The 57,671-nt window shown below is 64.8% G+C and carries 47 protein-coding genes, 1 other RNA gene and 6 pseudogenes (1 of these 54 running past the window's edge); 34 read left to right on the top strand and 20 right to left on the bottom strand.

Features of this window, described 5'->3' with window-relative positions; genetic code table 11:
- The 3 genes from BL8807_RS00255 to BL8807_RS00245 all read left to right on the top strand — a co-directional run.
- A protein-coding gene (locus BL8807_RS00255; protein ID WP_072725158.1) for a UDP-N-acetylglucosamine--N-acetylmuramyl-(pentapeptide) pyrophosphoryl-undecaprenol N-acetylglucosamine transferase crosses the window boundary here: on the top strand, window positions 1–7 show its 3' portion. 1,181 nt of this gene lie to the left of the window's left edge; only the last 7 of its 1,188 coding nucleotides appear in the window; the start codon falls outside the window, past its left edge; its stop codon occupies window positions 5–7.
- Window positions 8–96: 89 nt separating this feature from the next.
- Window positions 97–1,647 (top strand): UDP-N-acetylmuramate--L-alanine ligase, encoded by a 1,551-nt coding sequence (murC, locus tag BL8807_RS00250; RefSeq protein ID WP_072725160.1) that lies wholly within the window; start codon window positions 97–99, stop codon window positions 1,645–1,647.
- 116 nt (window positions 1,648–1,763) lie between these two features.
- Window positions 1,764–2,831: a cell division protein FtsQ/DivIB gene (locus BL8807_RS00245; RefSeq protein WP_072725162.1), complete on the top strand. Its 1,068-nt coding sequence runs from the start codon at window positions 1,764–1,766 to the stop codon at window positions 2,829–2,831.
- An 84-nt stretch (window positions 2,832–2,915) separates the two neighbouring features.
- Here BL8807_RS00245 and BL8807_RS00240 read toward each other — a convergent pair whose 3' ends face one another.
- Complete coding sequence (locus BL8807_RS00240) at window positions 2,916–3,506, bottom strand: TetR/AcrR family transcriptional regulator (protein WP_143147975.1); 591 nt, start codon at window positions 3,504–3,506, stop codon at window positions 2,916–2,918.
- 83 nt (window positions 3,507–3,589) lie between these two features.
- Here BL8807_RS00240 and BL8807_RS00235 point away from each other — a divergent pair, with 83 nt between their 5' ends.
- Window positions 3,590–4,267: an HXXEE domain-containing protein gene (locus tag BL8807_RS00235; protein WP_072725167.1), complete on the top strand. Its 678-nt coding sequence runs from the start codon at window positions 3,590–3,592 to the stop codon at window positions 4,265–4,267.
- A gap of 89 nt (window positions 4,268–4,356) precedes the next feature.
- Here the strand turns inward: BL8807_RS00235 and ssrA are convergent.
- From ssrA to BL8807_RS00215, 4 genes are all read right to left on the bottom strand, one after another.
- Window positions 4,357–4,753, bottom strand: a transfer-messenger RNA (tmRNA) gene (gene ssrA, locus BL8807_RS00230).
- Between the two features lie 211 nt (window positions 4,754–4,964).
- Entirely contained in the window at window positions 4,965–5,861 is an 897-nt protein-coding gene (locus BL8807_RS00225) for a carbohydrate kinase family protein (RefSeq protein ID WP_072725169.1), read from the bottom strand.
- Between the two features lie 66 nt (window positions 5,862–5,927).
- Window positions 5,928–7,145 carry an ROK family transcriptional regulator gene (locus BL8807_RS00220; protein WP_072725182.1) on the bottom strand — a complete coding sequence of 406 codons (1,218 nt, stop codon included), beginning with the start codon at window positions 7,143–7,145 and terminating at the stop codon, window positions 5,928–5,930.
- 171 nt (window positions 7,146–7,316) lie between these two features.
- Entirely contained in the window at window positions 7,317–8,450 is a 1,134-nt protein-coding gene (locus tag BL8807_RS00215; protein ID WP_072725184.1) for an ROK family transcriptional regulator, read from the bottom strand.
- Window positions 8,451–8,644: 194 nt separating this feature from the next.
- Here BL8807_RS00215 and BL8807_RS00210 point away from each other — a divergent pair, with 194 nt between their 5' ends.
- From BL8807_RS00210 to BL8807_RS00170, 9 genes are all read left to right on the top strand, one after another.
- A complete protein-coding gene (locus tag BL8807_RS00210; RefSeq protein WP_143147976.1) occupies window positions 8,645–9,400 on the top strand; it encodes a hypothetical protein in 756 nt (251 codons plus the stop codon).
- Window positions 9,401–9,408: 8 nt separating this feature from the next.
- Window positions 9,409–11,079 carry a right-handed parallel beta-helix repeat-containing protein gene (locus tag BL8807_RS00205; protein ID WP_072725188.1) on the top strand — a complete coding sequence of 557 codons (1,671 nt, stop codon included), beginning with the start codon at window positions 9,409–9,411 and terminating at the stop codon, window positions 11,077–11,079.
- Between the two features lie 128 nt (window positions 11,080–11,207).
- A complete protein-coding gene (gene nagB, locus BL8807_RS00200) occupies window positions 11,208–12,020 on the top strand; it encodes a glucosamine-6-phosphate deaminase (protein ID WP_072725189.1) in 813 nt (270 codons plus the stop codon).
- A gap of 31 nt (window positions 12,021–12,051) precedes the next feature.
- Complete coding sequence (locus tag BL8807_RS00195; protein ID WP_072725191.1) at window positions 12,052–13,311, top strand: N-acetylglucosamine-6-phosphate deacetylase; 1,260 nt, start codon at window positions 12,052–12,054, stop codon at window positions 13,309–13,311.
- A gap of 356 nt (window positions 13,312–13,667) precedes the next feature.
- Window positions 13,668–14,981, top strand: coding sequence for an extracellular solute-binding protein (locus BL8807_RS00190; RefSeq protein WP_072725283.1), 1,314 nt, complete (start codon window positions 13,668–13,670; stop codon window positions 14,979–14,981).
- A gap of 88 nt (window positions 14,982–15,069) precedes the next feature.
- On the top strand, window positions 15,070–16,050 hold the full coding sequence (locus BL8807_RS00185) for a carbohydrate ABC transporter permease (protein WP_226847389.1): 981 nt from the start codon (window positions 15,070–15,072) through the stop codon (window positions 16,048–16,050).
- A complete protein-coding gene (locus tag BL8807_RS00180; RefSeq protein ID WP_083570174.1) occupies window positions 16,050–16,925 on the top strand; it encodes a carbohydrate ABC transporter permease in 876 nt (291 codons plus the stop codon). Before BL8807_RS00185 ends, BL8807_RS00180 begins: the two co-directional genes overlap by 1 nt.
- 79 nt (window positions 16,926–17,004) lie before the next feature.
- Complete coding sequence (locus BL8807_RS00175; protein ID WP_072725193.1) at window positions 17,005–18,132, top strand: ROK family transcriptional regulator; 1,128 nt, start codon at window positions 17,005–17,007, stop codon at window positions 18,130–18,132.
- Between the two features lie 45 nt (window positions 18,133–18,177).
- Window positions 18,178–20,235: a glycoside hydrolase family 20 zincin-like fold domain-containing protein gene (locus BL8807_RS00170; RefSeq protein ID WP_072725195.1), complete on the top strand. Its 2,058-nt coding sequence runs from the start codon at window positions 18,178–18,180 to the stop codon at window positions 20,233–20,235.
- Window positions 20,236–20,514: 279 nt separating this feature from the next.
- On the opposite strand, the gene BL8807_RS00165 is transcribed toward BL8807_RS00170, so the two are convergent.
- The 3 genes from BL8807_RS00165 to BL8807_RS00160 all read right to left on the bottom strand — a co-directional run bounded on the left by BL8807_RS00165 (window position 20,515) and on the right by BL8807_RS00160 (window position 22,930).
- Window positions 20,515–21,036, bottom strand: coding sequence for an NUDIX hydrolase (locus tag BL8807_RS00165; protein WP_072725197.1), 522 nt, complete (start codon window positions 21,034–21,036; stop codon window positions 20,515–20,517).
- 10 nt (window positions 21,037–21,046) lie between these two features.
- Window positions 21,047–21,175: a hypothetical protein gene (locus tag BL8807_RS12065; RefSeq protein ID WP_264298321.1), complete on the bottom strand. Its 129-nt coding sequence runs from the start codon at window positions 21,173–21,175 to the stop codon at window positions 21,047–21,049.
- 162 nt (window positions 21,176–21,337) lie between these two features.
- Window positions 21,338–22,930, bottom strand: coding sequence for an aminopeptidase P family protein (locus tag BL8807_RS00160; protein ID WP_072725199.1), 1,593 nt, complete (start codon window positions 22,928–22,930; stop codon window positions 21,338–21,340).
- 255 nt (window positions 22,931–23,185) lie between these two features.
- Between BL8807_RS00160 and BL8807_RS00155 the strand changes: the two are divergent.
- Window positions 23,186–24,679: pseudogene (locus BL8807_RS00155) on the top strand (bifunctional folylpolyglutamate synthase/dihydrofolate synthase); the annotation flags it as partial.
- A gap of 32 nt (window positions 24,680–24,711) precedes the next feature.
- On the top strand, window positions 24,712–28,449 hold the full coding sequence (locus BL8807_RS00150; RefSeq protein WP_072725201.1) for an AAA family ATPase: 3,738 nt from the start codon (window positions 24,712–24,714) through the stop codon (window positions 28,447–28,449).
- Window positions 28,450–28,521: 72 nt separating this feature from the next.
- On the opposite strand, the gene BL8807_RS00145 is transcribed toward BL8807_RS00150, so the two are convergent.
- Window positions 28,522–29,517: a lipid II:glycine glycyltransferase FemX gene (locus BL8807_RS00145; RefSeq protein WP_072725203.1), complete on the bottom strand. Its 996-nt coding sequence runs from the start codon at window positions 29,515–29,517 to the stop codon at window positions 28,522–28,524.
- A 43-nt stretch (window positions 29,518–29,560) separates the two neighbouring features.
- Window positions 29,561–31,162, bottom strand: a complete 1,602-nt coding sequence (locus tag BL8807_RS00140; RefSeq protein WP_072725206.1) for a UDP-N-acetylmuramoyl-L-alanyl-D-glutamate--2,6-diaminopimelate ligase — start codon at window positions 31,160–31,162, stop codon at window positions 29,561–29,563.
- 159 nt (window positions 31,163–31,321) lie between these two features.
- On the opposite strand from BL8807_RS00140, the gene BL8807_RS00135 reads away from it, so the two are divergent.
- The gene (locus tag BL8807_RS00135) at window positions 31,322–31,975 is read left to right on the top strand and encodes a sigma-70 family RNA polymerase sigma factor (RefSeq protein ID WP_072725289.1); all 654 of its coding nucleotides are present in this window, start codon (window positions 31,322–31,324) and stop codon (window positions 31,973–31,975) included.
- A complete protein-coding gene (locus BL8807_RS00130; protein WP_072725208.1) occupies window positions 31,972–32,313 on the top strand; it encodes a hypothetical protein in 342 nt (113 codons plus the stop codon). Before BL8807_RS00135 ends, BL8807_RS00130 begins: the two co-directional genes overlap by 4 nt.
- 145 nt (window positions 32,314–32,458) lie before the next feature.
- Here the strand turns inward: BL8807_RS00130 and BL8807_RS12175 are convergent, their stop codons facing one another.
- Both BL8807_RS12175 and BL8807_RS00125 read right to left on the bottom strand, forming a co-directional pair.
- Window positions 32,459–32,533 carry a 50S ribosomal protein bL37 gene (locus BL8807_RS12175; protein ID WP_003817083.1) on the bottom strand — a complete coding sequence of 25 codons (75 nt, stop codon included), beginning with the start codon at window positions 32,531–32,533 and terminating at the stop codon, window positions 32,459–32,461.
- 115 nt (window positions 32,534–32,648) lie between these two features.
- The gene (locus BL8807_RS00125) at window positions 32,649–33,602 is read right to left on the bottom strand and encodes an aldose 1-epimerase family protein (protein ID WP_072725210.1); all 954 of its coding nucleotides are present in this window, start codon (window positions 33,600–33,602) and stop codon (window positions 32,649–32,651) included.
- Between the two features lie 311 nt (window positions 33,603–33,913).
- Between BL8807_RS00125 and BL8807_RS00120 the strand changes: the two genes are divergently transcribed.
- Entirely contained in the window at window positions 33,914–34,897 is a 984-nt protein-coding gene (locus BL8807_RS00120) for a 4-hydroxy-3-methylbut-2-enyl diphosphate reductase (RefSeq protein ID WP_072725212.1), read from the top strand.
- A 225-nt stretch (window positions 34,898–35,122) separates the two neighbouring features.
- Here BL8807_RS00120 and gap read toward each other — a convergent pair whose 3' ends face one another.
- Entirely contained in the window at window positions 35,123–36,181 is a 1,059-nt protein-coding gene (gene gap, locus BL8807_RS00115) for a type I glyceraldehyde-3-phosphate dehydrogenase (RefSeq protein ID WP_072725214.1), read from the bottom strand.
- A gap of 241 nt (window positions 36,182–36,422) precedes the next feature.
- Window positions 36,423–37,184, bottom strand: coding sequence for a thiamine diphosphokinase (locus tag BL8807_RS00110; protein ID WP_072725216.1), 762 nt, complete (start codon window positions 37,182–37,184; stop codon window positions 36,423–36,425).
- A 194-nt stretch (window positions 37,185–37,378) separates the two neighbouring features.
- Between BL8807_RS00110 and BL8807_RS00105 the strand changes: the two genes are divergently transcribed.
- The 14 genes and pseudogenes from BL8807_RS00105 to BL8807_RS00040 all read left to right on the top strand — a co-directional run bounded on the left by BL8807_RS00105 (window position 37,379) and on the right by BL8807_RS00040 (window position 51,872).
- Window positions 37,379–39,049 (top strand): spermidine synthase, encoded by a 1,671-nt coding sequence (locus tag BL8807_RS00105; protein WP_072725219.1) that lies wholly within the window; start codon window positions 37,379–37,381, stop codon window positions 39,047–39,049.
- 279 nt (window positions 39,050–39,328) lie between these two features.
- The gene (gene infC, locus BL8807_RS00100) at window positions 39,329–40,057 is read left to right on the top strand and encodes a translation initiation factor IF-3 (RefSeq protein WP_072725221.1); all 729 of its coding nucleotides are present in this window, start codon (window positions 39,329–39,331) and stop codon (window positions 40,055–40,057) included.
- On the top strand, window positions 40,038–40,232 hold the full coding sequence (rpmI, locus tag BL8807_RS00095; protein ID WP_072725224.1) for a 50S ribosomal protein L35: 195 nt from the start codon (window positions 40,038–40,040) through the stop codon (window positions 40,230–40,232). Before infC ends, rpmI begins: the two co-directional genes overlap by 20 nt.
- 45 nt (window positions 40,233–40,277) lie before the next feature.
- Window positions 40,278–40,661, top strand: coding sequence for a 50S ribosomal protein L20 (gene rplT, locus BL8807_RS00090; protein ID WP_072725226.1), 384 nt, complete (start codon window positions 40,278–40,280; stop codon window positions 40,659–40,661).
- Between the two features lie 118 nt (window positions 40,662–40,779).
- Window positions 40,780–41,724, top strand: coding sequence for a site-specific tyrosine recombinase XerD (gene xerD, locus BL8807_RS00085; RefSeq protein WP_072725228.1), 945 nt, complete (start codon window positions 40,780–40,782; stop codon window positions 41,722–41,724).
- Window positions 41,725–41,937: 213 nt separating this feature from the next.
- On the top strand, window positions 41,938–42,777 hold the full coding sequence (locus tag BL8807_RS00080; protein WP_072725230.1) for a ParA family protein: 840 nt from the start codon (window positions 41,938–41,940) through the stop codon (window positions 42,775–42,777).
- Between the two features lie 99 nt (window positions 42,778–42,876).
- Window positions 42,877–43,734 (top strand): segregation and condensation protein A, encoded by an 858-nt coding sequence (locus BL8807_RS00075; RefSeq protein ID WP_072725232.1) that lies wholly within the window; start codon window positions 42,877–42,879, stop codon window positions 43,732–43,734.
- 1 nt (window position 43,735) lies between these two features.
- A complete protein-coding gene (gene scpB, locus BL8807_RS00070) occupies window positions 43,736–44,347 on the top strand; it encodes an SMC-Scp complex subunit ScpB (RefSeq protein ID WP_072725234.1) in 612 nt (203 codons plus the stop codon).
- A gap of 97 nt (window positions 44,348–44,444) precedes the next feature.
- A complete protein-coding gene (locus tag BL8807_RS00065) occupies window positions 44,445–45,335 on the top strand; it encodes an NUDIX hydrolase (RefSeq protein WP_072725236.1) in 891 nt (296 codons plus the stop codon).
- A gap of 70 nt (window positions 45,336–45,405) precedes the next feature.
- Window positions 45,406–46,782 (top strand): MFS transporter, encoded by a 1,377-nt coding sequence (locus BL8807_RS00060; RefSeq protein WP_072725238.1) that lies wholly within the window; start codon window positions 45,406–45,408, stop codon window positions 46,780–46,782.
- A 199-nt stretch (window positions 46,783–46,981) separates the two neighbouring features.
- Window positions 46,982–48,907, top strand: a complete 1,926-nt coding sequence (typA, locus tag BL8807_RS00055) for a translational GTPase TypA (RefSeq protein ID WP_072725241.1) — start codon at window positions 46,982–46,984, stop codon at window positions 48,905–48,907.
- A 233-nt stretch (window positions 48,908–49,140) separates the two neighbouring features.
- Window positions 49,141–49,641: an alcohol dehydrogenase gene (locus BL8807_RS00050; RefSeq protein WP_072725243.1), complete on the top strand. Its 501-nt coding sequence runs from the start codon at window positions 49,141–49,143 to the stop codon at window positions 49,639–49,641.
- An 85-nt stretch (window positions 49,642–49,726) separates the two neighbouring features.
- Window positions 49,727–50,796, top strand: a pseudogene (locus tag BL8807_RS00045) (prephenate dehydratase).
- Complete coding sequence (locus BL8807_RS00040) at window positions 50,790–51,872, top strand: prephenate dehydrogenase (RefSeq protein ID WP_226847384.1); 1,083 nt, start codon at window positions 50,790–50,792, stop codon at window positions 51,870–51,872. The pseudogene BL8807_RS00045 and the gene BL8807_RS00040 overlap by 7 nt, the downstream one beginning before the upstream one ends.
- A gap of 23 nt (window positions 51,873–51,895) precedes the next feature.
- Here BL8807_RS00040 and BL8807_RS00035 read toward each other — a convergent pair.
- Window positions 51,896–52,146: pseudogene (locus BL8807_RS00035) on the bottom strand (DUF6725 family protein).
- Between the two features lie 99 nt (window positions 52,147–52,245).
- On the opposite strand from BL8807_RS00035, the pseudogene BL8807_RS00030 reads away from it, so the two are divergent.
- Window positions 52,246–53,216, top strand: a pseudogene (locus tag BL8807_RS00030) (tyrosine recombinase XerC).
- Between the two features lie 63 nt (window positions 53,217–53,279).
- Here BL8807_RS00030 and BL8807_RS00025 read toward each other — a convergent pair.
- The 5 genes and pseudogenes from BL8807_RS00025 to BL8807_RS00010 all read right to left on the bottom strand — a co-directional run bounded on the left by BL8807_RS00025 (window position 53,280) and on the right by BL8807_RS00010 (window position 55,877).
- A complete protein-coding gene (locus BL8807_RS00025; RefSeq protein ID WP_193057472.1) occupies window positions 53,280–54,095 on the bottom strand; it encodes a hypothetical protein in 816 nt (271 codons plus the stop codon).
- A gap of 352 nt (window positions 54,096–54,447) precedes the next feature.
- Window positions 54,448–54,807, bottom strand: coding sequence for a hypothetical protein (locus BL8807_RS00020; protein ID WP_193057471.1), 360 nt, complete (start codon window positions 54,805–54,807; stop codon window positions 54,448–54,450).
- A gap of 69 nt (window positions 54,808–54,876) precedes the next feature.
- Window positions 54,877–55,230: a hypothetical protein gene (locus BL8807_RS11890; protein WP_226847388.1), complete on the bottom strand. Its 354-nt coding sequence runs from the start codon at window positions 55,228–55,230 to the stop codon at window positions 54,877–54,879.
- Between the two features lie 111 nt (window positions 55,231–55,341).
- Window positions 55,342–55,485, bottom strand: a pseudogene (locus tag BL8807_RS12170) (transglutaminase-like domain-containing protein); the annotation flags it as partial.
- Between the two features lie 110 nt (window positions 55,486–55,595).
- Window positions 55,596–55,877, bottom strand: coding sequence for a hypothetical protein (locus BL8807_RS00010; RefSeq protein WP_193057470.1), 282 nt, complete (start codon window positions 55,875–55,877; stop codon window positions 55,596–55,598).
- 370 nt (window positions 55,878–56,247) lie between these two features.
- Here BL8807_RS00010 and BL8807_RS00005 point away from each other — a divergent pair.
- Window positions 56,248–57,671 (top strand): annotated as a pseudogene (locus tag BL8807_RS00005) (peptide ABC transporter substrate-binding protein); the annotation flags it as partial.

The raw sequence follows: 57,671 nt of genomic DNA, 5'->3' as shown, positions 1-57,671 counted from the left end.
CGAATAACCGTCGCGGGAATCCCAAGGAGACGCCGCCCGGTTTGGGGGCGGCATCGGCCATAATGAACAATGCCCAGACATCTGAAGGAGCCATTCGTGTCGCAGACGCAACCCATCATCCTCGACCCCACACAAGCCGCGTTCACCGCCGATCAGAGGATCGCCGATTTGGGGCGGACCCATTTCATCGGCATCGGCGGCGCGGGCATGAGCGTGCTCGCCGAAATGCTGCATGAGCAGGGCGTCGCGGTGTCCGGCTCCGACCGCGAGGCCAACGCCAAAACCGAACGTCTGGAGGCGTTGGGCATCACCGTGCGCATCGGCCAGCGCGCCGAGAACGTCGAAGGGGCGAGCACGGTGGTGTATTCCAGCGCGATCAAACCCGACAATCCGGAGATCGTCGCCGCCTTCGAGGCCGGCGCGCGCGTGGTGCACCGCAGCGACATCCTTGCTCTGCTGATGAACGGGCGCAAGGCGGTGACCGTCGCCGGCGCGCACGGCAAAACCACCACCAGCTCGATGCTCGCCCATATCCTGCTGCACGCTGGCGTCGGCGCGTTGTCCGATCCCAGCTATGCGATCGGCGGCTCCATCCAAAGCGCGGACGGGCGTCCGCTCGACGGCGGACATGCGGGAACGGGGGAGGCCTTGGTGGCCGAAGCCGACGAATCCGACGGCAGCTTCGCCAAATACCGCCCCTATATCGCCGTCATCACGAACGCCGAACCGGACCATCTCGACCATTACGGCGACGCCGAACGCTACCACGCCGCCTTCGCTCACCACGCCTCGGCGGCGAGGGGGCATGTGGTGCTATGCGCCGACGATGCGGACGCCTTGTCCCTGCTCGCCGACCTCAGTCCGCAGGCCGCCGCCCAGGCCGTGGTCTATGCGACCGCCGACGCCGGAGATCTGCCCGACCTGCACGGCGCGCGTTATGTGGGCATCACGGCGGAGCGGGAGGACTCCGACAGCGGCATGGAACGGTTCACCATAACCTTGCCGGCCGGCATGGCGGGGGATGCGCCCGTCGAGCTGCCGGTGTCGCTGCTCGTGCCGGGCGTGCACAACGCGCGCAACGCCACCGCCGCCATCATCGCCGCGGTGCTGTTGGGCATGGAGCCGCAGGCCGCCGCCGAGGCCGTGGGCTCGTTCCTCGGCGCCGCGCGCCGCTTCCAGATTCGCGGCACCGTCAAACAGGTCACCGTCGTCGACGACTACGCGCACCATCCCACCGAAATCGAGGCGTTGCTGGACGCCGCGCGCCGGCGTTATCCGAACTCCGCGATTCGTGTGATCTTCCAGCCGCATCTGTTCTCCCGCACGAAGTTCTTCGCCACGCAGTTCGCCGAGGCGTTGGCGAAGGCCGACGATGTGATCGTCTCCGGCGTGTTCCCCGCCCGCGAACGGCAGGAGGATTTCCCCGACGTGGGTGCCAGGACCATCGTCGACGCGGCCGCGGGGCTCGCGCACGATCCTCAGGAGCATTGGATCCAGGCGGTCGAGGATATGCATACCGCGGCGACGATGATGGTGATGCGCGCGCATCACGGCGATGTGATCTTCACCGTGGGCGCCGGCGACATCACCGATATGGGGCCGGTGCTGATGCACGCGCTTGAGGCGCACCGCGAAAGCTGCGTGTGATGGCGGGACGGAGGATCAGCTCGTCGGATGCGTCCGCGTCCGGGGCGTCCCGCGGCGACTCGCGATCCCAGAATGGCGCGGAGAAGGACGCGCGGGAGGAGCGCGCATCGCGGCGCATGGTCGGTTCCGCTGGTTCCGGCGGAACCACCGGAACCAGCGGAACCGACGGCCCTCGTCGCTCGCGTTCCACCCGATCCCAATCCGACGGCAAGCGTTCGCATATCGTCGGGAAGCGTGCCGCGCCGTCCCGTCTCCGCTCGGCCCGTTCCGCGTCGTCCGAGCCGAGACGGAACGACTCCGCGGACGAGGGGAAGCCGAGTCGCAGCGCGTCGGGCGCGTTCGTCGACGCGCGCGCGTTGTCCAGCAAGGATTATGTCGCCTCGACGCTTGGGGAGAGCGCCGGACCGCTTGGCGTGTCCTCACGTCCCAAAGTCGTGGATTTCGTCCAGCGTTCCAAGGAGCGCCGCAAGGCGTCCCGCCGTGTGGTCGTGGTGCGGGCGCTGATCGCGGTGGCGGTGGCGTGCGCGGCGGCCGGATTGATCTGGCTGCTGTTCTTCTCGTCGCTGCTGCAGTTGCGGACCTCCGACATCACGGTCGAAGGCGCCAACGAATGGGTCAGCGAATCCCAGGTGCTGGACATCGCCGGTGGGCAATCCGGCAAATCGCTGCTGTTGGTGTCGTCCGATGAGGTCGTCTCCCAAATCAAGGAGATTCCCGGCGTCACATCCGCCACGGCGACGAAACGCTTCCCCCATGGGCTGCTCGTCGAAATCGAGGCTCAGAAACCCGCCGCCATGCTCAAGACGTCGGACGAGTCGATGACCGCGGTGGACAGCCAGGGGCGTGTGCTCAATTCGGTCGAGGACGTGAGCGTCGACGGCATTCCCGTGATCGAAGTGGATGATGTGGAGTCGAGTCTGGACACGCAGGCGATCAAGGAGGCGTTGAAGATCCTGGCCTCCATGTCCGAATCGATGCGCCAGTCGGTCACGTCGGTGACCGCCGAGACCCGGGACTCCATCACCACGACGTTGAACGACGGCGAGCGGATCATCGTATGGGGCGACTCCTCGGATCTCGAACTCAAAAAAGCGGTGGTCGACAAAATCATCAACGATCCCAACGTGATCGGCGACAAGCAGCAGGTCGACGTCTCCGCCCCCCTCAAACCCATCATCAAATAACGTCCCCCGCCATCAGTCGCATGTCGGATGGCGGGAGACGTCCTGCATCTGACATGCGCCGCGACGGGCCGCGCGGTCCTTCGACTATCGATTGAGCGTGTCCGCGATGGTCGTGATGCTTGCCTTGGCGTGTGCGTATATCTCCTCGGGGCTTTCCGTTTGCCCGTGCCGATACCAGGTGTTCACCACGGCCGGAAGGATATTCGTCAGGATGGAGACCAGATAATCGGATTCGGCGTCGGTCATCGCCGACACGTCGGTGAAAACCCTTTTCATAAGGTCGCTGTTCTTCATATGCGTGTCGTAGATGATGCCCGTCAGATTATTCTCGACAAGGGCTTTCACCAGCGTCTCCTGACTGAGCCACTCCTCGACGAAGACAAGAAACAGATCGTGGTTCGTCGCAAACTGCCGCTGGACCAGTTTCTCCTCAAGTTCCCTGAAGATGAGGTCGCATCGGTAGGACAGCACGTCGTCGATCGAATCGAAAAGCCTATAGAAGGTTGCGCGGCTGACATAGGATTTCTCGTTGATGTCGTTGACGTGGATTTTCCGATACTCCTTTTCCCTCAGACATCGTTCGAGGCCTTTCCATATCAGATCCGCGGATTGTCTGGCTCGTTTGTCGTTCGACACGTGGTACATGGCCGTCATCTCCTGTTCTGAGACATCCATACGAGTTTTGTACAACATCTCTGAGACAGGTGTGTCACAACGCAAAGTTTTGATACGTTTGTCTCGAAAAAGGAGGTACTGTAATGAATAAAACCGGATTGAGCTGGTGGAGCGACCGCGCATGGTTGTGGTTCGGCTGGTGCGTCACCGCCGTCATCACCGTGCTGATTCTGCTGAATTGGCGCACGTGGTCGACCGAGCTGAAACTCGTCGCGGCGATCGCGGCGTTGATCCCCGTCCACGCCACGGAGGAGTGGGTGTTCCCGGGAGGGTTCAACTTCCAATACAACACCTTCCTGTATCGGTCCGCGAGACCGGACCGATATCCCATGTGCCGGGCGTCCGACATGATCACGGTGCTGGGCGTCACGATCATGTACGCGGTCGTGGCCGCCGCATATGCGGTCGGCGGCGGAGCGGTGCATGCCGGCGTGCTGATGAGCGCGATGGCGTTCTCCGCGCTTGAGGTGGTGTTCCACACGTATTGCGGTGTGCGGGCGTATTTCATGTTCCGGGGCAAAGGGAAGACGACCATATACGGGCCCGGATCCATCACCGCCTATCTCGGATTCGGCGTGTTGGGCGTCCTGATGTTCTACAGTTTGCGGGACATGTCGATCGGAGCGTCGGATTGGGGCGTCTGCGCGTTGATTCTGGCGGCCATCGTCTGCTTCTGCTTCATTCCGGAGCAGGCGTTCAAGAGCAAGGTCGATTCGTACTATTTCGAAACCAACGGCTACTACGACCGCTTTCTTAAATAGCCTTAAATAGCGCGGTCGGGTCGCGGATGGTTCCCTTCCGTGAACGTAACGAAGAACGCCACTGCCTTGCGGCAGTGGCGTTCTCATATTGGTGGAGCTGCGGGGAATTGAACCCCGGTCCGATGACCGTACCCTCAGTCTTCTACGTGCGTAGTCTGCTGGCCGTGCGGCGGTTTTTCTGCCCCCGTCTATGTCGCAGACGACGGACGGCGGGCATATCTGCAGTGAAAGTCCCTTGATGGCCCTGAAGCTCAGCCATCAAAGCAAGTCTTCTTAACGACGCTCAGCTTCTCCCCGAAGACGAAGGAGAGTGAACGGAGCGGCTGCTCACTGGTTAGTCCTGGCGCGAAGCTCAGGCAGCGAGAGCGAACTCAGTGCGGTTAGATTTAGCACTTATTCTTTTGCAGGGGACATCCACGAGCGGACCCTGCGTTCTCGGCACGCTTCCCTGCGACGAACAGGTCACCGTCGAAACCGATCAGCCCCAATCTTGAGTTATCAAGCCTCCGACGCGAATGGCCGGACATTTCAATATACACCGATGGTCGGTTTCCCCCAATCCAGACGGGCGTGTTCCTCCGAAGGCGTAAGCCCGCGCCTACGGCAAAAGCGAATGCCGGCGCGCGAACCGCCGTATGGGTGGCGGTCACGGCCGGCATTCGCCTGACGATGGACGGTGGGGAGGGACGGGCCCGGCTTACTTGCCGATCTCGGCGAGGTAGTCGGGCATGGTGTCGGGATATTCCGGCCAGGCGCCGGCCTGGGTGCACACGTAGGCGGCGGTGTTGACCGCGCGGCGGTGGGCCTCGGCGAGGGTTTCGCCCGCGAGGATGTGCGCGGTGAAGGTTCCGGAGAAGGAATCGCCGGCGCCGACCGTGTCGGTGACCGTGACGTGCGGGGTGTCCACGGTGGAGGACTCGCCCTTCTTGGACAGGATGGTGCTGTAGGCGCTGCCTGCGGTCAGGATCACGTAGTCGAGGTCGAACTCCTCGATGAACCAGCGCGCGGCGTCCTCGCCGGAGGTGCCGCGGATGTCGAACATGTCGCGCAGCAGCAGCAGCTCCTCGTCGTTGATCTTGAGCACGGTGGCGGCGTTGAGCAGTTCCTCGATGAGCTCCTTGGAATAGTGGTCGCCGCGCAGGTTGATGTCGAAGAACTTCATGGCGCCCGGCTTGGTGTGCTTGAGCAGCTCGGTGATGGTGTCGTGCGATTCGGGGGAGCGCAGGGCCAGGGTGCCGAAGCACACGGCGTCGGCCTTGGCGACCACGTCGATGAGCTCGCGGGTGTAGAGGATGTGGTCCCAGGCGACTCCCTTGATGATGGTGTACTCCGGGATGCCGTTCTTGAGCGACACCTCGACGGTGGAGGTCGGCCAGGCGTTGCGCTGGATGATGGTGTGGATGCCGGCCTTCTTGGCCTCCTCGAGCAGCTCGTCGCCGAGCTCATCCTCGCCGACCGCGCTGATGGAGTAGCCGTCCGCGCCGTTCTTCATGGCATGGTAGGCGAAGTTGACCGGCGCACCGCCCGCGCGCTTGCCGGTGGGGAGCATGTCCCACAGGAGTTCGCCGAGGCTCAGGACGATGGGGGTGGACATGGTGGTTTCCTTTCTGTGGAGGGGAGGATGTTGGGTTGTGAGGTTGCTGCCGACGGGCACCCGGGATTAGGTGACGTCGAAGAACACCGAGGGGTGTTCCAAAAACTGGGTGATGGCCACCGCCGCGGCGCCCGCCACGGCGGCGTCGGTGGACAGTCCGGACAGGGTGATGGTGGTGGAGTCGTTGAGTTCGGAGATCACGCGTTCGTCCACCACACGGCGCACCTCGTTCAGCAGGGGCGCGCCCGCCTCGGATACGATGTCGCCGAGGACGATGTGGCTGGGGTTGAACGCGTTGAAGATGGTCACGCAGCCGTATCCGACGAAGCGCGCGACCTGCCTGAGCAGATGGTTGGCCTCCTCGTCGCCTTCCTCGCATAGGGCGAACAGCGCGCGACAGGCCTCGGCGTGCGACATGCCGGCCGAGCCGGGGACCAGACCGTCAGTGGCGTTGACGAGCTCGTGGATGGCGCCGGCGGAGCAGTAGCGCTCCAGACATCCGACGTTGCCGCAGTCGCAGGGCCTGCCGTTGACGTCGATGCTGACATGGCCGATTTCCGTGGCGGCGCCGAGCGCGCCGTTGATGAGATGTCCGTTGTCGATCGCGCCGAGGCCGACGCCTTCGCCCACCAGATAGTAGGCGAGGTTGTCCGCGGTGATGTCGGGGTCGAACAGGTATTCGGCGAGCGCGCCGGCGCGTGCGTCCTGTTCGAGGAACACGGGGACGCGGAAGGCGTCGGCGAATTCGCGCAGGAAGTTGACTTTGCGCCATTCCTGCATGGAGGAGACGACGGCGATGCGTCCGATTCCGCGCAGGTAGGGGCCGGGCACGGCCATGCCGACGGCCATGATGCGCTTGTCGTTGGCGAGCAGGTCGTTGACTTTGGTGTGGATGGTGGCGATGGTGTCCCAGACGGTGTCGTTGGACACGGTGGGCAGGTTGTCGAGGGAGAGCCGGTTGCCGGCGAGGTCGAACACGCCGATCTGCACCAGGCTGCGTGCGAATTTGACGCCGATGACGCGGAAGTGCGAGGTGTCGAGTTTGAGCCCGATGGATCGGCGGTTTTTGCTGCCTTCGATGTCGCCGGTCTCTTTGATCACGCCGGCTTCGATCAGGCGCGCGGTGATTTTCGTGATGGCCGCGGGGGTGAGCTCCAGCGCTTTGGCGATCTGCGCACGGGAGCTGACGCCGTGATGGTAGAGGTGCTGCAGGATGCGGGAGCGGTTGGACTCGGAGATGGTGGCTTGCGAGGCTGTGGTGTTGGCGGGTGTTGTGGCGTTCACCGTGAACCTCCTTGCTCCATCGCGGGTGCGTTCGTGTTGTCCGTTCGTCTTTGACTCCGAACTTGATTTGAATATTAACGCAGTTAATCAATAAACGCAATTAAGATTTAAAATCGGCGTGTCGCCAAGGATGCGTGGCACCGCCAAGGCCATGGTCTGCGCCGTTTGGGTTCACAGGCGTTTGATATGCCGGTAGATCACGGCGACCGCCTCGCCTTGTATGGTGATGTCGTCGCCGCATTGTCCGCGCCGCACCAGGGTTCGCTCCCGCCATGCCGAATCGGTGGTTTGGTCGAGGTGGCTTTGGAGCGCGTCGATGAATTCATCGTTGATGATGTCGGCGGGGCCGTACACGCATACGTCGCCCAGATCGAACATGCCGATCGGCATCGCCAGCGCCTGCCCCAGCCGGCGCGCCGCCCCCGTCAGGATGTCGGCGTGCTCGTCCGGCGCGCTGTCGTGCAGCTGCGAGTAGATGACCGGCGCCGAGGTGAGCCGTTCCAGACAGCCTCGTTTGCCGCATGGGCAGGGCGGTCCCTGCGGTTCGAGCGAGATGTGGGCGATCTCGCCGGCCGCGTGGTTCTCGCCGATCACGACGGTGTCGTCGACCAGGATGGCGGATCCGATGCCCCTGCGCACGCGCACGAACAGAAGGTTGGGGCCGCCCTGGCCGAAGAACCGCTCCGCCATCATGGCGGCGATGGCGTCGTTGTCGACCGTCACCGGCAGGTCGAAACGACGTTCTATCGGGGTTTTCAGGTCGAGGTCGCGCCATCCGAGATTGGTCGAGGCGCGCACCACGCCGTCGTCGTCCACGATGCCCGGGGTCGCGATGCCGATGCCGATGATGCGTCCGTCGGGCTTCGGCAACGCCTCGATGACTCCGCAGATGGTGTCGACGGTGATCTGCTGTCCGTCCAGCACGGCGGCCTCCGCGTGGGTCAATGGCCGGCCCAGCAGATCGGTGACGGCGGCGCGGATGAGATGCGCCTGGGAGAGGTCGACGCTGATCGCGCGCAGCCGGTCGGCGTCGATGCTGAGCAGCGTGCCGCGTTTGCCTTTGGAGCGGCTCGGTGCCTGGCCGCTCTCGCGAATCAGTCCTTCGTCGAGCATCTCGCTGACCACGTCGGAAACGGCCACGCGGCTCAGCCCGGTGCGTCGTCCGAGCTCGGCGCGGGAGAGCCTGTTGTTCGGGAAGAGCAGGGAGAAGATCAGCGTGCGGTTGTTGCGCCGCGCGTCGGCGGGTCCGGCTTTGGACGGCTTGCCGAAAGCGTAGCCGCTGGCCTCCGTGGTCGGTCGCTGCATGGAATCGTCGCTCCCTCCGCTGTGTTGGACGCCGCGATGCGCCCCGAGCGTTCCTCGTGTCGGTGACGGTGGCTCAAGTCTACCGGCAAAACCGTCGCGGCATACCGACGGCGGCGTGACGTGCGGGATATCGGCCCGGTTAGGATGGTGATGTTCGTCGAAGATGGGGGCGCGCGATGGTCAAGGAGGATGCGGTGGCTGATGAGGATGCGGTGGCTGATGAGGATGCGATGGCCGAATCGGCCGGGTGGCCGGGTTCGTGCGACGGCCGTGCGGCGCTGTTCGCTTTGGGGGCGGGCCTGGTGGGGGAGAGGGAGTTCCTTTTCGCGGTGGATCTCGAGCGGCATGCGACGCAGGCGTATTTCCGGCGTCGGTATGACGCCGATCTGGGATATGGGTTCTGGCGGGCGTCCTTCGGCGGGGAGTCGGTCGCGCTGCATGCGGCCCGTCGCGCCGTGGACCGTTTGCGCCGTCTGCACGCGTTCTATGAGGTGGCCGCCGGCTCGGGTTTGGTGGACGGGGCCGATTTCGAATCCGTCGAGCGGCGCTGGAGGGAGTGCAACGCGCGGCTGGAACGCGCGGTGCGGGAGGGGGAGCCGGTGTACGGATTGTCCCGATATGATTTCGGCACATACCTGATGCATGAGATGGCGGCTCTTGAGGAGCGCTATTGCTCCGACCCTTCGCTGCCGGGCATGGCGGTCGGCGATGACGAGGCCGAGCGCTTCTTCCGGAGCGGCTCGTGGACGGTCGACGGGCGTGGGGCGGAATTCGTCGAAGTGCGCGCGCATGTCATGGCGGAATTGAGAAAACATAAATTTGTGAATATAGTTAACAATTATGCGGACGCCATCGTCGTCGAAGGCGTCCCGTGGCGCGCGCTGCGAGCGCTCGTCGAACAGACCGCCATGGCCTCCGCGAGGGGAGGCCGATCCCAACCAGCCAAGTAGGAGAGCACATGTTGTATTACGTCTCGTCCGATGTCGCCCCCGACACGACCAACGACGGTCTGAGCGAAGACGCCCCGTTCGGCAGCCTCGAACGCATCGGCGACATCGAGCTCGGTCCCGGAGACCAGGTGTTGCTCAAACGCGGATCGATATTCAACGACCAGGCGCTGCACATCAAAGAGGGCAGTTCGGGCAGCGAGGACGCCCCGATCCGCATCGCCGCCTACGGCGAGGGCGCGGCTCCCGTCATCAACGCCAACGGGCAGGGGCAATGGCTTGAGGACTACAACACCACCGAAATCGGCGGACACCGCTACCGTGCCGTCGTCTCCACGGCGTTGCTGCTCAAAGACGTGCGATACGTCGAAGTGGAGGGGCTGGAGATCACCAACAGCCGCGAGCTGGGCAATCCGGACGGTCTGGCCTACAACGACCGCGACGCCATGAACCGCACCGGCGTGGCCGTGATCGCCGAAAACGCGGGAACATCGCGGCATATCGTGCTCACCGGGCTGAACATCCACGACGTGACCGGCAACGTCTACGACAAACACCTGGCCAACGGCGGCGTGTACTTCATCGCGCACTATCCCAAGGATCCCTCGCGAAGGGAGGAGTCCATCGCCCGCTTCGACGACGTGCGCATCGTCGGCAACCGGCTGGACACCGTGGGCCGCTGGGGCATCGCCGTGGGATACACCGCCTACCTCAACGAGCTGGACGCCGGCGACTACGGCGACGGCACCATCGACGACGCGGCGATCGCGCGGTACGGCCATACCAACGTGCTCGTCGAGAACAACTACGTCAAGGACGCCGGCGGCGACGCCATCACCGTGATGTACTGCGACCGTCCGCTGGTGCAGCGCAACGTGGCCCAAGGGGCGGCGAGGCAGGTGAACGACGTCGACTACGCCGCCACCGACTTCGGCAAGGTGGCCGCCGGCATCTGGCCGTGGCGCTGCAAGAACGCCCTGTTCCAATACAACGAGGTGTTCCGCATGCGCAACGGCGCGCACGGCAATGACGACGGCCAGGCGTGGGACGCCGACTACGGCGACGGCACGCTGTACCAGTACAACTATTCGCACGGCAACACCGGCGGCACGGTGATGTTCTGCCTGGGCAAATCCGTGAACAACACCTTCCGGTACAACATCGCGCAGGGCGACCTCAAAGGCGCCATCGACATACCGGGCAACCCCGACGCGCATGTGTACCAGAACACCTTCGTCATCCCCGAAGGCGGCACGGTCATCCGCGACAACCACGTCGGCGGGCACGCCGTCGTGGAGAACAACATCTTCTACAACGCGCAGGACCATGCCGTCGAGGGCAATTGGACGCAGGGCGGTTCGCTGGTGACCTATTCCAACAACCTCTACTACCATTTCGCCGACATGCCGGACGATCCGGACGGCATCGCCGTGCCGCAGGGCGTGGCGGTGCTGCGCGACCCGGGCAGCGCGCCGACGTCCCCCGATCCGAGCGGCTTGGTCCGCCCGCACGACGATTCCGAGGCCCCCACCGTGTTCGAGGGCTACCGACCGGTCGCGCAAGGGCCCGCCATGGGCGTGGCGAAGCGGGTCGTCGACCGCAACGGTTTCGCGTCGGACAAGGATTTCCTCGGCAACGAGGCGGCCGGGGGCGACGCCGTCGGCGCCGTCGTCGTGCCGTAGCGCCACGGCGTCGCGCGGACCGTCGCGCGGGCGGCGCGCGGTGGTCCATGGTGGGCGTATACTCGAATATGACAAGGAAGTTAACGAAAAAGAGACTCCTGTTCGGGTGCCTCTTGAAAGGGTAGAACATGCCAGAAGTCATCATTGTCAAGAACGAGGCCGAAGCCGGCGAGATCTACGCCCGGGCCGTGGCCGACCTCATCAAATCCAAGCCGGACGCCGTGCTGGGCCTGGCCACCGGATCGAGCCCCCTGGCCGCCTATCAGGCGCTGGCCAAGACGGTGAAGGACGAGGACATCGATATGAGCCGCGTGCGCGGTTTCGCGCTCGACGAGTATATCGGTCTGCCGCTGAGCCACCCGGAGTCCTACCACAGCACCATCCACCGCACGGTGGTCGAACCGTTGGGAATGAACCCCGATCTGGTGCATGTGCCGGGCGACGTGCTGGACGGCGCGCCGCTTGAGGACGGCGACAAGCTCGCCCACGCCGGCGCCGACTACGACGCGGCGATCGAAGCCGCCGGCGGCATCGACGTGCAGATCCTGGGCATCGGCACCGACGGCCATGTGGGATTCAACGAACCCGGCTCGTCGCTGGCCTCCGGCACGCGCATCAAGACGTTGGTCGAGCAGACCCGCGTCGACAACGCCCGCTTCTTCGACGACGATATCGACCAAGTGCCCACGCACTGCATCACCCAAGGCATCGGCACGATCATGCGCGCCCGCCATCTGGTGCTGCTCGCCTTCGGCGCGGGCAAGGCCGAGGCCGTCGCGCAGACCTGCGAGGGCGGCGTGAGCGCCTTCTGCCCGGCCTCCGCCCTGCAGATGCATCCGCACGCGACGATCATCGTGGACGAGGCCGCCGCCTCGAGCCTGCGCCACAAGGAGTACTACCAGTACGCCTACACGCACAAGCCCGCCTGGCAGGGCATCTGATCCGCCGCGCGGGATAAGGAGGGCAGAGGACATGGCTCAATCACGCGAACAGATCGTCGCCCGCGTCACCGACGCGCTCACCGGCGATCCGTCGCCGGTCGCCGTCCGCGGCGCGCGCAAGGTGGACGCGCGCGGCGAACGGTCTCATTTCTGGGTCGTTTCGGACGCCTCCGGCGTCATCGAGGCGGTCGGCACCGATGACGGGGAGTTCGAGTCGGCGTGCCGGTTCGTCGGCATCGATCCCGACGACGGGAACGCCGTCATCGACGCGGCCGGACGAGTGCTCACCCCGGGCTATGTGGACATCCACGCCCACGGCTCGTGGGAGCACAGCTTCGACGACGGCCCCGAAGGAATCGACATCGCCCGCGCCGGGCACGCCGTGCACGGCACCACCCGCCAGGTGCTGTCGCTGATCACCAACCCGGTGGAGGTGATCTGCGAGAACATCCGCAACGTGCGCGCCAAAATGGACGAACGCCCCGATATCCTGGGCTGCCATCTCGAAGGCCCGTTCCTGGCGATGGCCCGCAAGGGCGCGCATGACCCGCAATGTCTGATCGATCCGGTGCCCCAGGTCGTCGACACGATGCTTGAGGCAGCCGATGGCTGCATCCGCCAGATCACCATCGCGCCCGAACTGCCGCATGGCATCTCGGCGATCCGCCAGTTCGCCGCGGCCGGCACCGTGCCCGCGGTGGGCCATTGCGACGCCGACTATGAGATGGCCCGACGCGGCTTCGACGCCGGTGCCGGCATCATGACCCATATGTTCAACGCGATGAACGGCCTGCACCACCGCGAACCCGGTCCGATTCCTGCCGCCGTGGAGGATCCGCGCGTCACCGTGGAGCTCATCAACGACGGATTCCATGTGGACGATCCGATGGTGTCGCTGAGCTTCAGGTTCGCGCCCCACCGCACCGCGTTCGTCACCGACGCGATGGCCGCCACCGACTGCCCCGACGGGCCGTACAAACTCGGCGCCTTGGATGTGAACGTGGTCGACGGCCACGCGCGTCTGGTGTCCAACGGCGCGATCGCCGGCTCCACGCTGCTGCTCGAGGTGGCGGTGCGGCGTGCGGTGAACGAGCTGGGCATCTCGCCGGTCGAGGCCGTCGAGGCGGCGACGCTCACCGGCGCCAAGGCCTTCGGCTACGACAAGCCGAATCCGGTCACCGGAGCTCCGCTGGGCCTTGTCGCGCCCGGATTCGCCGCCGACCTGCTGTTGACCGATCCGGACACCTGGACGGTCGAACAGGTCTGGTGCGCCGGACGTCGGCTGAAGTAGGACAGACCCACGTTCTTCCCCTGACACGCCCCTTATCGCCATACGTGCGATAAGGGGCGTGTCGCGATTTGCGCCATCGTTGAGGAGGGGTTATTGTTGACTTCGACAAAGATGTTTTGATGCTCTAAGTAAGTAAGGAAACTAAACTAAAATATTGGGATGGGGAATTTCACATCAAAGGAATAACCACTCCAAAAGAATACGAACTTGCTTGAGGCCTCACGCATATGGTGCCTGCGAACGTCGCAGACACCTGACACGTCGGCGTGGTTGCAGTGACGCGACACCGACACCAACCCTCACTGCAAGGCGGGAAGACGCCGCCGATCAAGAAACGGTCACAAGGAGAAATGGACATGCAAAAGAAGCGTATTGTCGCCTCCACGGCGATGGCGTTGGTAGCCGCGATGGCCCTGAGCGGCTGCTCGATGGGCAGCCCCTCGTCCGGTGGGGACTCGTCGTCCGACGACGCGTCCGGCAAGACGATCACCGTCTGGGCCATGAAGGACGACTTCACCGACGAGACCCTCGACGCCATCAACAAGGCGTTCGAGGAGAAGACCGGCGCCACGGCCAACGTCGAGATCCAGGAATGGGACGGCATCACCACCAAGCTCACCACCGCGCTGTCCACCTCCACTCCGCCCGACATCGTCGATCTGGACAACACGCAGGTGTCGGGCTTCGCCGACAGCGGCGCCCTGATGGACCTGACCGACTACAAGGACGAGCTGAGCGAAGGCAACGAATGGGTCGGCGGCCTCGAGGAGCCCGCCACCATCGACGGCAAGCTGTACGCCGTGCCGGCGTTCGCCGCCGCCCGCGCCGTCGTCTACAACAAGACGATGTGGGCCGAGGCCGGCATCACCGAAGCGCCGACCACCTGGGACGAGTTCATCGCCGACCTGGACACGGTCGCCGCCGCCAACGCCGACAACCCCGACTTCATCCCGTTCTACCTGCCCGGCCAGAACTGGTACTCCGCCCTGCAGTTCATCTGGGACGCCGGCGGCGACGTGGCCTCCGACGAGGACGGCACCTGGAAGGGCACCGCCTCCAGCGCCGAAGCCATCGAAGGCATGAACAACTGGAAGGACTTCCAGAACAAGTACTCCAGCGAGGCCTCCCGCACCGTCGACACGGCGAACCCGAACCAGAACCAGTTCCTCGCCGACGGCAACACCGCCGCCATCCTGGGCAACAGCAACGCGATCTCCGGCATCAAGGAGCTCAACGCCGACATGACCGACGACGATCTGGGCACCTTCGCGATGCCGGGCCAGAGCGGCGAGAACCAGCCGTCCATGGTCGCCGGCTCCGACTGGGCCATCGCCGCGAAGAGCCAGAACCAGGAACTGGCCATCGAATGGGTCAAGATCGCCGCCAGCGCCGAAATCCAGCAGGAGTGGATCTTCGCCCATGACGGATGGATGCCGAACTCCGTGGAGGGCCTGGAGGAGGCCATGAACTCCAGCGACTTCCCCGAAGTGCAGCGCGGCTTCTTCGAGGCGGCCAAGAATTCGAAGGCCACCCCGGCCTCCCCGAACTGGGCCACCATCGAAGGCGACAAGTCCATCAACGAGTTCACCCAGTCCGTCGCCACCGGCACCTCCGTCGAGGAGGCCGCGAAGACCTTCGACGATCATCTGAACGAAGTGCTCGGCGAGTAGCCGACGCATCCCATAGGCCCGGGATCCGCGCCGCCCGACGCGGCGCCCGGGCCCCTTCCACCATCAGCCGTCACCAGGGAATTCGCAAATGACAACCTCAACTCTGACACCGACCGCGCGGCGCAACGGCAAGACTCCACGGTCAGCGCACACCACCCCCCGCACCCGCAAGACGATGAAATCGACGACCGGATTCACCGCGCTGCTGCTGACTCCCACCGGAATCATCCTCGCCGCGCTGGTCATCGTTCCGATCATCTTCCTGGTGTTCACCTCATTCACCGACTTCAACCAACGTTCGCTGTTCACCGGCGAATTCGAATTCGTCGGCCTGGCGCAGTACGCCGCCGCGCTGTCCGACGCCGCCTTCTGGCAGTCCCTGTTGCGCACCTTCCTGTTCACCGCCGCGCTGGTGGTCGGCAGCATGCTCATCGGCATGGCCGTCGCGCAGATGATGACCAAACTCGGCACGGTGATGCGCTACGTCGTCACCTTCGCGCTGATCTTCGCATGGGCCATGCCGAACGTCGCCTCCTCCGTGGTGTGGAAGTGGCTGTTCCAACCCGGATATGGCGTGATCAACTATCTGCTCACCAAACTGCGCATCTTCGGCGACGTGAGCAACCTCGCCTGGTCGAACGACACCACGCTGGCGTTCGTGTGCATCTGGCTGCTGGTGGTCTGGCAGGCCGTGCCGTACATCGCCATCACCCTGTACGCGGCGACCACGCAGATCGACCACTCCTGCATCGAGGCGGCGCAGCTCGACGGCGCCGGCCCGATCCGCACCTACTGGCAGGTCGTCGTGCCGCTGATCAAGCCCAGCATCATGGTGATCGCCATGCTGTCGGTGATCTGGGACTTCAACGTGTTCAACCAGATCTGGCTGGTCTCCCAGGGCGGTCCCTCCGGATCCACCTCCACCATCGGCGTGTTCACCTACAAGCAGGCGTTCGTCAACTTCGACATCGCGCAGGGCGCCGCCATCTCGGTGATCACCGTGATCATCCTGCTCGCGCTCACCGGCGTGTACGTGCGCAATCTGCTCAAGACGGGGGAGGACCTGTGATGACGACCGCGACCAAGCAAGCCGGCGCCCGCGCCGGAGTGAAAACCAACCGCAGGCTCAATTGGCGCAGAATCGGCACCAACGTGCTGGCGATCCTGTTCAGCGTCGTGTGGCTGTTCCCGGTCTACTGGATGACCATCACCGCGTTCAAGCCGCGCAGCGAGGTGATGACCACCCAGCCGGTGTTCATCCCCACCCACTGGTCGCTGGAGAACTTCCGGACCGCGATGTTCGAGACCAACTTCTTCGTCAATCTGAAGAACTCGGTCATCGTCACCTTCGTGGCCATCATCGTCTCGGTGTTCTTCGCCTTCCTCGCCTGCGCCTCGCTGACCCTGTACCGCTTCCGCGGACGCCGCACGATCATGGTCATGATCCTGGCCATGCAGATGATCCCCGGCACGGCCATGCTGATCCCGCAGTTCATCGTGTTCAACCAGTTCGGACTGCTCAACAAGTACATCGGCCTGATCCTGGCGTACATCGCCACCGTGCTGCCGTTCTCGATCTGGAACATGCGCGGCTTCTTCCTGTCGATCCCGAAGGACATCTTCGAATCGGCCCGCGTGGAGGGCGCCAGCGAATGGCAGATCCTGCGCCGCATCACCTTCCCGCTGGTGGCGCCCGGCGTGGTCTCGACTTCGGTGTTCGCCTTCATCACCGCGTGGAACGACTACCTGATGGCCTACACCTTCATGAAGGACCAGACCAAGTACACGCTGCCCGTGTGGCTGTCCAGCTTCTCCACCCCCGCCGGAACCGATTTCGGCGGACAGATGGCCGCATCCGTGCTGTTCTCCCTGCCGGTCGTGGTGTTCTTCATGATCGTGCAGCGCAACATCGCCAAGGGAATCACCACCGGCGCGGTGAAATAGGCAAGGGCCACATCCGATCGGCGCCGCCGCGAGGCATTGCCATGGCGGCGCCGGTCAGCATACCAAGGAGGTTGGCGTAATGGCCCTCACCCGCACGTCCCATACGCGTGACGACTACTCCGCCGCCGCGCCGTCGGACATCAGGCAGCGCAACCGCACCGCGGTGCTGCGCGCCATCTACCCGAACGTATGGTGCTCACGGGCCGAACTCTCCCGAATCACCGGCATGTCCAAGGTCTCCACATCCGACGTGGTGGCCGAACTGATTCAGGACGGCCTCGTCACCGAAGGCGGATACCAGAACTCCCCGAAGCCGGGCAAACCCGCGCTGCTGGTCGGATTCAACGCCCGGTCCATGAACGTGGCGTCGGTCGACATCTCGGAGGCCGACGGCATGCGGGGCATCGTCACGGATCTGGCGGGCGACGTGCTCGAACGGGACCAGGAGCCCATCGTCGAGCATATGCCGCTGCGCACCACGCAGGTGGTGGAATTCTGCGAACGTCTGGTCGCGCGCGCCCACGCTCCGGTGCTCGGAGTCGCGGTCGCCACGCCGGGTACCGTGGACGAGCGGGAAGGCGTCGTGCTGGCCGCGCCCAACCTCGGATGGACCGACGTGGAGCTGGCGGCGCTTCTGCGCGACAGGCTCGGCCTGGAGGCCACGGTGGCGAACGACGCCGATTGCGCGCTGTTCGCGGAGCGCTGCTTCGCCCAAGGCTCGGAGAACATGATGCTCGTGCAGGTGGCCAAAGGCCTCGGCGCCGCCATGCTGATCGGCGGCAACGTGGTGCAGGGCGCCGACCACGCCGCGGGCGAGATCGGCCATGTCGTCGTGGACGACGACGGACCGCAATGCGTCTGCGGCAAACGAGGATGTCTGGAGACCCTGGTCTCCACGCCGGTGCTGGAACGCCGCATAGCCCAGGAACCCGGCCATCGCGACGATGTCGTGGCCGATGCCGGCGCCATTCTGGGGCGCGCGTTGGCGATGCCCGTGGCGATGTCCAATATCAGCGAGGTGATCGTGGCCGGTCCCGAGGATGTGGTGGACGACGGAATGGCCCGCGTGGTCCGGGACACCATCAACGATATGGTCCGCTCCCGGTTCATCGGCGCGGTGAACGTGCGCCGGTCCCAACTCGGCGCCGACGCCGCCGCACTCGGGGCGGTCGCCTTCGTGATGCGCGACCAGCTGCGCATTCTGTGACGGCTCGAACGAACGCCGCCGACCCGATTCGTGGAAAGGAACATCATGACCGCAACATCAGCCATGCCGCAGCGAGGTCTGGCTCTGGTGCCGACGCCCCGACTGGTGCGGGACTCCGGCCGTCGTCTCACGATGCCCTATATCGGACGCATCGTCGAAACCACGGAGGCGGGCCGGCTCGACCCGACCTGCGTGCTGGCCGCGCAATTGGCCGACGACATCGAACAGGCCACCGGCATGCGGTGGGATACGGCGAAGGGCGATCCTTGGCAAGGATTCATCCGGCTGGATGTCGTCCGCGAATCCACTGGCGGCGGCGATGACGCGCAAGTTATGGGCGAACGCGCCTACCGGCTGGACATCGCCGAAGACGGCGTCACCGTACTAGGCGGCGGATTGCCCGGCCTGCGCGACGGCGTGCAGACGCTGCGCCAGATCATCCGCCAATCCGCGCCCGCCCTACCGGCGGTCCATATCGAGGACGAGCCGGCCTTCGCGGTGCGCGGATACTATCTCGACGCCACGCGCGGCAGGGTCCCCACGCTCGACTGGCTCAAACAGTGGGCCGACCTGCTGTGCCTGGCCAAATACAACCAGCTGCAGCTCTACGTCGAACACAGCTTCGCCTTCGACCATATGAGCGAGACCTGGCGCGGCGTCTGCCCGCTGGCCCCGGCCCAGATCATCGAATTCGACGCCTACTGCGCCGAGCGCGGCATCGAACTGGTGCCCTCCGTCTCGACCTTCGGACACCACTACATGGCCCTGCGCACACGGGAGCTGCGCGACTTGGGGGAGTTCCCCGAACAGGCCGACCGCGCCTACAGTTTCATCGAACGCATGGAACACCACACGCTCAACATCACCGACGAGCGCGCCTTCGACTTCTCCTGCTCGCTGGTGGACTCCTATGTGGAACTGTTCCGCTCGAGGAAATTCAACATCTGCGCCGACGAGACCTTCGACCTCGGCAAAGGACGCGGACGCGGCGAGGCCGAACGCCGCGGGGTCGCCGCGATGTACGCCGACTATGTGACCCGCCTGTGCCGCCACTTGAGCGAGCGGGGGTACGAGCCGCAGTTCTGGGGAGACATCGCCGTGGAGATGCCGCAGATCCTCGACTCCCTGCCCGACGACGTCACGCTGCTCAACTGGATCTACGAGCCGGAAGCCGAAGACGAGAAGGTGCGGCTGGTCGCGCGATCCGGCGCCCGGCAGATCGTCTGCCCCGCCGTGTGGGGATGGAATTCGCTGCTGGCCCGCCCTCACGACGCATGGCGCAACATCTCCCGCATGGCACGGTATGGCTGGCGTCACGGCGCCGACGGCATGCTGGTCACCGACTGGGGTGATTTCGGGCATATCAACGATCCGCGCATGTCGATCCCGTCCATGATGGTCGGCGCTCAATACGCGTGGGATCCCGAGACGCTCGGCGACGCGGACGACTCCGAGGTCGCCTCCCGTATGGAGGCCGAGCTCAACCGGCGCATCGCGCTCGCGGTCTACGGCGACGCCGGCGGCCGGCTGGTCGAAGCGTGGAGCGACGCCGCCCGGCAGGTCGCCTTCGGCTGGCATGAGCTGGTCGGCATCGTGGAATTGGACGATGGACGCGGCGGACTCAACGAGGATGTGCAGGCCGTCATGGCCTCCCGATGCGAAGGCGAGTATCGCGAGCGCGTCGCCGCCGCCTCCACAGTGCGCCAAGCGTGTGAGGCGTCGATGGCGGCGCTGGAGGACCGTCTCGACGCGGCCGAAGCGATGAACGCCGCGCTGGTCGAAGACCGCCAGACCATCGCCGAAGCGATCGCGGCCTCCTCCGGCGATCGCGCCGCGCTGGCCCAGCCGCTGCTGCTCGCCTGCGAGGGCCAGCTGTTGCTCAACGACATCGGCGCGCATCTCGCCCGCGTCTGGCGCGATGGCGAGGCGGATGATGCCGAATCGGTTCGGTGCGGGAATCTCCTTGCCGCGCGCTGGGAGACATGGTTCGAAGCCTATTGCCGTGTGTGGCGTTCGATCAGCGAGGAGTCGGAGCTGCACCGCGTCGCGGACGTCGTCTGGCGAACCGCCGACCTGCTGCGTGGCGCGTCCGTCACGGATTGACCTGGCGGAGAACGTCGTGGATTTCGCACTTCAACGAACCATGTGCGAAAACGACGACGTTTGGACGAATGAAAACGTCGTGCTTTTCGCACACCCTTCGTTGAAGTGCGAAATCCACGACGTCGGTATAGACGCTGAACGACGCGCGGTGTCCGCGACCGCGGCCTCGACATAATCGCATGTGTCGAAGCCTCGGTCGCGGACACGGGGAGGACAGCGCTGCACGCCGCCGTACTGGAACTCTTTCCGTTGGGTGCGCCTAGGTCTCGATGCCGGACGTCAGTGTTGCGTGCCGTCGTAACGGAACAGGGCGTGGGCGTCGCCTCGCTCCTTGTTCTCGATGAACGTGCGGAACAGGGCCAGACGTTCCACGGTACTCGCGGCCAACGGCTCGGGCAAGTCGTCCATGGCGAACCAGCCGACGGAAAGACTCTCGTCGTCGCCCACGAACGATTCGGCGTTGCCGCCCGGCGCCACCTCGCACAGGAACGAATGATCCATATACTGCACAATGTCGCCGTTCGCATAGGTCATGGGATTCGGATCGGAAGTGACGGACACCAAGTCGGTCACAACCGCGTCCACACCCGTCTCCTCTTTGATCTCGCGCACCACCGTGTCGGCGGGCTGCTCGCCCGGCTCGTTGATGCCGTAGACCAGAGCCCATTCGCCGGTGTCGGAGCGGCGGCCGAGCAGGATGCGGCCCTGCCCGTCGCGCACCAGACCGGTCACGCCCATCATCCACAAGAGATCATGACCAATTTTCTTACGTAGATCGAGTACGAATTGCGGCGTTGCCATAGTGGTCTCCTTACCGGTCATGATCCTTCGCGGCATGGCCGCTCACTTCGCCTACGTAAAGCCCACTGGGCTTTCCGTTTGACGGCTCAGCATGACCAATTTTCTTACGTAGATCGAGTACGAATTGCGGCGTTGCCATAGTGGTCTCCTTGCTGATACTCCATTGTCGATGTCAATGCTGTCATCCTGAGCGGAGGCGAAGCCGGAGTCGAAGGATTTCATCACGGTAATCGGGAGATTCTTCGACTCCACTGCGTTCCGCTCAGAATGACAGGGCGTTTGTCGGGAGTGGTGAATGTCGTCAGGCCTTGGCGGCCTGGTCGCGCATCCAGGCTTCGACCTCGTCGATCTCCTTCGGGATGCCGGCGGAGATCCATTCGGGGCCGTCGGCCGTCATCAGCACGTCGTCCTCGATGCGGATGCCGATGCCGCGGTATTCCGGCGGAATCAGCAGATCGTCCTCGCGGAAGTACAGGCCCGGCTCGATGGTGAAGATCATGCCCTCACGCAGCGGTGCTCCCTGATACGCCTCGAAGCGGGCCTGCGCGCAATCGTGCACGTCGAGACCGAGATGGTGCGCCACGCCGCAGGCGAGCCAACGGCGGTGATGCTGGCCTTCGGGGGAGAGCGACTCCTCCACGCTCACCGGCAGCAGACCCCACTCGTGCAGACGCTCCGCGATCACGCGCATGCAGGCATGGTGGATGTCGGAATACGTGGCACCGATCTTGGCCGCTTCGAAGCCGGCCTGCTGGGAGTCCAACACCGCCTGATACAAGGTCTTCTGGAAGTCGGTGAACTTGCCGTTGGTGGGGAAGGTGCGGGTGATGTCGGCCGTGTACAGCGAATCGACCTCCACGCCGGCGTCCACAAGCAGCAGGTCGCCGTTCCTCACCACGCCGGTGTTGCGCATCCAATGCAGGATCGGCGCGTGCGGGCCGGAGGCGATGATCGAATCGTAGCCCACGGCGTTGCCCAACTCGCGGGAAACGGAATTGAACGCGCCTTCGAGCACGCGCTCGGAACGCGGCTGGTCGAGCGCGGCGGGCAGGGCGGTGAGCAGACGGTCGAAGCCCGCCTTGGTGGCGTCCACGGCCTTGCGCATCTCGCCCACCTCATAGGCGTCCTTGGACATGCGCGCCTCGGCGGCGAACTCATGCAGCTTGTCGTCGTCGGCTGTGTTCCGATCGGGGTCGTCGAAACCGTTGGCCTTGCGGATATCCTCCACCATGGCGGTGATCTCGGGGTCCGTCTCGCGCACCACGCGCACGCGCACCGCGCCGGCCTCGGCACCCACATCCTTGCCCAAGGCGTCGGCCAGCTGCGCGATGTCATGGGTTTCGATGCCCGTCATCGCGGCCATCTCCTTCAGTCCCGCGCGCGGGCCAACCCAATACTCGCCGTAGTGGGCGTTGCGGAAGAAGTCGGTGGTGCTGTTATCGGCGCGCGGGGCGACGAACAATTCCGGCGTATGGGTCGCGCCGGCCCGCGCCTGAGGCGAGTCGGGGTCGAGCGGATTGAGCACCAGCACCGCGCCGGCCTCATAGTCCACCCCAAGACCTGTGTAATAGGCGAACGAGGTGTCGGGGCGGAACATGTAGTCGCAGTCGTTGCTGCGCACCTTGGGCTGCCCCGCGGGAATCACGATGCGCTCGCCCGGGAACGCCTTGCCCAGCGCCTCAAGACGGGCCGGCGTGTACTTCGCGGCCTCGAGCGGCGCGATATCGGGGTCGCCATCGGCCCAACCGGAACGCATGAACTCCTCGAAGGCGCTCGACTGCGGGCGCAGCGAACGGTTGTTCACACGGTCGGCGACCGCCTGCTCGCCCTCGGCCGCGGCGGCCTGTTCTGCGGCCTCGTATTCCTTGTCTTTGTCGGTGATGACCTCACCCATGCTCAACACTCCTTTGCGTGTTCGCTCGCGATATGAATACCGCACCCATCGTAGTCCGAACCCTGATAACGAGTTGGCACTTCGAGCGTCGAGTTGGCAGCCGTGCCGCGAACCCGTCGGAGGCGATCCGCGGTATCTCGCCGATGCGCGAACGAGGCTCCGGCAACCGGGTGCCAACTGGAGGCATGAAGTGCCAACTCGAGGTTGAAGGCAGCGACTAGAATGGGGGAAGTTTGCACACTATGAGAGGAACCCATGTCATTCGAGCATCCGAACCGGAACAACGAGACCATCCGCGACGTCGAACTGGACATCATGAGCCGTCCGACGGAACACAACACCACGAATCTCGACCTCGACCGCATGAGCCTGATCCTCGACATCATGGGCAACCCCCAGGAGTCGTTCCGCGTGATCCATGTGACCGGCACCAACGGCAAAGGCTCCACCGCCCGCATGGCCGAGGCGATTTGCCGCGCCTACGGCATGCGCACCGGCCTGTACACCTCGCCGCATCTGGAGAAGGTCAACGAGCGCATCGCCGTCGACGGACAGTCCCTCTCCGACGACGACTTCATCGACGTGTGGGATCAGACCAAGGATCTGGTGGCGCTGGTCGATGCCAAAATGGAGGAGCTGGGCAAGCCGCGCATGAGCTTCTTCGAGGTGCTCACCGCCATGGCCGTCTGGAAGTTCGCCGACGCACCGGTGGATGTGGCCGTCGTCGAGGTCGGCATGGGCGGGCGCTGGGACGCCACCAATGTGCTCGACGCCGACGCGGCGATCATCGGACCGATCGATATGGACCATATGCAGTGGCTGGGCGGCACGGTCGAGCGGATCGCCGGCGAGAAGGTCGGCATCATCAAACCCGGCTGCACCGCCGTGATCGGCCCGCAGCCGCATGAGGACATCGTGATGCCGATCATCGAACAGGCCGCGCAGGCCAACCAAGCCACGCTGGTGCGCGACGGCTACGAGATGGAGGTGCTCGAACGCATGCCCGCGGTCGGCGGACAGGTCGCCACCCTGCGCACTCCGAACGGCACCTACGAGGGCGTGCCGATCGCCAAATTCGGCGAACATCAGGCGCATAACGCGCTGGCGGCCCTGGCCGCCGCCGAGGTCGTGATTCCTGTCGCCGGACCTTTGGACGGCGATGTGGTGGCCGAGGCGCTCAGCCAGGTCAAGGTGCCCGGACGCATCGAACAGATCCGCAATTCGCCGACGATCATCCTCGACGGCGGCCACAACGTGAACGCCGCCGAAGCCCTGCGTGGGGCGTTGGAGGAGAACTACGACTTCAAGCAGTTGGTCGGCGTGGTCGCCATGATGCGCGACAAGCAGGTCGAGGAGTATCTCGGCGTGCTCGAACCGCTGCTGTCCGCCGTGGTGGTCACGGAGAACTCCTGGCGCGAGCGCGTCATGCCCGCCGACGAGCTCGAACAGGTCGCCGTGGAGGTGTTCGGCCGCGACCGCGTGTTCAAACAGGCCGACCTGCCCGACGCCATCCAGGAGGCGGTGAACATGGTCGACGCCGAAGACGAGGTGGGTGTGGGCTACGGTTACGGCGTGCTGATCTGCGGCAGCTTCGTCACCGCCGGCGACGCGCGCGCGATGCTCAAGGAACACGCCAGTCCGGTGCTGCAAAAAGCGATGAGCATCCACCAGCCGGCCGTCGACCCCTATGACGAGAACACGCAATCGGATGAACCCGACTCCGACGATTGGGATATGACCCCGGACACCGACGCCGCCTAGAGACTGACGCAGAACAGACCATGTACCTTAAGGAACTCACTCTTCGGGGATTCAAATCCTTCGCCTCGGCGACCACGCTGCGCTTTGAGCCCGGCATCACCGCCGTCGTGGGACCCAACGGCTCCGGCAAATCGAATATCGTCGACGCGTTGACCTGGGTGATGGGCGAGCAGGGGGCGAAGAACCTGCGCGGCACCTCCATGGAGGACGTGATCTTCGCCGGCACCTCGTCACGCCCGCCTCTGGGCCGCGCGCAGGTGAGCCTGACCATCGACAACTCCGACCACACGCTCGACATCGACTACACCGAAGTCACCATCTCGCGCACCATCTTCCGCAACGGCGGCTCGGAATACGCGATCAACGGCTCGCAATGCCGTCTGCTCGACATCCAGGAACTGCTCAGCGACACCGGTTTGGGCCAGCAGATGCATGTGATCGTCGGACAGGGCCGCCTGGATGCGATTCTGCGCGCCGACCCAAGCGGCCACCGCGCGTTCATCGAAGAGGCCGCCGGCATCCTCAAACACCGTAAACGCAAGGAACGCGCGCTGCGCAAACTGGCGAACACCGAAGCCAACCTGTCCCGTCTGGACGACCTACTGGGCGAAATCCACCGCCAGCTGGGTCCTCTTGGACGGCAGGCGCGCATCTCCCGTCGGGCCGAATCGATCCAGGTGAGTCTGCGCGACGCGCAAGCACGTCTGTACGCCGAGGACGCGCAACGCTCGCTGGCCCGACGTGAGTCGGTGCGCGGCGAACTGGCCGAGGTGCGAGGAAAACTCGCCGAGGCGCAGCGTGAGCTGGCCGAAGTCAAAGTGCGCATCGAACAGGTGGAGGCGCTGAGCTCCCAGTCCAATCCCGCCATCGACGAGGTGAACCGGCAGTGGCGCGAGCTGTCGCGGCTTGAGGAACGGTTCACGTCGCTCTGTGACGTGGCCAGGGAACGCGTGCGCTCCCTGCAAGGGCAGATGGTGACCAATCTGGGCGAGGATCCCGAACTGTTGGAGCATCGCGCCAAGGAACTTGAGGAGCAGGCCGCGGCGCACGCCGCCATGGTCGACGACGCGCGGCTCGCCTTGGACAAAACCACCGAGGAACGCGCCGACGGCGAGAAGAAGCTCGCCTCCGTGCGGCAGACCCTGACCGAACTGCGCAAAACCGCGCAGGAACGCGACACCCAGATCGCCCGTCTGCGCGAGATGATCGCCCGAGAGGAGTCGGCGGTGCAGCTGGCCGAAACGCGGGCGAAGGACTTCTCCACGCAGCGCGATTCGCTGAGCAAACAGCGCGACGAGGCCGCGGCGCAGCGGCAGACCTTGGAACGCGAATCCGAAGCCTCCGTGGCCGACGACGGCAAGGCTTTGGACGAGGCGCGCGCCGCGCTCGCCCAATGCCGCGACGCCCTGAACGAACTGTTGGACCGACAGCGTGATGTGAACGCCAAAGCGATCTCGTCGCAGGCCAAAGCCGATGCGTTGCATGACACGTTGGAAAGCCGCAACGCCTCCGGTGCCTTGGAGAAGGACGAGAAGGTCGGCGCGTTGGGCCGATTGACGGACGCCATCGTCGTGACCGAAGGCTGGGAGGAGGCCGTCGCCCACGCGTTGGACCAGTTCGCCAGCGCCATCATCGTGCCGGGGGAGGAGCATATGCTGCACGCGCTGCGGCGCGCGCATGAGGACCGCCTCGGCAAGGCTGTACTGTTGCATCCCCTCGATGATGACGCCGTGGGAGCCGATGCCTCGTCGAGCGTGCTGTGCGCGGCCCGGCTGGTATCCGAGAACACGCATGGCACCGCCGATGGGAGGAACGCGGCCATTGTGGCCGCCGTGCGCCGGCTGCTGGCTGATATCGCCGCGGTGGAGACGCTCGACGACGCCGTCACGCTGGTGCGCGACAGTGCGGTGAACGGCGGCCCCTGGCGTCAGGCTGTGACCAAGGATGGCGAATTGGTGAACGCCGTCGGCGCGATCGGCGGTTCGTCGTTGTCGCAAAGCGATCTGTCGTTGGCCGCTCGTCGAGACAAGGCTTTGCGCCAGGTCGAAGAGTTGACACGGCAGGGGGAATCGCTTGCCGAGCAGGTGGCCGAGGCCACGGCCCGACGTGATGAGGCCGGCCGTGTGGTCGACGCGGAGACGGCCAAGCGCACCGAGATGAGGCTGAAGGCCGAACAGGCCGCCAAGTCGTTGAAGGCCGCCGATGACCGTGTGGCCAACGTCGAACGGCAACTCGCCGCGCTGGACGTCAAAATCGCCGACAACACCGAAAGCCGCGAGGCGCATCAGCTCAAGCTCGACGATCTGAACAGGGCCTTGCACGCGGCCCAGAGCTCGGCGGACGAGCATACCGATTCGGATGAACTGTCCGAGCGTGAGCGGCAACTCGAATCGGCGTTGAACACGGCCCGGGAGCATGAGGTCGCCGCCAAAATCGCATGGGCCGAAGCCAGCCGAAAAGCCGAATCGTTGGCGAGACAGGCGGGTCTGCTGCGCGACAACGCCAAAGAGGCGGTCGAGCGGCGGGCGCGTATCGAGGCGTTGAACGAACGCCGCGCGGCGCAGTCCGAACGCATGGAGACCATCGCCGACCAGGCCGCCGAGGCGGCGCGGCTGGTGTCCGGAGCCGTCGCAGGAGTCGTCGCCAGGCGCGAGGAGCTGCAGGCGGCCGCCTCCAGCCATGACGAGGAGCTGAAGGCGTTGCGCGCGCGTCGCAACGAGATCGAACCGAAGGTCACTGACCTGACCGGTCGCGAGCATGTGCTTGATGTCAATCGTGAACGTCTGGCCGCCGAACATGGACAGCTCACCCAGAAAGTCTCCGATGAGCTGGGCATGACCCTGGAGGAGCTGATCGCCGGATACGGCCCCGACCAGCCTGTGCCGGTCTTGGACGACAACGGCAATCCAGTCCCGCTCGACGACGGGGATTCCTCGACTCCGCTTCGCTCCGCTCGGAATGACGGTGGAGTGACGGATTCCGTCGTGGTGAGCGGGGCGGAGGCGGGTTCCTCCGTCATGGGTGAGACAGGTTCCCCCGTCATCCTGAGCGGAGGCGAAGCCGAAGTCGAAGGATCTCCCGCGTATCGGACCGTGCCCTACAACCGCGCCGAGCAACAGAAACGGCTTGAGAAGGCCAAACGAGACCTGGCCGCATTGGGCAAGATCAATCCGCTGGCCACGGAGGAATACGACGCGCTGCAGGAGCGCAACAAGTACCTCAACGACCAGCGCGCCGACGTGGCGAACAGCCGCGACGACCTGATGCGTCTGATCAAAGACCTCGACGCCACGATGGTCGACGTGTTCGCCAGCGCCTTCGAGGACACGGCCAAGGCCTTCGAGCAGATGTTCTCCACGCTGTTTCCGGGAGGCCAGGGCAGACTGCGTTTGGAGAATCCCGACGACATGCTCACCACCGGCGTGCTGGTCGAGGCCAGTCCGGCGGGCAAGCGCGTCAAGCAGCTGAGCCTGCTGTCGGGCGGCGAACGTTCGCTGACCGCGCTGGCGCTGCTGTTCGCGATCTTCACCGCGCGACCCAGCCCGTTCTATGTGATGGACGAGGTGGAGGCCGCGTTGGACGACGTGAATCTCACCCGACTGATCAACGCGTTCAACGAGTTGCGCGAGCATGCCCAGCTCATCATCATCACGCACCAGCAGCGTACGATGAGCATCGCCGACGCCCTGTACGGCGTGACCATGCGCGCGGACGGCGTCACCGCCGTGGTCAGCCAGAAACTCGACCGCGACGCATGACGGAACGAGAGACCCTCCGCGCCGACGGCAGCGGAGGGTCTCTTGGGGATCGGCGGCTTGTGTTTCGTCGGACTAATGGCGGCCGGAAGCGCTTTTGCCGGCACGTAACGCGCGCAGAGCGCGACGTAGCGCGATCAGGGCGTTCATCGCGGCGTATTTGACGTTGAGCGGATAATCGAACGAACCGATCCACACAGTGGGGCCGTTGACGAACATCAGTTTGAAATCGCTGATGCCGTCGTTGAGCAGACCGTTGAGATCGTAGATCCGGGCTCCCCGCTGTTTGGCGGCTTGGATGGCGGTCCATTTGAGCAGATAGTTCGCGCGCAGCCGCTTGCCTTCGTCGTTCACGCCGCCCCAGAGCTCGAACGCGGTTCCGCTGGTGGTGGCGTTCCACAGGAACGAGAGCATGGCGCCGTCATGTTCCGCGACGAACACCTGGTTGATTCCATCGAGCGCATCGAACGCGGCATGATAGAACTCGTCCGCATGCAGGGGGAACCCGTCCTTGGCGGCGGTCTCATGGTAGATCTTCAGCAGCGGTTCGAGGTCCTCCCGTGTCGCGGGACGGCAGACCACTCCGTCACGGCCCGCCTTGCGGATGTACTGGCGGGCTTTTTTCGAATGCAGATTCTTGAAGATGGTCTCCTCGTCATCGGTGAGGTCGATGATCGCGGTTTTGTCGAGCAGCACGTGCTCGCTGGGCTTCCAGCCATCGCCAAGATCGATTCCCTCCACCGCGGGATCGATCTTCAGACTCGCCGCCTTGACGTTGGTTTTGCACCATTGGGCGCATGCGTTCGCGATTTCGACGAGACGGGCATCGTCGCATACCGGTCCGCGCGGCGCATAGCAGATGGCGTTGAACGGCCACGGCATGTCACGGATCAACACCTGCATGCCGCCCACGGGTGTGCCGTCCTCCGACACGACGATGCGGCGGGCCGTCCACGGGCCGGTCTGCGCTTTCAGCTCGCCCCACTGCCAGCTTTGGAGCGGATGCCCATGCCATCGTTCGACAAGGTCATTCCATTGGCGGATCTCATGGATTTCTTCAACAGCGAGCATGGATGCGTTTCACTCCTCGGTTGTTCGGTGATGGATAGCTATTCTACAGTTCCGCAGCGCGTGAATCGGCATCGCCGTCCGCGAGGCCGAACAGACGTTGGATGACGCGGTCGTCGCCTTCGAAGGGCACATGCTTGTGGTGGTCTTTGATCCAGCGCTCGTCGCCCTTGCCGATCAGCAGCAGCACATTGAACCTGTCGGCGTGCGCGCGTGCGTCGTACACCGCGTTGGCGATGGCCGAGGGGCGGTCGTCGATCACCGTGGAACGCACCTCGGGGTCGGTCACATAGCCTTTCATCTCCATGCAGATGTCGATGAACGGTTCGGTGTCGGTGTCTTCGGCGGTGAACACGAAATTGCTGATGCGATGCTGGGCTGCTTCGACGATCTCCTGGCGGCGATCGTAGGCTTTGTTGCCTGCCGAGCCCGTCACCAGCGTGATGCGCGGATCACGGTCGGCGAAGCGGTCCTCGACGAAATCCAGCAGCGCGGTCACCGATGCGTGGTTGTGCGCGTAGTCCACGATGGCCAGCGTATTCGACTGGGTGTCGTGGAACTGCTCCATGCGTCCGGCGACGCGCACCGGTTCCATGGCGTGCAGGGCGGCGGCATCGTCCGCGCCGACTCCCGCGGCGAGGGAGATCGCCACGGCGGCGGCCGCATTGCGGTAGTTGAAGTCGCCGTCCAGAGCCAGATGGTATTCGCCCAGATCAGTGACGGCACCTTCCGTGTCGCGTGACGCCATGCGGTAGGTGCCGTGGCTTTCGTCGACCGGCAAGGCGATGACCGCGGCATGGTCGGCATCGGTCGCATCACCCAAGACGAACCGGCTGACGGGCACGCCGGCCGTGGCCGCGTCCTCAACCACGATGTCGGCATGATCGATCTCCTCGCCCAACACCACCGCGCGCGAGTTGGCGACGATTTGCCGCTTGCAATAGAAGTAGTCCTCGAATGTGGGATGCTCGATCTCGCTGATATGGTCGGGGGAGAAGTTGAGAAACGCGCCGACGTCGAAAGTGAGTCCATAGACGCGGTCGACCTTGTACGCCTGCGAAGAGACCTCCATTACCAGATAGCGCATGCCGTTGTCGACGGCCGTGCGCATCATGCGGAACGCGTCCATCGACTCGGGGGTGGTCAGATCGGATTCCTCATAGGTGCGTCCGTCCAAACAGTTGTCGACCGACGAGAACAGGGCCGCCTTGCCATGCGATGCGGCGTTCAGCACGGCCTGGGTGAAGTACGTGGTGGTGGTTTTGCCTTTGGTTCCGGTGATGCCGACCACCGTCAGCTCGTCCTGCGGGCGGCCGTAGAACTCCGAGGACAGCAGACTCATGGCTTTGCGCACGTCGTTGACGACCAGACCGGGGACTGCGGTGACGGCGGAATAGTCGGTTTGCGCCACATAGGCGGCCAAACCCCTATCATCGATGCCTTCGAGATATTCGGCTTTGAACCGTCCCTTGCAGAACAGCAACGAGCCGGGCGCGACCTGCCGGGTGTCGTAGGTGACGGAGTCGAAAGACCGATCGGAGTGAGGTATCCGGCTGGCGTCCATCGTCCAGATATCGCCCTGAACGATCTCACGGAGCAGGTGGTGACGCTTGAGCAGTTCGGTGGCCGTAGCCAGTGTCAAAGCCATGGTGTTCTTTTTCTCCCTTACCGGTTATATCGAAGAGCCATTCTACCCGCCGGCATGTGCGTTTTTGGTGGTAGTGGGGATTCGGAGTCGACGAAGGGGCAGAAGCCTCCGCTCGACGGGTTACAATGGTGCATTGTGACCGAAGAACGGACGGAGACCATGGCCGAACGCCGCGCGCGTTTCGAGGAGCTTGCCATGCCCGCCGTCGACGTGCTTTACCGGCAGGCGATGCGGCTGACCAACAACCCCGAGGACGCGCAGGATTTGGTGCAGGACACCTTCGAGAGGGGGTTCAAGGCCTTCGACTCCTTCGAGCCGGGCACGAACTTCGAGGCGTGGATGACCACCATCGAACGCAACGCGTATTTCAACCAATACGCCAAGGCGAAGCGGCGTCCGCAGCGAGCCAACGATTCCAGCGGCGAATACGACGACTGGGACATCTACGCCGCATCCGAGCACTCCTCGGAGGGATTGAAATCAGCCGAGCAGGAGTATCTCGACGCCTTCGCCCCCGAGGAGATCATGGCCGCGCTCTCCAAACTCAGTCCGGAACGCCGTCAGGTGTTCATCGACGCGGCGATCGACGGCAAGTCCTATCAGCAGGTGGCCGACGAGCAGGGCGTCAAGATCGGCACGGTGATGAGCCGCCTCAACCGCGCCCGCACGCAGCTCAAACGCGAGCTCGCCGCCTACGCCAAAGAGCGCGGATACGACACGCGGACCCCACGCGGTTCACTATCCGCGCAATCGGAACGCAGCCGCGATAATGAAAGCAGCAATGCGGCCATCGGCGGAAGGGAGCGGGCATGAACGATCCCATCGAACGTCATCGTCATATCTCCATCACCCATACCGACGCGGACGGCACGGTGACCCATACGGACGTGCGCATCACCGCCGTGACCACGATTCACGACGACCAGACGGACGACTCCGCCCGTATGGATGGTGCGGGCGTCGCGTCGCGGACCGTGATCAAAGCCACCCGCGTGGATGGGGCAGGCGACTGTTTCGACCCGACCACATGCTGCGACGAGCGCGAACAGGCCCTGATCGCGGCGCTGCGGTCCTATCTGCGCCCCGAACAGGCACCCGAGTGCCTGATGGCGCGTCTGCGCGACGCGCTCGACCACTGCTGCAAGGAATAGCCTGGCCATGTGCAAAATAGCCTGGCCGTGTGTCGAAGAGGCGGCGCGAAGGCTCGTTGGTTCCGCTGTTCCGGGAGACATGAAATACGAAAAACCCGCCCGGCTTTCGCTCAGGCGGGTTTCCACGTTTCTTGACGCGTGAAGATCAGGCGTTTGGGCGCTTGCCGTGGTTGGCGGCCTTCTTACGACGATCCTTGCGCTTGCGTCCGCGCATGCCCATGATGGACTCCTTTACTTATGATGAATAAGCCTACGGGATTATCGCACACAGACGCGACTTCAGGCAAACCGGACGTCCGTTCGGCGGTTTGCCCGAAGCCCTGTGCGACGCTTCGTCAGGCCTGCTGCGCGCTGAGGAACAGCGTGGTGGCGCTGGTGGCGCCCGGCTCGATGACGATCAGGTCCTCGCCGGTGTTGAAGGCGTTGGCGTAGGCGGTCTGCGGCTCGACCGCGGTGCCGGCCGGATGCTGGAAGGCGGGGAATCCGGTGCCGGTGCACACTTGGAACGAGGTGATGGTCTCGTCGCCGCCCACCTTGATGGTCAGGCCGTCGGGGCGGGTGAACGTGGCGGTCACGGTGCCGTCGGCGTTGTGATGCAGGTCGGTCCACGCGTCGTCGAAGGGCTGTTCGGTGAGGAGGGTGGCCGTCCGCAGATCGTACTTGGTGCCATCCACCGGCTCGGTGCCCGTGGGGATGAGGTTCTCGTCGACGGTGACGTGCGTGTCGGCCGGCACGGTCAGGGAGCATTGGGCGTTGTGTCCGTCGATCTCGTCGCCATAGCCGTTGAAGCCGTTGTCGAGCCACGGGTGGATCGCCAGGGCCCACGGGGCGTTCGCGTCGCCGTGGTTGGTGGCGGCGACGGTGATGGACAGGCCCTTGTCGCTCAGCTCATAGGTGGCGGTGACGACGATGTCGAAGGGGTAGCCGTTCATATGGGGCGAACGCCACGACAGCGTGACCTTGGCCTCCTCGAGGCTCACCAGAGTCCAGTAGGAGCGGTATCCGTAGCCGTGGATGGCGGTGTTGCGGTCGTGCTCGTCGATGGGCAGCGTGTAGGTCGTGCCCTCGAAGGTGTAGGTGCCGGCTTCGATGCGGTTGGGGAAGGGGATGAGGATCTGGCCGTGGCAGCAGGTCACCGGATCGTCGGCGCCGAGCGGCACGATCACGTTCTTGCCCTGGTAGGTGAGCTTGCGCAGCGTGGCGCCGAGCTGGGTGACGACGGCCTGGTAGTCGCCGTAGGAAATCGCGTACTGCTGTCCGGTGCGCGGAGGCAGGTTCGTGCATGCCATTATGATCACTCCCATAGTGCTGGTGTCGTTGTCCGATAACGATTGTTATCGCTAACGCAACAGTCTAGTACCTTATGCGTGGTTTCGTCGCTCGTGCATATGGCGGTGTCGCGACACGCCACGAGTGGAGGACGGAAGGACCGGCTGGGCGTTCCGTCCCCGATCGCCATGGAGGATGCGGCGCGAGCGTGCCGGCATTCGCTCGTGCGGATACCGGTGGCGCGCGGAACATAGGACTGCGTTCGATATCGTACGAAGGTTGCGTTTGGCGGATACACTGGTGGACTGACCGATAAGGAGGCGAACGCAAGATGGGCAAACGTATCGTATTGGCGGATCCACGCGGATTCTGCGCTGGAGTGGATCGTGCGATTCTGACCGTGCAGACGATACTCAAGGCCAGTTCGGCCCGTGGGGGAGGGCTTGGCGACGGCTTGCCTCCCGTGTATGTGCGCCGGCAGATCGTTCATAACCGCCATGTGGTCGAGGACTTGGCCGCGCAGGGCGCGGTGTTCGTCGAGGAATTGGATGAGATTCCGGACGATGCCGGCCCGGCCGGCGTTCCGGTGGTGTTCTCCGCGCACGGCGTGTCGCCCGCGGTGAAGCGCGAGGCCGAGGAGCGGGGATTGCATATCGTGGACGCGACCTGCCCGCTGGTGGGCAAGGTGCATCGCGAGGTGCTGCGCTTCGTGCGCGAGGGATACGAAATCGTCTACATCGGGCATAAGGGCCACGACGAGGCGGTCGGCGTGGTGGGGGAGAGTCCCGAACACGTGCATCTGATCGAACGCGCCGGCGATGTCGCTGATCTGCGGTTCGAACCGATGACCAAATTGGTGCTGCTCAGCCAGACCACATTGAGCATCGACGAGACGGCCGAGACGATAGCCGCCTTGAAAGCCCGGTTCCCCTGGATCGAGGAGCCGCCGAGCTCCGATATCTGCTATGCCACCAGCAACCGGCAGGCCGCGGTGAAATTGGTGGCCGAGCGGTCCGATGCCGTGGTGATCGTCGGATCGGCGAACTCCTCGAATTCCGTGCGTCTGATGGAGGTCGCGCAGGAGGCCTTGGCCGGACGCGGCGACGCGCATCGCGTCGACGACGCGGGCGAGCTTGATCCGGCCTGGTTCGAAGGCGTCGAGGCCGTGGGCGTCTCCTCGGGCGCGTCGGTGCCCGAGGAATACGTCGAAGGCGTGGTCTCGGCCCTGCAGGACATGGGCTATGACGATATCTCCTCGGTGGAGACCATCAAGGAGAATATGCACTTCGTATTACCATCTGAGCTCCGCCGGTAGCCTTCGCGTGGCTATCCGTGTTGAGATCCTTCGACTCCGGCCTAACGGCCTGCGCTCAGGATGACGTTGATAATGGTTATTCGTCATCCTGAGCGGAGGGCGAAGCCCGAAGTCGAAGGATCTCTTTACCGGGAAACACCGTAATAACGAGGAAGCCCTCGCCGTGGGGCGAGGGCTTCCTGATGAGTTCCATGGGAACCGTTGCGGTCGTCAGACCGCGTCGGGTCACTCGGAGATCTCGGCGAAGTACAGCAGGGTGCGCACCATGTTGCAGGTGAAGCCGTACTCGTTGTCGTAGAAGGACACGGTGCGGGCCAGGGTCACGCCGTCGACGGTGTTGACGTCGGTCTGGGTCGGGTCGAACACGCCGCCGTGGGTGTCGCCGATGATGTCGCCGGAGACGATGCCCTCATCGTTGTAGCCGTAGTAGTCCGTGTCGGAGAACGCGGCCTTGAAGGCCTCGTTGATCTCGTCGGCGGTGGTCTCGACGTTCAGCACGGTGGTCAGCTCGGTGACGGATCCGTCCGGAACCTGCACGCGCTGGGCGTGGCCCTGCAGCTTGCCGTTGACCTCCGGGACGACCTTGCCGATGGCCTTGGCGGCACCGGTGGAGTGGGCGATGGTGTTCACCGCGGCGGCGCGCAGGTCGCGGCCGGACTTGGTGCCACGCGGGCCGTCCAGGATCATCTGGGTGCCGGTGTAGGCGTGGATGGTGGTCATGAAGCCGGCCTTGATGCCCCACTTGTCGTTGAGCAGCTTGACCATGGCGGCCATGGAGTTGGTGGTGCAGGAACCGGCGGAGACGATCACGTCGTCGGCCTTGAGGATGTCGTGGTTCACACCGAACACGACGGTCGGGGTGTCGGCGTCCTTGGCCGGGGCGGAGATCAGGACCTTCTTGGCGCCTGCGTTGAGGTGGGCCTGGGACTTCTCGGCGGAGGTGTAGAAGCCGGTGCACTCGAGCACGAACTCGACGCCGTCGTTCTTGACCCACGGGATGTTGTTGGCGTCCTTCTCGGCGTAGACCTTGTATTCCTTGCCGTCGACGATGATGGAGTCCTCGGTGGCCTTCACGTCGACCAGGGTGCCGTCGTCGTGCTTGAAGGTGCCGTGGGTGCTGTCGTACTTCAGCAGGTAGGCGAGGGCGGCCGGCGAGGTCAGATCGTTGATGGCGGCAACTTCGATGTCACCAGCCTGGCCACCGCGAGCCTGAAGCTCGAAGATGCGGCGGAAGGCGAGACGACCGATACGACCGAAGCCGTTGATACCAATCTTAACTGTCATGTATTTCTCCCTTTGGGATAGGCCTTGGCGCACGGTGGCGCGGCGGCCATTGTTTACCAACGTTCCTTACTCTAATGCGTCGCCTGTACTTACGGCAACGTTTTGGCGCGTGTTTTCAGTCTCAAGGCGCAACTTCCGTGAGCGTTCACAACGACTGCGCGGTCGTCCTCTGCGCAGTCGTGCGGCATCGATCGGGCCGGATCTCCCATGTCATGCCGGCAATGCCGCACGGGCGGCGACGTCAGCCATGGAAGAGCGGGGAGAGCAGTTCGGACCGGCGGTCGTCGATCTCTCCGAAGGACGCGTCCTGTTCCACACCGCTGCGCCATTGAGGTTGCGGAGCCTCCACGGGATAGGTGACGATCAGCGTGCCTTCGCGCACGCTGATGGAGGAGGGGATGCCGGGCAGGAACTCGTTGCTGACTCCCAGCGCGTGGCTGTTCGTCCAATCGACCGGATCCGTCTCGTATTTCAGCCCCCGAATCGTCACGCCCAACGCCTTGTCGGAATGCGCGAACACGGAGACCATGCGCCGCGCGGCCACCTGGTTCGCGGGAAAACGGATCTCCCCATCCGTGACGGCCGTGGCGACGCTGCCGTCGCCATGCAGGAATCCGATGCCGCCGTGCCTCGCGATGTCGGCCAGCATCTGCAGATTCGCCAACGCATGGTCGAGCCGGCCTCCGAGACCGCCGAAGATATGGAACACGCGAATGCCCTGGTTCCAGCCGACCTTCACCGCCTGCGGCATGTCGGTCTCGTCCTTCTGCGCGGGCAACGCGATGGTGCGCACGCGCCCGCCGCCCGACATGCCGCCATCCGGACGGGAATCCGGCATCCCGCTGATCGAATCGAAATCGCCGATCGCCACATCGGGCGTGACGCCCAACGAAAGCGCATGGTCGTAACCGCCGTCCGCGGCCACGACGAGCGCGCCTTGGGGAATGACCGGAATCTCGTCGTAGTAGCTTCCCGCCCCGAACACCACGCAGACCTTGCCCATATCGCTCATACCGGCCAGTGTACGCGTCCGAGGCGGATCGCGAGACGATCCCGGACAAGCGGGACGCATCATGCCCGAGGCGGTTTTTCGTCCGACCCGCCCGGTTCGCCGTGCAGACAACGCCTATGCGCCGGCGTGCGGGGCTGATAATCTGGGCGCAGTCCACATAGCGAACGATACGAGAGGGAACCAGCATGGCGGTGAAGACGCAGGACAGCGAACGGCCGATCCTCAAATCGAAGATCTTCCTGTACATCACGGAGTTCTTCTCGGGCATGGCCGTCATGGCGGCCGAGCTGGGCGCCTCGCGTCTGCTCGCCCCCTACTTCTCCAGCTCCCAGATCGTATGGACCATCATCATCGGCACCATCATGATCGCGCTGGCGCTCGGCGCGGTGTTCGGCGGCAAATGGGCCGACAAGGACCCGAATCCCGACAAGCTGTATTTCCGCATCATGATCGCGGCCGTATGGATCGCGCTGATCCCGCTGGTCGGCAAATACGTGATCCTGGCCATCTCCGGACTTCTGATCGTAAGCGTGTCGACCAACTTCCTCATCGTCGCGGCCTTCGTCAGCTGCATGGTCATCTTCGTGCCGCCGCTGTTCCTGCTCGGCACCGTGACCGCGGGCCTGAACAAATTCGCCACCGACTCGCTCGAGGACAACGCCTCCGTGGTCGGCCGTCTTTCCGCATGCAACACCATCGGCTCGATCCTCGGCACCTTCCTGCCCACCTTCGTGACCATCCCCGCCGTGGGCACCTTCGTGACCTTCCTGATCTTCTCGGGCGTGCTGCTGCTGATCCCCCTGGTCTATTTCATCTCGATCAAGGCCCGCCGCGTCGCCTGCGTCGTCTCCACGGTCGTCTTCGTGGCCACCTCCTGCGTCTCGCCCCTGAGCGGATTCGCGTTCTGGGAGACGAACCTCGCCTACGAGGGCGAGTCGATCTACAACTATCTGCAGGTCAAGAACCTCTCCGACCGCACGATCCTGTCCACCAACGTGCTGTTCGGCGTGCAGTCCGTCACCATGAAGGACGAGGGCCTCACCGGCATGTACTACGACACGGCCCTCGCCGCCCCCGCGCTCGCCGACAACGCCGACTCCGCCCTGATCCTCGGCATGGGCACCGGCACCTACGCGCGCCAGCTCAGGCAGTATTACCCTGATATGGAGATCACCGGCGTGGAGATCGACGAGAAGATCACCGAACTGGCCGGGGAGTACTTCGACGAGCCGGCCGACGTGCCCGTCTCCACCTACGACGGGCGCGCATGGCTCGCCGCCAGCGACGAGACCTACGACGTGATCATGGTCGACGCGTATCAGGACATCACCATACCTTTCCAGATGAGCTCGGTCGAGTTCTTCGAGATGGTCAAGGAGCATCTGAACCCCGGCGGCGTGATGGTGGTGAACATGAACATGATCTCCGACGGCGAAGGCTCGATCAACGAGGCTCTCACCGACACCATCGCCAGCGTGTTCGGGGAACGCAACATGCTCACCGCCGACGTGCCGAACACCACCAACCGCGAGTTGTTCGCCAAAACCATCGGCGAGGACAAGTCCACCAAAGGCGCGAGCGACATCAAACGCGACGCCAAGGCGATTCCGCTGCGCTCCACCACCTATATGCGCACGCACAGCGACGAACTCAAATGGGAGATGGACGAGGTGGCCGCGCGGTTCGAGGAGGTCGACGAGCCGGACGCGGATTCGACCATTCTCACCGACGACCAGGCGCCGGTCGAGGTGCTGGGCATGCGCGCCATCGACCAGCTGATCGAACGGGAGGCGGAACCGTATCGCGAGATCCTGCGCGAGGAGGGCATCGCCGGTCTGATCGACGCGCTGAGTTGACGCGCGGGCCGGCGGTGTGTCGCGGTTGTCCGGCCATATGGTAATATCGACAAGGCTTGAGAAATCAAGAAAGCGGGAATTCCCCACCTGGAAGCCTTTCAGGGCTTCGGGTTCAAGGCAATGGCCTCGCCGTTCCGGCGCGTTTGGCGCGCGATAGAAGAACGGCTGACGGCACGCAAGGTGTCCGTATGCGATCGAGCGCGCGACGCGCGATGGTCGCGGCTTGCCATGAACACGGAGCTTAGAAGACGATCCGGTCCGGAACACCGCTGAAGGAACATGAGGATTGGAGTCATCATCAGCGACGAACCACGCATTAACGACGAGATTCGCGTCCCGCAGGTACGCCTGATCGGCCCGAAGGGTGAGCAGGTGGGAGTCATCGCGACCGCGGTCGCCCTCAACCTGGCGAAGGAAGCGAACCTCGATCTCGTCGAGGTGGCGCCCAACGCGAAGCCTCCGGTTGCGAAGCTCATCGACTACGGCAAGTTCAAGTACAACGAGAAGATCAAGGCCCGTGAGGCCCGCCGTAACCAGAGCACGGCGGAGATCAAGGAGATCCGTTTCCGCCTGAAGATCGACGACCACGATTTCGAGGTGAAGAAGGGCCATGTGACCCGCTTCCTCAACGGCGGAGACAAGGTCAAGGTCACGATCATGCTGCGCGGCCGCGAACAGTCCCGTCCGATCGGTGGCGTCGAGCTGCTGCAGCGCTTGGCCGCCGACGTCGAGGAATTCGGCACGGTGGAATCCCAGCCGAAGCAGGAGGGCCGCAACATCATCATGACGTTGGCGCCCAAGGGCAAGAAGGTGCACACCCAGTCCGAGCAGCGTCGTCGCGGCGACCAGTCCCGCGCCGAACGCCAGGCCCGGCAGGCCGCGCGTCTTGCCGCCAAGCAGGAGGCCCAAGCCCAGGCCATGGCCGAGGCGAACGCCAAGATCGCACCCCAGACTTCCGAACAGAAGAACAACACCAAGGAGGGCAGCAATGCCGAAGATGAAAAGTAATTCCGCCGCTTCCAAGCGCGTCCGTGTCACCGGCAAGGGCAAGCTGATGCAGGTCGGCAGCGCCATGCGCCACAACCTTGAGCACAAGTCGTCCCGCAAGCGTCGCGCGCTGTCCACCGACACCGTGATCGCCGCCCCGCAGGCCAAGAAGCTCAAGCGCATGCTCAACAAGTGAGCCCCACCGGAATTTACGACTTTTAAGAAAGCTGAGGAATAGAATATGGCACGTGTCAAGCGCGCAGTGAACGCCCACAAGAAGCGTCGCGTCGTTCTCGAGAGGGCTTCCGGCTACCGCGGCCAGCGCTCCCGTCTGTACCGCAAGGCCAAGGAGCAGCTGCTTCACTCCTTTAACTACAACTTCCGCGACCGCAAGGCCCGCAAGGGCGACTTCCGCAAGCTGTGGATCCAGCGCATCAACGCCGCGGTCCGCGCCGAGGGCATCACCTACAACCGCTTCATCCAGGGTCTGAAGCTGGCCGGCATCGAGCTGGACCGCCGCGCCCTCGCCGAGCTGGCCGTGTCCGATCCCGAGACCTTCAAGGCCATCGTGGACGCCGCCAAGGCCGCCCTGCCCGAGGATGTGAACGCCCCGGTCGAGGTCTGATCGATTCTTCTGGCATGATGCCCCGCTCGTCCGTGGCGAGCGGGGCATCATCGTATCCGACGGCATCGTGGTATCGCCCGGCATCGCGGGTCGAACCCGCCGTAATACACTGGAGCCTATGACTTACGGATTCGCGCCGCTGCTCGAGCAGTTCCTCGCCCATATCGATGTGGAACGCGGATTGGCCCCGTCCACGGTGAAGGCGTACGAATCCGATCTCGGCAAATACTTCGACTGGCTGGACACCCAAGGCATCGACGACCTTTCCCGCATCACCCGCCATGACGTGGAACGCTACGTCGCCTCGCTCGACGACGCCGGCGAAAGCGCGCGCAGCAAGGCCCGTCGTCTTGCCAGCGTGCATGAGTTCCACAAATTCGCCCTGACCCAGCATGTCGTGTCCGATGACGTATCGGCTTCGGTGAAGGCGCCCAAAGGCGCGTCCACCCTGCCGGACGTGCTGACGGTGGACGAGGTGTCGCGCTTGCTCGACGCGGTCGCCCCGGTCGTTCCGAACGCCGAAGACGGCGCCCTCGATCCGGTGGAGCTGCGCGACAAGGCGCTGCTCGAATTCATGTACGCCACCGGATGCCGTGTCTCCGAGGCCACCGGCGCGAATCTGGAGGACGTCGACCTTGACGAGCGGGTCGCCCGTCTGATGGGCAAAGGATCCAAACAGCGTCTGGTGCCGGTCGGAGGCTACGCGTGCGCGGCCCTGCGCCGCTATCTCGAACGGTCTCGTCCCGAACTCGAACGCCGGGCGCACGCACCGAACGTCGAACGGCGCGCGTTGTTCCTCAACAAGCGGGGCCGTCGGCTGTCCCGCCAATCGGTGTGGGAGATCGTGCGCGGCGCGGGGGAGCGCGCCCATATCGCCAAACCGCTGCACCCCCACACCCTGCGGCATTCCTTCGCCACGCATCTGATCCAGGGAGGCGCTGACGTGCGCACCGTGCAGGAGCTGCTGGGACACGCCAGCGTCACCACCACGCAGATCTACACGCATGTCGCGCCGGAGAACCTCATCGAGGCGTATCTGACCGCCCATCCGCGCGCGAGGTGACGCCGCCGACAGGAGATGCCTCGACTTCGCTCGAGACCGCGCGCGGCACGACATCGCCGCGGCGATGCCGGGCGAAGTCGGGGTTCTCGGCGTGGCAGTCTGCCGCCGGACCGGACGACACGATAGGCTGATGGGGTGGAAGACGGAACGTTTGCGCAGGGATCGCTCGATTTGGGCGATGTGGCGGCGAAGGATATTGCTAAGGTGAACACTATGCCTACGGATTTGCTTGGACGCGTCTACGAAACCTTCCCCGCCCCCGAACCGCTGCGTCAGCACGGTCCGGCGCGGGTCATCGCCATGTGCAACCAGAAGGGCGGCGTGGGCAAAACCACCAGCTCCATCAATATCGCCGGCGCGCTCAGCCAGTACGGCCGCCGTGTGCTGATCGTCGATTTCGACCCGCAGGGCGCGGCCACGGTGGGATTGGGCATCAACGCGAACACGGTGGAGAACACCATCTACACGGCGTTGTTCAACCCGTCCATGGACCCGCATGAGGTGGTGCACCACACCGCCTTCGAGGACATCGACATCATCCCCGCGAACATCGACCTGTCCGCGGCCGAGGTGCAGCTGGTCACCGAGGTCGGGCGCGAACAGGTGCTGGCCGGCGTGCTGCGCAGGCTCAAGGCCGAATACGACGTGATCATCATCGACTGCCAGCCCTCGCTCGGCCTGCTCACCGTCAACGCGCTCACCGCGGCGGATGGAGTGATCATCCCCGTGGCCGCCGAGTTCTTCGCCCTGCGCGGCGTGGCCCTACTCATGCAGTCCATCGACAAGGTGCGCAGCCGCATCAATCCCGATCTGCAGGTGTACGGCGTGCTGGTGACGATGTTCACCAAGACCCTGCACTGCGAGGAGGTGCTGCAGCGCATCTACGAGGCGTTCGACGACAAGGTGTTCCACACGGTGATCTCACGTTCCATCAAACTGCCGGATTCCACCGTGGCCGCCGCTCCGATCACCATCTTCGCGCCCGGGCACAAAACCAGCAAGGAATACCGCGAGGTGGCGCGCGAGCTGGTGTCGCGGGGCATCATCGCCTGATGCGTCGCCTGGCATGCTCGGCGTCCCCGAGGGCCCGTCGCGTCGCGTCCGCGCCTTCCGCGCGGGTTGCGCGTATGACGTATGGGAGCGTGGCGCGCCATGGATGAGATCGAACGGCTGATCGCCGACCAGACGGACGTCCCGTCCGAGACGGAGTCGGCTTCCGGATTCCATGTGGATCTGGAGGTGTATTCCGGTCCCTTCGACGCGTTGCTCGGCATGATCGCCAACAATCGGCTGGAGCTCACCGAGGTGTCGTTGTCCACCATCACCGAGGAGTTCCTCGCCTACGCGCGCACGTTGGATTTCGCGCGCGATATGGACGAGGCCAGCGCATTCCTCGACGTCGCCTCGATTCTGGTGGAGGCGAAAAGCGTCGCCTTGCTGCCGGGCGGCGAGGACGAGCGCCGCGACGAGCAGAGTCTCGAAGCCCTGCGCGAACGCGATCTGCTGTTCGCGAGGCTGTTGCAGTACCGCGCGTTCAAACAGGCGTCCAATGATTTCCGCGCGCGCTTCGCCGCGAATTCCGGCCGGTTCCCCCATCCCGGCGTGGTGGACGACACCGTGGCGGCCATGCTGCCCGAACTCGCCTGGACTTTGGGCGCGGAGGATCTGGCCAGGCTGGCGGCCCAGGTGTTCGCCAACGCGCCCGTCTCGCAGGTCAGCGTCCACCAGCTGCATGTGCCGCTGGTCGACCTGCGCGCCCAATCAGCTCTGGTGCGCGACCGGCTGCGCGCGTTGCCGGCGGGGGAGTCGATCACCTTCGCCCAGCTCACCGAGGATGCGGAGCATCGCATCGAAATCGTGGCCCGGTTCCTGGCCGTTCTCGCCTTCTTCAAACAAGGCGCCGTCCAGTTCAGGCAGGACGGGCCGTATGCTCCGCTGCACCTGAGATGGATGCCCGGCGTGGACGACGAGATGTCCGATGTGAATATCAGCGAAAGGGATTTTGCATAAGATGAACAGCGAGAACGCCTCTTCCAGCCGCCCCGAATACGTGGATTTCACCGTGGATGATTTTCCCGGAGGCCTGAACGCCTGTGTGGAGGCGATTCTGATGGTCGCTGACCAGCCGCAGCAGGCGGAGGATCTCGCGCGCGTGCTCGCCGTGGACGAGGATGCGGTCGAAGGGGCGTTGGAGACGCTGCGCGAATCCTATGAGGCGGAACATCGCGGATTCGAACTGCGTCATACCGCGCGTGGCTGGCAGTTCGCCAACCGTTTGGAATTCGAGCCGGTGGTGTCCGCCTTCGTGACCGACGGGCAGACCGCCCGCCTCAGCCAGGCCGCGTTGGAGGCGCTGGCCATCGTGGCCTACAAGCAGCCGGTGACCCGCGCGCAGATCGCCGCCATCCGCGGCGTGAATTCCGATGGCGTGGTCCGTTCGCTCACCGTGCGCGGGCTGGTGCGCGAGGAGGGTACGGATCCCGATTCGCGTGCGGCGCTGCTGGTCACCTCGGGTCTGTTTTTGGAGAAGATGGGATTGGAATCCTTGGATCAGCTGCCGTCGCTGGCACCGTTCATGCCGAGTCCGGAATCCGCGTTGCGTGAGGCGCAATCCGAGGAATAGGGCCGATTTCACGGTGGGTTCGCAACACGCCCACTACTTATGGTCATTATGACTATAAGTGATATGCTCATGCGCGACCGTATAGAAAGGCGCGAGCATGGGCATCGGCAATGTTTCGGAGAGACGGCTGCAATCGCCGCACGTCGGCGTCTCCGTCGTCATTCTGGCGCTGGGCCCGGGCTCCGATGACGCCTCGTCCGCGTCCGTCGATACCGATGACGGCGCCTCGTCGAAAACCACATCGCCGGTTCCGCGGCAGGCCGTCCCGCACCGCCGACTCTGGATGCCGTTGGTGCGCCGCACCCGACAGCCGTATCTCGGCATGTGGGCGCTGCCCGGCGAAGACGTCAGCGCCGATGAGACCTTGGAACACGCCGCGTGCAAGGCGTTGGAATCCACCACCGCGTTGACTCCGCGCTATCTCGAGCAGCTGCGCGCCTTCGGCGGGCCCGACCGCTCGCAAGGCGGCCTGCCCATGGTCACCGTCGTCTACTGGGCGATGGTGGGGCGGACGGAGACCTGGACACCCGATTCCATCGACGATATGCGGTGGTTCGCCGAAGACGAGCTTCCCGAACTGGCGTTCGACCACCGGCAGATCGTCGACTACGCGCTGCGTCGCCTGCGTACGACCATCGAATATCCCGACGTCGTCGCTCGTCTCATCGGCCCCACCTTCACCCTGCGCCAGTTGCACGGCGTGGTCGAGGCCATCGCCGGACAGACGGTCGATCTGGCCAACTTCCGCCGCAGGATCCTCGCCTCGGGCGAACTGGAGGACACGGGGGAGAAGATCCGCGAAGGCCGGCAACGTCCCGCCGCCGTCTACCGCTATGTGCCTCGCGCCGAGCGCGACGCCGCCTCATGGACGCGCGGACTGTTCGGCGACGAGCTCCATCGCATCAATCAGGAACTGCGGCTCAGGCGCGAATCGGACGCGCGCGCCTTCGACGACCCGCTTTCGGCGCTGGTCCCGCACCGCGGATAGGCGCCCCGCATTCGTGGCGCGCCATCGGCACGCCGCCCATCGATATCACACCACCATGAGAGAAGGAATGATGACCACAGCACAGACATCGCCATCGGCGCGGCCCGCGGCGGCGCGCGCGGACGGTATGCTCACCCGCAACGAGCGTCTCGACCGGCTGCCGTTCAACAAAGCGCATCGCAAACTTCTGGTCGCCTCCGGCATCGGCTGGGCGTTCGACGCCATGGACGTCGGCCTGGTGTCGTTCGTCGTCGCCGCCATCGCCGCCGACCCGCATTTCAACCTCAGCGCCACGGAGAAATCGTGGGTGCTCTCCATCGGATTCGTCGGCATGGCCATCGGCGCCGCCCTGGGCGGTTTCGTGGCCGACCGGGTGGGCCGCAAAACCGTGTTCGCCGCCACGCTGGTGATCTTCGGCCTGGCCAACGCCGGCATGGCCTTCAGCTGGACCCTGGCCGCGCTGCTCATCGCCCGCTTCGTCATCGGCTTGGGATTGGGCGCGGAACTGCCGGTGGCCTCCACCTTGGTGTCCGAGTTCTCGCCGACCGCGCAGCGCGGGCGCATGACCGTGCTGTTGGAGTCCTTCTGGGCCGTCGGCTGGATCATCGCGGCGATGATCGGCTACTTCGTGATTCCGAACACCGGCGACTGGGGTTGGCGCTGGGCGCTGCTCATCGGCGCGCTGCCGTTGCTGTACGCCATCGTCACCCGCGCGCACATCCCCGAATCCGTGCGATTCCTCGAGGCGCAGGGCCGCGAGGACGAGGCCGAGAAGGCCGTGCGGTATTTCGAAGCGGCCTCGGGCGTCGCTCCGGTCGATTCCCCCAAGGGGCATCCGCTGCCGAAGATCAGGACGCGCGAGCTCTTCGGATCCAAGTACATCGCCCGCACCGCGGCCATCTGGGCCACCTGGTTCTTCGTGAACTTCTCCTACTATGGCGCGTTCACCTGGATGCCGAGCCTGCTGGCCGACCAGTTCGGTTCTCTGACCAAATCCTTCGGCTACACCCTGGCGATCTCCATCGCCCAGCTTCCCGGCTATTTCCTCGCCGCGTGGCTGGTGGAGGTCTGGGGCCGCCGCAAAACCCTGAGTGTGTTCCTCGCCGTCTCCGCCGTGGCAGCCTTCCTGTTCTCGCAGGCCGGTTCCGTGGCTCTGGTGCTGGTGTTCGGCATGCTGCTGTCCGCCTCGAACCTCGGCGCGTGGGGCGTGCTCTACGCCGTGACGCCGGAGATCTACCCGACCCGTCTGCGCGGCGCCGCAGCCGGAGCGGCCGCCGCCTGCGGCCGTGTGGCCGCCATCATCGCGCCGCTGCTGGTGCCGTGGTTCCTGACCATGTCGGGCGGCGACAAGACGGTCGCCTTCGTCATCTTCGCCGCCGCGTTCGTGTTGGCCTGCGTCGCGGCCCTGTGCCTGCCCGAACGCAAGGGCCTCGATCTGGAGGATTAGCCCGTTCTCCTGTCGTCTCCCGCGCACGCCGTGGGGTCCGCCGTTCGATGGCCGCCCCTCGCGGCGTGCGCGGTTTTTTTCGTTTTCGAGGGCTGTCGCGCAATGCGCGTAGCATTGTGTCGGTTTGTGTGTAAGGGGCCGGCGATTCGCCGGCGCAATCTGGAACCCAGGAATCAACAGGAATTAAGAGAGGTATTTCATGGCGGTTCGCGGTGATATCCGTAATGTGGCGATCGTGGCTCACGTCGACCACGGCAAGACCACGCTGGTCAATGCCATGCTCCAGCAGTCCCACGTCTTCTCCGAGCGTGAGGAGGTCCCCGACCGCGTGATGGACTCCAACGATCTGGAACGCGAGAAGGGCATCACCATCCTCGCCAAGAACACGGCCGTGCAGTACACCGGCCCGCTGGCCGAGAAGTACGGCCACCCCGAGGGCATCACCCTCAACATCATCGACACCCCCGGCCACGCCGACTTCGGCGGCGAGGTGGAACGCGGCATCTCCATGGTCGACGGCGTGGTGCTGCTCGTCGACGCTTCCGAAGGCCCGCTGCCGCAGACCCGCTTCGTGCTGCGCAAGGCCCTCGAGGCCAAGCTGCCGGTGATTCTGTGCGTCAACAAGGTGGACCGTCCCGACGCGCGCATCGAAGAGGTCGTGGGCGAGGCCTCCGACCTGCTGCTCGGCCTGGCCGACGACGTGCAGCACGAAGGCGTCGACCTCGACCTCGACGCGCTGCTCGAACTGCCGGTGATCTACTGCGCCGCCAAGGCCGGCTACGCCTCCGTGAACCAGCCCGCCGACGGCGGACTGCCCGACAACGAGGACCTCGAGCCGCTGTTCGAGGCGATCATCTCCAACATTCCCGCCCCCGAATACGAGGAGGGCGAGCCGCTGCAGGCCCATGTCGCCAACATCGACTCTTCCGACTTCCTCGGACGACTCGGCCTCGTGCGCATCTACAACGGCACGCTGGAGAAGGGCAAAACCTACGGTCTGAGCCGTGTGGACGGATCCGTCGCGAACTTCCGCGTCTCCGAGCTGCTGCGCACGCAGGGCCTGGAGCGCATCCCCGTCACCTCCGCGGGCCCCGGCGACATCGTCGCCGTCGCCGGCGTGAACGACATCATGATCGGCGAGACCATCGTCGATCCGTCCGATCCGAAGCCCCTGCCGCTCATCCATGTGGACGATCCGGCCATCTCCATGACCTTCGGCATCAACGACTCCCCGCTGGCCGGCACCGAAGGCAAGGACCACAAGCTCACCGCCCGCATGATCAAGGACCGCCTCGACCGCGAGCTCATCGGCAACGTGTCCATCAAGGTGCTGCCCACCGACCGTCCCGACGCCTGGGAGGTGCAGGGCCGCGGCGAACTCGCCCTGGCCGTGCTCGCCGAGCAGATGCGCCGCGAAGGCTACGAGCTCACCGTCGGCCGTCCGCAGGTGGTCACTAAAACCATCGACGGCGTGATCAACGAGCCGATGGAGAACACCACCATCGACGTGCCCGAGGAGTACATGGGCACCGTCACCCAGCTCATGGCCGACCGCAAGGGCCGCATGGACTCCATGACCAACCACGGCTCCGGCTGGGTGCGTCTGCAGTTCACCGTGCCGAGCCGCGGTCTGATCGGCTTCCGCACCGCCCTGCTCTCATCCACGCGCGGCACCGGCATCGCCTCGTCGATCTCCGCCGGATACGCGCCGTGGGCCGGCAAGATCACCATCCGCCAGAACGGCTCCATGGTGTGCGACCGCAAGGGCATCGCCACCCCGTACGCCATGCAGCGTCTGCAGGCGCGAGGCAACTTCTTCGTCGACCCGCAGTCCCCGGTCTACGAAGGCCAGGTCGTGGGCGTGAACAACAAGCCCGACGAGCTCGACGTGAACATCACGCTGGCCAAGCATATGACCAACATGCGCTCCTCCACCGCCGACGTGCTCGAAACCCTCACCCCGCCGATCCGCATGAGCCTCGAGGAGTCGTTGGACTTCGCCAACGAGGACGAATGCGTTGAGGTGACCCCCGAGGCGATCCGCGTGCGTAAGATCATCCTCAACCGCGAGGACTGGTACAAGTGGCGCGCCAAGCAGCGCAGGCAGAACGCTCAGCAGGGCTGAGCATTCTGACGACCGTCGTTCTTCTTCGTCATTCCGAGCGGAGCGCAGCGGAGTCGAGGAATCTCTTCGGATATCAGTATGAGATCCCTCGACTTCGCTCGGGATGACGCGGGTTGGCACGGCTGCTCCGCTCAGAATGACGGGTCTGTGATCCGGAATGACGTGAATAGGTTTCCAGCATCCTCTCTTGGAAAAGAGAGGATGTTTTGTTATGGGGCGCTACACTGACGGGTATGACTCAATCCGACATCGCCTCCGAGAACGCCCTGCTGCCATGGAGCCACCGCCAGAACGCCGCGGTGCGCATCGCCGTCACCCTGCTTGCGGGCGCGGGTTCGGCTCTGATCGGCACCTTGGCCCACCGCATGGGCGCGTCGTCCAATATTCCCTACGGTCTTGCGCTGGCGTTCGCGGTCATGGGACTGTCGGCATGGTGCGCGCGGGCCCGGCTCGACGTCAGCGGGCTGGCGCTGCATCTGATTGCCTCGTCGGCCACCGCGTGGGGTGTGGCGCTGAGCACCACCAGCTCCAACGCGCTGATCGTGATCAGATTCAGTGCCGAACTGCCGTTCTTCAGCGAACACGCGGGAAACATCTGGCTGTACGGTCTGATCGCGATTCAGGTGGCGATGGCGCTGATGCCCGACCGGTGGTTCGTGGTCCCTCCCAGAACCGTCATCGACCGGGACGCGGAACACCGTGACGATGCTCAGCCGGCCAACGACGATCAATAGCCCGGCCCGCACGTCTCGACGGTGATGTCCGCGGATGCGGGTGTCCGGATGCGGGGCGCGGACGTGAACGGGTACAGTGAGGCCTATGACTGGAATAACGCTGACCTATTTGGGTCCGGAAGGCACCTTCACGCATCAGGCCGCCATGACGGCGGCCGACATGCTCGCGCCGCTCTGTGAGGGAACGCGCCCCGAACTGATTGCCGCGCCCGATGTGCCGTCGATTATGCGGGCCGTGGAATCGGGGGAGTCCTGGGGTGTGATCGCGTGGGAGAACAACGTCGAAGGCTATGTGGTGCCGAATCTCGACGCTCTGATCGACTCGCGCGACATCGCCGGCTTCGCCCGCGTCGGCGTCGACATCACTTTCGACGCCTTCGTGCGTGACCGTTCCGACCGTCCCTCCGACGAGTCCCCCTCCCGTCATTCCGAGCGCAGTCGAGGAATCCCACCCTCCGAACCACTCGACGCCGCCGCTCTCCGCGCCCTGCGCGGCGCCACCGTCAGCGCGCACTCGCACGGCCTCGCCCAATGCAAGCGCTTCATCGCCGAATACGGTCTGGTCCCCGAGCCGGCCAGCTCCAACGCCGCCGCCTGCCGCGACCTCGAACCCGGACAGATGGCGTTCGGCCCAAGCATCTGCGGCCCGCTGTACGGTCTGCGCACCGTCGCCAAGGGCGTGCAGGACTACCAGGGCGCCCACACCGAGTTCCTGGTGCTCGCCCCCCGCGTGACGGTGATGGAGCTGCTCGCCCACGCGCGCGAGGACGAGGTGGCCGAATATGAGACCATCATCACCTTCATTCCCCTAAGCACCGGACCCGGCGTGCTGGCCGACCTGCTCGACGTGCTGCGCGACGCCGGCCTGAACATGACCAGCTTCATCTCCCGCCCGATCAAAGGCCATGACGGCACCTACAGCTTCATCGTCACCATCGACGCCGCGCCATGGCAGCAGCGTTTCCAGAGCGTGCTCACCGAAGTGGCCGAGCATGGCGACTGGGTGAAAACCCTCGCCGTGTATCCGCGCCGGGAGCGGCCGAACCCGCCGGTCGACGATTGGATGCTGCCCCAAGCGGCGTGCATCTCGACGACGCGCGTCTGCCCGAAGGATTCGACCATGACGACGCGGTGAGAAGGGAGTTGCTGTGGTAGAGAAGACGAACGCCATCGAACATCGAGCGCCATCAGGCGGCGATCCGTCCGTCATCGGCGTGGTCGGACTCGGACTGATCGGCGGATCGCTCGCCCGCAGACTGGTCGACCGCGGACGGACGGTGGTGGCATGGAACCACCGCCCGCATCCGTACGAGCAGGCGCGCCGCGACGGCATCATCTGTGAGGATTCGCTCGCCGGGCTCGTGGCCGCGAACCCCGACGTGCTGGTGCTGTGCAATCCGCTCAAAGCCATGCCCGCCATCCTCGCCGAACTCAAACCGTTGTTGGACGCATGCCCGAACGTCACGCTCACCGATGTGGGCAGCGTCAAGGGCATGGTGCGCGAACAGGTCGAGGCCGCCGGCTTGGGGAGTCGGTATGTGGGCGCTCATCCGATGGCCGGCAACGAGCGTTCCGGCTGGAGCGCGGCCGACCCGCATCTCTACGACGATGCCCTGTGGGCGATTACCGTCGACGCGGACACGGCGTATGATCGTTTCCTCGCCGTGGCCCGGTTCGTCGTCGACGCGGTGGGAGACAGGGCGATCGTCCTCGACGACGACACCCATGACCGCGCCGCCGCGCTGATCTCCCACATGCCGCATGCGGTCGCCACCGCGCTGATCAACGAACTGGTGGATGACCCCATCCGCAACATCGCCGCCGCGCTGGCCGCCGGCTCATGGCGCGATATGACGCGCGTGGCGCTCACCGATCCCGATCGCACGCGCGCGATGATCGAAGAGGACGCGGCCAACGTCGAAACCCTGCTGCGTCATATGGCCACGCGACTCAACGCCGTGGCCGACCAGCTGCATGATGGGGACGCGGACGCATTGACGGAGTTCTTCGCCGCGGGCCAGCCGTTCAGGGACTACAAGGCGGCGGCGAACACGCGAAAGGATATCTCCGATGCCGCCGCAGGGCAGGCGGAATCCGCTGCGACGCAACCGCTGGCGATTCCCCATGACGGATGGCAGCGAGCGCTGTTGGAGTCGGCCCTGCGCGGCGAGCATATCGTCGCCGTCGTGGACGACCGTGAGATGCGCGTGTCCGTGCGCTCGCGCGTGTGAGACTTGCGGGACCGACCATCACCTCACGGGCGGATGTCGGGGCGTTCGGGAACGGGTTTGATGGTGGCGATGACATCGGCTTCGATGGACACGCGCTGGGCCGGGCGTGATCCGTTGGCCGCCGCGTCGCGCGTCAGCTCGAGCGTGCGGCCGTCCATGCGCGCACGTGCCCCACGAAATCACGGAATTTGGTGCGATGGTCGGTCGGGTCGACCCCGTCGATCACCCGCACCACAATGCGCGATCCAGCCGGTATCTCCTGTGGCAGCGCCATGATAAGCCCCTTTCGTGAAACGACGATGTCCGACTATTCATCAGAATACTCGGGTAAGCTGGCGGATACCGTGAACATCAGGGGAGGGGAGACGATGCCATGCGTTTCGATGAACAGCTGCACGAGTATCTCTCCTATCTCAAAGCGAATCGTGGCTTGAGCGAGAACACGCGCAAGGCGTACGGTTCCGATGTGGGGGAATGCCTGCAATTGTTGGAATCGCGGGGCATCGAAAACCTGTCGGAGATCACATTGGAGGATCTGCGCGGCTGGATGGCCCACGAGTCTCGCTCGCACGCGCGCAGCAGCATGGCACGCAAAACGGTGGCGGTCCGAGGGTTCTTCGCATGGGCGCATGACCACGGCGTCACCGCCGCCGACCCGGCCGCCACGCTGATGACGCCGAAAATCCCCGACACGCTGCCCACGGTGCTCACCGAATCGCAGGCCGAACAACTGCTGGGCGCTCCCGCGGCGACATCCGAGCGGCGCGCCACGGCTTCGCCGCAGCAAGCCGTGCGCGGAACCGCGCCGGTCGCCCTACGCGACGCGGCGATTCTCGAACTGCTGTACGCCACCGGCATCCGCGTGGCCGAGCTGGTGGATTGAACGTCGCCGACGTGGATTTCGCCAACCATACGTTGAAGGTGATGGGCAAAGGCAACAAACAGCGGGTGGTGCCCTTCGGCGTGCCCGCCTCGCACGCCCTGCAGGATTGGGTGGAGCACGGTCGGTGCGCCATGACCCGTGCGGCGCTCGCTTCCTCGCATGGCGCGCGGAAACCGGATGATGCCGGCGACGCGCTGTTCGTGGGGCAGCGTGGAGGACGGCTCGACCAACGCGTCGCGCGCGAGGTTGTGCACCGGGCCGCGCGCGAGGCCGGCGTGCCCGACATCAGCCCGCACGCCCTGCGGCACAGCGCCGCCACCCATCTGCTGGACGGCGGCGCCGATCTGCGCGAGGTGCAGGAGATGCTCGGCCACTCCTCGCTGCGCACCACGCAACGGTATACGCATGTGTCCATCGAACAGCTCAAAGCCCGCTACGGACAGGCCTTCCCCCGCGCGTAAGACGCGTTCGGCCAGTCGAAGCGACGGGGCGCATCAAACGCCCCCGCGCGTCGTTCGCACGGCTTACCGAGAGGCCAAGCGGACGGCCAGCTCCACGGATCCCACGCTGTATCCGCTGCACGCGTAGGTGGCGACCGTTTTCGCATGCTCGCCATGCGCCACGACCAGCAGCGGCAGCTTCTCCGGATCGACGAAGGTGATGCGCGCCAGCCGTTCGGCGATCGCCGCCTCGCAGCCGTAGCGCGTGACCGGCAAGAGGAGACGGTCCAGCTGGTCGACGATCGCCTTCGCCGGCGGAGTGTCTTCCGGACAGGTCGCGACGATCAGCGTGGGGCCGTGCTCCTCGCCCGCCTGCCCGACGCGCTCCTGATACGCGCGCAGCTCGTCGAGCACATGGATGCTGGGTTCGGAGCCGTTCGCGTCGAGCACGCACAGCACCGCCGGCGATCCGGCCCGCCCATGCTCGTCCATAAGACCGCGCAGGGTGCGTTTCGCGCCATCGTCCGCGGTGAGCGCGACCTCCTCCAGTTCGATGCGGTTCACCAGCTCGTCCTCGCGCGGCTCGCGCCACAGCAGTTCGATATCCGCCTCGTCGCCTTCGACGACGTCGAACACGCGCTCAGCGGCCAGCTGGTTGCCGTTGGGCAGACGGGTGGTGGTGATGAGGCGATACCGTCCGGCGTCCAACGTCACCGTCATGCATCCGTCATGCCACGGATGGTCGGTGAGGTCCAGCGATGTGTAATCCAATCCATGGTCGGTCTGGCACAGCCTGCCCAGAGTCCAATCCGCGGCGTAGCGGGGCGAGGTACGCTCGCCGGCGCGCAGCCGCAGGACCGCAGGCGGGGCGGCCGTTGGTGATGGGATTGCCTGCGACATGGCTCCATCCTTGCGGTTGGGCGGGGTGTGCGGAACGGTTCGCCAATCCGACCCGTCGAAGCATTGCGGCAGTCGGTTCTGGGGGTCGAGTCTGGCGGGCACTCCCAGCGCGCGGCACGCGCGTACGAAGGCGATGGCGCGACGCAAAGGCGTGTCCCGGATATCCAACGGCAGCGCGGGCTCAAGCGCGTTATGCGCTGACGCGGCCGCGTCCGGATCGGGCGGTGCCGTGCCGGGCCGGCCATCGACTCGTCCAAATCGGCCAACATCCGGTACAACGATTGCGGGTCGGTCCGCAGGCGCTTCCGCTCGTCGGCCGTGAGGCGGTTGTGCAGCATGAGTCGGTGTTCGGTCAGCTCCTCGTCGTCCACCGGGCGTTGAGCACGTATTCGCGCCAGATTTCGCGCGCCTCGTCGTCATCCATGTCGGCCAGCCAACGCGAGAACGTGCCGGATCTCACGACCTTGGCGCATTCGTAGGCGTCACGCAACTGCATGCCGGTCACATCGGCCAGATCCTTGGCTCGCAAGGCCCGCACCAGTTCGAGACGGTCGGCGTCATCGTCGGCGATCAGGAAGCGCTTACCGTCGGCCAGTTGCCGCCGGCTCGGACAGAAGCCCGTCCATACGGGCGTCGCCGGTGCTCGAAAGCCGCGCGAAATCCTCCAATCGGGCCACGCGCATGGCCTCCGCCCGCGCGGCGCGCGCCGCACCGCAGGCGCGTTCGTCGGCGGTCAACCGTTGGGCGCGCGAGGCGTTCGAGGGAGGCGCGGTCAGATCGGTCAGCCGCCATCCGTCCGGGCTGGGGACTCGTCGTCCAATGTGAGCATCACCGAAGAGACCTGTGCCGTGTCCAGCGTCGTTTCGGCGAAGCTGTCGCCATACGCGGCGTGCACGCGCACGGAGCCTTTGCCCAACGTCAGCGACGCCGTCCCCGAATCATCCGTGTCGAGGGCTGCGATCGTCGAGTATTCGGCCATATTGAGCAGTTGGAACGACACGGTCGCCCCGCGCGCCGGCGTCGTTCCGTCATGTTTCGTCACGCGCACCGTAAGCCGTGTGACGGGCGCGTAATGGTCGGTCACGTTCTCCAACAGTTCGTATCCGTCGCCGCCGGCCGAACGCGAGACGTTCACGTTGCCGCACGAATAGTCGCTGACACGCGCGTATGCACCAGCATCGCGCGGGTGCGGCGCGGTCGAACCAGCCGCGGTCGAGCCGCTCCTCCGGCTCGCAGGCGCCCATGAACCGCCATACGCCGTCGATGCGCGCTCGACCCAGGCGTGGTTGTCGTCGCAGTGCGCCCAGCGCGGCGTGTAGATCTGCCGGGCGGGGATGCCGATCGAGCGCAGCGCCGTGACCAGCAGCGTCGACTCCTCGCCGCACCGGCCGACGCCGCGGTTCCAATGCGCCGGCCGGCGAGATGGTCCGCCCGTCGGTGGGAGCGTAGGTCACATGCTCAGCGCACCAATAGTTCGCCTCGATGGCGGCATGCTCCATATCAAGCCTTGGACGCGCCCGCACAGCTCCGTCCAGATCCGTTCGCGGCAGGGGACGAACGCTCGTTGTTGACCCGCGGCCATGCCATAATGCCGAACACGTCATCGGGCAACGCGCGTGTCCAGCCCATCTCACGCCGCAGCATCGCCGCTGGCGCGCGCACTCCTCCAGAGCCGCGCGCCCGTCGCGCAGGTCGAAGGGCCAGCGCGTCGGCGAACATGCGCAACAGCATGTCGGTTATCGCGTATGGGCGTAAGGGATTGTTCGAGGCGTTGACGTTCATCGTGCGGCACCTTTCGTGAGCGATTGGCCTACGCGGAGCGCGAAAGGCGACGTTCTATGGAAGAGAATTAACATAACAGTAACATTGGTGGAGGCTCGTCTCGGCGGCAGCGCCGGGATGTCTCCGGCAAAGGTGCCATATCAACCTGTGGAATTCGTGGGTTTTCCGCGTGAATTCGTTATGAGCCTTGCGCAAAAACCGAAGTGACGCAATGAAACGGGCATATTTCGAGATGGCGATTGTGCCTGTCGCGCTTGTGCGGCACAATGACAATCAATCAAGCAAAGGGGTGGCGCTGGCACAACCGGCGGAGCCCCATTTTGCGTGAAGCGGGGTGCGAATCCCCGCAACCCAATGAATAGGAGAAACCATATGGAAGAAGAAAGCTCTCGCTTTCGCCGCCGCGGTCTGCGCCACCGGCTGCTGCTGAGCGCTGCGGCGCAGCAACTCCGGCGACGCCGCCTCCGACGCATCATCCGCTACGGCTGCGAGCCGCAGAACCCGCTGATCCCGGGCAACACCAACGAGACTGCGGCGGCCAACCGATCGATCTGCTGTTCGCCAAGCTCGTTGCCTTCGATGCCGAAGGCAACGCCGAGAACGAGGTCGCCGAGTCCATCGAGGCCAACGAGGACAACACCGAATACACCATCACCCTCGAGGACGGGCTGGACCTTCACCGACGGCACTCCCGTCACCGCCGAGTCCTTCACCAAGGCCTGGAGCTACGTGGCCAACGCCGCCAACGGCCTGGTCAACTCCGGCTTCTTCAACATCATCGAAGGCTATGAGGCCCTGCAGGACACCGCGAACCTCACCGGCGACGAGCAGCTCTCCGGCCTGACCGTGGTGGACGACACCACCTTCACCGTCAAGCTCACCGAGCCGAGCTCCACCTTCCCGATTCAGGTGGGCTACACCGCCTTCGCCCCGCTGCCCGAGTTCTACGACGACCCGGAGGCCTTCGGCGAGAACCCGGTGGGCAACGGCCAGTACAAGCTGGACCACTGGACGCACGACTCCGAAATCGCCCTCGTCAAGAACGACGACTACAAGGGTACGCAGCCCGCTCAGAACGACGGCGTGACCTTCAAGGTCTACACCGACGTCGAGGCCGGCTACGCCGACGTGCAGGCCGGCAACCTCGACGTGATGGAGACCGTGCCGTCCTCCGCCACCGCCACCTTCGAAACCGATGAGACCGTCCAGGCCTACAACGAGGCCGGCTCCGTGATCCAGACCTTCACCTTCCCGTCCGATCTGGAACACTTCGCCGACGACGAGGAAGGCCACCTGCGTCGCCAGGCCATCTCCCGCGCCATCGACCGTCAGAACATCGTCGACAAGGTGCTCAACGGCGTCGGCACCCCCGCCACCGACTTCACCGCTCCGGCGATGCCGGGCTACTCCGATTCCCTCGAAGGCAGCGAGGTGCTCACCTACGACGCCGACGCCGCCAAGGAGCTGTGGGAGCAGGCCAACGCCATCAACGCGTGGGACAACGACAACGACAAGCTCACCATCGCCTACAACGCCGATGGTGGTGCCAAGCCGATCTACGACGCGATCGTGAACTCCATCACCAACGCTCTGGGCATCCAGTGCGAGACCAACCCGATCGCCACCTTCTCCGAGTTCCGTGAGTCCATCTCCAACCGCACCATGGAATCCGCCTTCCGCACCGGTTGGCAGCCCGACTACCCGTCCGCCGAAAACTACCTCAAGCCGCTGTACACCACGTCCGCGGCCGACGGTCTGGGCTCGAACGACGGCGACTACAAGAACCCCGAGTTC

The organism is Bifidobacterium lemurum, from assembly GCF_014898175.1.
GTDB classification, from domain to species: domain Bacteria; phylum Actinomycetota; class Actinomycetes; order Actinomycetales; family Bifidobacteriaceae; genus Bifidobacterium; species Bifidobacterium lemurum.
The sequence above is the reverse complement of the archived record's forward strand: the minus strand, read 5'-3'. Positions and strand labels throughout refer to the sequence as shown.

What these genes read in the sequence shown, in the direction of transcription:
- BL8807_RS00190 (WP_072725283.1), top strand. Translation starts at nt 13,668, where the DNA reads ATGCAAAAGAAGCGTATTGTCGCCTCCACGGCGATGGCGTTGGTAGCC.
- nagB (WP_072725189.1), top strand. Translation starts at nt 11,208, where the DNA reads ATGCCAGAAGTCATCATTGTCAAGAACGAGGCCGAAGCCGGCGAGATC.
- BL8807_RS00075 (WP_072725232.1), top strand. Translation starts at nt 42,877, where the DNA reads ATGGATGAGATCGAACGGCTGATCGCCGACCAGACGGACGTCCCGTCC.
- BL8807_RS00235 (WP_072725167.1), top strand. Translation starts at nt 3,590, where the DNA reads ATGAATAAAACCGGATTGAGCTGGTGGAGCGACCGCGCATGGTTGTGG.
- BL8807_RS00170 (WP_072725195.1), top strand. Translation starts at nt 18,178, where the DNA reads ATGACCGCAACATCAGCCATGCCGCAGCGAGGTCTGGCTCTGGTGCCG.
- BL8807_RS00080 (WP_072725230.1), top strand. Translation starts at nt 41,938, where the DNA reads ATGCCTACGGATTTGCTTGGACGCGTCTACGAAACCTTCCCCGCCCCC.
- BL8807_RS00110 (WP_072725216.1), bottom strand. Translation starts at nt 37,184, where the DNA reads ATGGGCAAGGTCTGCGTGGTGTTCGGGGCGGGAAGCTACTACGACGAG.
- BL8807_RS00160 (WP_072725199.1), bottom strand. Translation starts at nt 22,930, where the DNA reads ATGGGTGAGGTCATCACCGACAAAGACAAGGAATACGAGGCCGCAGAA.
- BL8807_RS00010 (WP_193057470.1), bottom strand. Translation starts at nt 55,877, where the DNA reads ATGAACGTCAACGCCTCGAACAATCCCTTACGCCCATACGCGATAACC.
- BL8807_RS00165 (WP_072725197.1), bottom strand. Translation starts at nt 21,036, where the DNA reads ATGGCAACGCCGCAATTCGTACTCGATCTACGTAAGAAAATTGGTCAT.
- BL8807_RS00225 (WP_072725169.1), bottom strand. Translation starts at nt 5,861, where the DNA reads ATGTCCACCCCCATCGTCCTGAGCCTCGGCGAACTCCTGTGGGACATG.
- BL8807_RS00065 (WP_072725236.1), top strand. Translation starts at nt 44,445, where the DNA reads ATGGGCATCGGCAATGTTTCGGAGAGACGGCTGCAATCGCCGCACGTC.
- BL8807_RS00150 (WP_072725201.1), top strand. Translation starts at nt 24,712, where the DNA reads ATGTACCTTAAGGAACTCACTCTTCGGGGATTCAAATCCTTCGCCTCG.
- BL8807_RS00145 (WP_072725203.1), bottom strand. Translation starts at nt 29,517, where the DNA reads ATGCTCGCTGTTGAAGAAATCCATGAGATCCGCCAATGGAATGACCTT.
- BL8807_RS00215 (WP_072725184.1), bottom strand. Translation starts at nt 8,450, where the DNA reads ATGCAGCGACCGACCACGGAGGCCAGCGGCTACGCTTTCGGCAAGCCG.
- rplT (WP_072725226.1), top strand. Translation starts at nt 40,278, where the DNA reads ATGGCACGTGTCAAGCGCGCAGTGAACGCCCACAAGAAGCGTCGCGTC.
- typA (WP_072725241.1), top strand. Translation starts at nt 46,982, where the DNA reads ATGGCGGTTCGCGGTGATATCCGTAATGTGGCGATCGTGGCTCACGTC.
- BL8807_RS00185 (WP_226847389.1), top strand. Translation starts at nt 15,070, where the DNA reads ATGACAACCTCAACTCTGACACCGACCGCGCGGCGCAACGGCAAGACT.
- BL8807_RS00180 (WP_083570174.1), top strand. Translation starts at nt 16,050, where the DNA reads ATGACGACCGCGACCAAGCAAGCCGGCGCCCGCGCCGGAGTGAAAACC.
- BL8807_RS00130 (WP_072725208.1), top strand. Translation starts at nt 31,972, where the DNA reads ATGAACGATCCCATCGAACGTCATCGTCATATCTCCATCACCCATACC.
- BL8807_RS12065 (WP_264298321.1), bottom strand. Translation starts at nt 21,175, where the DNA reads ATGGCAACGCCGCAATTCGTACTCGATCTACGTAAGAAAATTGGTCAT.
- BL8807_RS00175 (WP_072725193.1), top strand. Translation starts at nt 17,005, where the DNA reads ATGGCCCTCACCCGCACGTCCCATACGCGTGACGACTACTCCGCCGCC.
- BL8807_RS00195 (WP_072725191.1), top strand. Translation starts at nt 12,052, where the DNA reads ATGGCTCAATCACGCGAACAGATCGTCGCCCGCGTCACCGACGCGCTC.
- BL8807_RS00125 (WP_072725210.1), bottom strand. Translation starts at nt 33,602, where the DNA reads ATGGCATGCACGAACCTGCCTCCGCGCACCGGACAGCAGTACGCGATT.
- BL8807_RS00135 (WP_072725289.1), top strand. Translation starts at nt 31,322, where the DNA reads ATGGCCGAACGCCGCGCGCGTTTCGAGGAGCTTGCCATGCCCGCCGTC.
- scpB (WP_072725234.1), top strand. Translation starts at nt 43,736, where the DNA reads ATGAACAGCGAGAACGCCTCTTCCAGCCGCCCCGAATACGTGGATTTC.
- xerD (WP_072725228.1), top strand. Translation starts at nt 40,780, where the DNA reads ATGACTTACGGATTCGCGCCGCTGCTCGAGCAGTTCCTCGCCCATATC.
- BL8807_RS00120 (WP_072725212.1), top strand. Translation starts at nt 33,914, where the DNA reads ATGGGCAAACGTATCGTATTGGCGGATCCACGCGGATTCTGCGCTGGA.
- BL8807_RS00025 (WP_193057472.1), bottom strand. Translation starts at nt 54,095, where the DNA reads ATGTCGCAGGCAATCCCATCACCAACGGCCGCCCCGCCTGCGGTCCTG.
- BL8807_RS00240 (WP_143147975.1), bottom strand. Translation starts at nt 3,506, where the DNA reads ATGGATGTCTCAGAACAGGAGATGACGGCCATGTACCACGTGTCGAAC.
- rpmI (WP_072725224.1), top strand. Translation starts at nt 40,038, where the DNA reads ATGCCGAAGATGAAAAGTAATTCCGCCGCTTCCAAGCGCGTCCGTGTC.
- BL8807_RS00205 (WP_072725188.1), top strand. Translation starts at nt 9,409, where the DNA reads ATGTTGTATTACGTCTCGTCCGATGTCGCCCCCGACACGACCAACGAC.
- BL8807_RS00060 (WP_072725238.1), top strand. Translation starts at nt 45,406, where the DNA reads ATGACCACAGCACAGACATCGCCATCGGCGCGGCCCGCGGCGGCGCGC.
- BL8807_RS00140 (WP_072725206.1), bottom strand. Translation starts at nt 31,162, where the DNA reads ATGGCTTTGACACTGGCTACGGCCACCGAACTGCTCAAGCGTCACCAC.
- infC (WP_072725221.1), top strand. Translation starts at nt 39,329, where the DNA reads ATGAGGATTGGAGTCATCATCAGCGACGAACCACGCATTAACGACGAG.
- BL8807_RS00105 (WP_072725219.1), top strand. Translation starts at nt 37,379, where the DNA reads ATGGCGGTGAAGACGCAGGACAGCGAACGGCCGATCCTCAAATCGAAG.
- BL8807_RS00050 (WP_072725243.1), top strand. Translation starts at nt 49,141, where the DNA reads ATGACTCAATCCGACATCGCCTCCGAGAACGCCCTGCTGCCATGGAGC.
- BL8807_RS00245 (WP_072725162.1), top strand. Translation starts at nt 1,764, where the DNA reads ATGGTCGGTTCCGCTGGTTCCGGCGGAACCACCGGAACCAGCGGAACC.
- gap (WP_072725214.1), bottom strand. Translation starts at nt 36,181, where the DNA reads ATGACAGTTAAGATTGGTATCAACGGCTTCGGTCGTATCGGTCGTCTC.